This is a genomic window from Streptomyces sp. NPDC013457 (genome assembly GCF_043089925.1).
In the GTDB taxonomy this organism is placed as follows: domain Bacteria; phylum Actinomycetota; class Actinomycetes; order Streptomycetales; family Streptomycetaceae; genus Streptomyces.
Map to the genome: position 1 here is coordinate 1 of NZ_JBICBL010000017.1, position 55462 is coordinate 55462.

The following is a 55462-nucleotide window of genomic DNA, read 5'->3' on the forward strand; positions in this document are numbered from 1 at the left end:
ACCTGCGACAGGTCGAGTTCACGGCCGACGGCCATGACGGCTTCGAGCAGCCCGTGGAGTCGGTCCCTGGTGCCCCGCACCTCGTCGATGCGCACTTGGAGCTCGACGAGCAGCTCGTCGAGTCTCAGCCGCGGAATCCTGCCGTCCGCGGGCTCGGGACCCTCACTAGCCATCAACACCTCCGGGCGCATGAAGCACCCCGGCGGCACCCAGCGCGCGCAGTTTCACCGTAGTCCGGATGAGGCACCGGTTCCTGTCGGGTCCGCTGGGTGGAAGGCGGTCCGTAGGACGCGGCCCGCCACGAATGCGGCGGGTGCGCACGCGAGAGCGATCCCGGCGCCTGCCCAGCCGAGCGGCTCGGTCTCCAGGACCGAGCCCAGGAAGGGCGCGTACAGGGCTGCCGCTGCGAGAAGGGCAGAGGCGAGGACGGACAGCGGGAGGAAGGGGTTCTCCTTGGTCAGAAGTCGGGTGCGCAGTCCCAGGACGACGCCGAGCTGCGCGGCGAGCAGGGCGAGGAAGAGGACGCTCTGCCAGGCGAGATCCAGCGCCTGGGCGGTGAGTCCCACGCCGTGGGAGGCCACCGTGACGACAACCGCGAGGAGGAGCAGCCTCTGCGAGGCACCGCCGCCGAGAATGTGCTGGTCAGGTGGGCGCGGTGGGCGGTGCATCGCTCCCGGGGACGCGGGCTCGGCACCCATTGCGACGCCCGTGAGACCGTGTGTCAGGAGGTTGATCCACAGGATCTGGCCCGCGCGGAGAGGCAGCGGAAGTCCCAGGAGCGGGCCGATGAGCGTCACGAGGATCTCTGCCGCGCCGCCGGCCATCCCGTACACGAGGAAGCGGCGGATGTTGTCGTAGACACGTCTGCCCTCCTCGACGGCCGCCACTACGGTCGAGAGCTCGTCGTCGGTGAGGACGAGGTCCGCCGCCTGCCGCGCCACCTCTGTTCCGCGCCCCCATGGCGACACCGATGTCGGCCCTGTGCAGGGCAGGGCCGTCGTTGACCCCGTCGCCGGTCATCGCGGTCACCGCTCCTCCGGCGCGCCACGCCTCTACGATGTCCAGCTTCTGCTGGGGGTTCGTACGGGCGAAGACCCGCACCGAGGTGAGGTCGGCGACTCGGCCCGCGGCCACGTCCGCCCCCGTGACGACGCGGCCTTCCGGCTCGCCGTCGCCCAGGAGAGCAACGTGCGAAGCCATCGCCCGAGCCGTCGCTGGATGGTCCCCGGTGATGAGGACGGGAGTGATGCCGGCCGCACGGCAGGAGGCCAGGGTCGCGGCGGCATGCAGCTTGGGCGGGTCGTCGAGCGCGACGAGGCCGAGGAGCGCGAGCCCGGACTCCGCTACGGTGACCTGGCTCGGGATGTCGTTCCGCACGCCCGATGCCACGGCGAGCACGCGGTATCCCAGGGCGGCCAGGCGCGCGGCCTCCTGGCGGGCCGCCGCGAGCGCGTCCGGCGACTCGAGCAGCTGGGCCAGGACCCGCTTGTGGAACCGTACGGGCTTCCTCGCTGCCACCTCGTTGGGGCCGTATCGGCGAGCCTCCGGGTGGCCTCCGACTCGATGAGTCCCGTCGTCTCCCGCACCGAGGCGAGTGTCCGGTCCACCGACGCCGTCATGGCTCGCTCACCCGGCAGGGACGGTGATCACCGGGCAATGAGCACGGTGCAGCAGCCCGTGGACGACGGAGCCGACGCGCATCCCGGTGTATCCGCCGCGACCCCGACGACCGACGACGACCGCAAGGGCGTGCTCGGCTGTGTCAGCGAGCATCTCGACAGGGGACCCGATGGGCACTTCGTGGGTGAGCCGGACGTCGGGATACTTCTCCGCCCAGCCCGCGGTGGTCTCCGAGAGCAGGCGGCGCTCGGCGTGGAACAGCGTGTCACCGCTGTGAAGGGAGAAGACGGGCGGCTGCCAGACCGCGATGGCACGCAGTGCGCAGCGCCGGAGGTCCGCTTCCTCGGAGGCCCAGGCCAGGGCTGCCCGGGAGGTCTCGCTGCCGTCGACGCCGACCACGAGGTAGGGCGTCTCCTGCGTGACGTGTTCCGCGTCGCCGACGACGACCACCGGGCAGTGCGCCTTCGCTGTGACCGGAACGACCAGGGACCCGGCGCTCAGGAACTCCTCGGTACGACTGAGATGCCGGGAGCCCAGCACGATCATCTCGGCCTCGCGTGACAGGCCGGCCAGGACTCCTGCCGGGAATCCGTCGAGAAGGGAGGAGGTGGCAGTGATGTCCGGCTGCCGAGCACGCGCCCAGGCCAGTGCCGTACGCAAAGCTTCCGTGCCGGCCTGCCGCCGAGCCAGGTGGCGAGGGGTGTCGTCGACGTGCTGGGTGTCGTGCGGCGGGGGTACGGCGACCATCAGGTGCAGTCCCGCTCCTCGCAGGTGGGCCTCGTCCGCAGCCCAGGCAAGGGCTAGGAGCCAGTTCTCGACCGGGTCGATTCCGACGACGATGTCACGGCGGTCCGTGGTGCGTGTCATGACGTGCTCCCGTGTCCGGGTCCTCGCCGGGGGATGAACTCCACAGGACAGTGGGCGTTCTGGAGCAGGCTGAGTGTGGTCCGTCCGATGGTGGGTCCGAGGTATCCGGGCGCCCTTCGACCGCCGATGACGAGAAGGTCGGCGTGGCGCGAGGCGTCGACGAGGGCTCCGGGCACGCTGTGGCTCTGCTGGCCGTCGGCGTGCACGGTGAGTTCCGGGAACTCCTCCTGGACCCGGTCCGCGACCGAGGACGGTACGCGTACGTGCTCGCGGGCGGTCCCGTTGCCACCGTTGCGCAACGCCGCCCGGGAGCCGACGGACAGCCTCACGGTCACAATGTGCAGGAGCCGCAGCGGCGCTTTTCGCAGCTGGGCTTCGCGGGCCGCGGCACGGGCACAGCCCAGGTCGGCCTCGTCCCGGATCGCCGCGAGAACCACGCCGGCCTCGACGGGCTCCGCGGCCCCGCGCACCACGACCACGGGCGTGGTAGCACCGGCCGCGACCTCAAGACCGACCGATCCGAGCAACAGCGAGGAGAACCCGCCGAGACCCCGGTGTCCGACGACAATCGTGCCGGTCAGGGCGGCGGCTCGTCGCAGACTGCCGGGGGCTGGGCCATCGGTGAGTTCCCTGACGACCGCCAGCCCGGGGTGGCGCGCCGAGATCGCCTCGGCGGTCCGGTCGAGCAATTCGCTTCCCGCTTGTCGGCTCGTGACGATCTCCGCCTGGGACAGGAACTGGACCGGTGGGTCTGTATCCGCCGCATGAACGAGGCGGAGCGTGCTGCCCCTCAGGGTCGCCTCCGCCGCAGCCCACATCACCGCCGTGCGTGCGGACGGTGATCCGTCGACGCCGACGACGACCCTGCCGAGGCCGGAACGGGCTGTGGTTCCGCCCATGGCTCCTCCTCACGCGGTCCGAGGGACTACTCCCACCCTGGCACAGCGGGTCCCGGGCGGCCGGAGGGCCGCTGGGGCCAAGGACGGGACCAAAGGTCCTACCCCTGCGGGCAGGACCGGCAGCGACGAGCCCGTTCGGTCCGGAAGGTGGACCATTCGGCCCTCGCCGCTCCCGAGCGTCCGTTGGAGGGTGGTGAGGCGGGACAGCGCACCGTCCGAACCCTCGAACAGGAGGCGCGGCGATGAAGCACATGAAGGTCGGCGGTCTGATGACCGACGACGTGGTCTCCGCCGTCCCCGCGACGTCGTTCAGGGAGGTGGCGAAGATGCTCGCCGAGCACGACATCAGCGGAGTCCCCGTCGTGGACGAAGACGATCATGTCGTCGGAGTCGTCTCCGAGAGCGACCTCCTGGCCCGCCACGAGCTGACCACGCGGGCCCTGATGACGACGCCGGCCGTCACGGTGCACGCAGAGGAGACGGTGGCGGACGCGGCACGGCTGATGGTGCGCCGCGGAGTCGAGCGCCTTCCCGTGGTCGACGAGGAGGAACGACTGGTAGGCATCGTCACCCGCCGCGATCTGCTCTGCGTCTACCTCCGCCCGGACGCGGAGATACGGAGGCGTATCCGCGAGGACGTCCTCACGGACGCCATGGACCTGCCCGGGGACGCCGTGGACGTGCACGTCCTCGACGGCGTGGTGACGCTGGGAGGCCGCATCCGGCGACGAAGTCAGGCCCTGATGCTCGTCGGACTCGCCGAGACGGTGGACGGCGTCGTCGCCGTCGTGGACCAACTGTCCTTCCACGAAGACGACACGCGCCTCACCTCCCCCGCCCGAACTCCGCACGACATCCCTTGGTGACTCCGCTCAGACAGGACCAGCCGTGTCGAACACCGCCCTGCCCCGGCCGCTCGTGACGTCGCTGATCAAAGACGCTGTCACGGCTCCCTCGATGCACAACGCACAACCGTGGAAGTTCGCCTACAAGACAGGCACCGGCATCATCGAGCTGCGCGGCGATGCGCTGCGCGGCATGCCGCACCAGGACCCCGACCACCGCGCCCTCCACCTCGGGTGCGGTGCCGCCCTGTTCGGCCTGCGCGTCGCCGCCGCCCACCGGGGCCGACACGCCGTGGTCCGACTGCTGCCCCGTCCTGAAGACCGCTGGCACTTCGCCGACGTGGAACTCCGCGGACCGGGCGACGCGGACCGCGATCTCGCCGACCGTGATCTCGCCGCCCTCCACCCCGCCCTTTCGCGCCGCCACACCAGCCGCTTCCCCTTCACCGAAGAGCCGATCCCCTCCGAGGTGATCGGCGGTCTGCGCGGCGCGGCCCTCCTGGAGGGCTGCCAGCTCGTCGTGGCGGGTGCCTGGCACACCGACACCGTCCTCGGGGCGGTCCACGACTCGGCACGGTTCGAGGCTGCGGACGAGGCGGTTCGTGCCGAGATCGCCTCCTGGATCCGCACGGGCGCGTCCGACGAGAGCGAGAGCTCCGGTACCGAGGGCATCCCGTCGTACGCCCTCGGCCCGCGGCAGTACGACGTGACCTCTCCCGTCCGCGACTTCGACGCGGCCCGCCGCCTTCCGGACCGCGCCTCGGCACGCTTCGAGAAGAGGCCCCAGATCGCTCTGCTCGGCACGGTCGAGGACGGCCCCGAAGAGTGGCTGAAGGCGGGGCAGGCGATGCAGCGGGTACTGCTCCGGGCGACCCTCGACGGCCTGTGCACCTCGCTCATGTCCCAGCCCCTGGAGTGGTCCGAACTCCGCTCCGTCGCACGGGACCCGATGTCCACGATGGGCTTCGTCCACATGCTGATCCGCCTGGGCTACGGCCCGAAGGGGCGAGCCACCCCGCGCCGGCCCGTCTCCGACGTGCTCACCTTCGACTGAACGTACGAGCCGGTCGGCCGCCGCTCTGGTGAGGCCGTCCTGGTCCGCTGACCCGGGCCCATCGGTCCCCTGCTGTGACCTGCCCGGCCCTTCCTGGGCAGGGCCGCCGCGCGGGAGCCTGTGGAAAAGGGCTGGAGGCACACCATGAGCACCATGAGGATGCTGCTGGACGGACTCGCTCCCAAGGCAAAGGACCAGCTCCTGCGGCTGGCACGCCCGGTCCGGTTCCCCGCAGAGACACGCATCTTCAGCGAGCGGCAGCATGCCGACCGCTTCTGGGTCATCGAATCCGGGCGGGTCGAGCTGGACAAGAACCTCCCCGGTCCCAGCACCGCTCTCGTCGACACACTCGTGCCCGGCGACCTCCTCGGCTGTTCCTGGATGACACCGCCGTACCACTGGCGCTTCGGCGCCACGGCAACCACCGAGGTGCACGCCCTCGAGTTCGACGGGCAGGCTGTCAGAAGGCTCTGCTCTCAGGACATCTCCGTCGGTGAGGCGGTATCAGCGGCCGTCGCCGCTGCTCTGGCGCGCCGAGCCCTCAGGTAAGGAATGAGCGATGACACCTCAGCCGTTCACCGTCGCCGACGTGATGACCAAGAAGGTCGTCGCCGTCCAGCCCGGCGCGGAGTTCAAGGAGATCGTCGCCGCCATGGAGCGGTGGAAGGTGACTGCCGTACCCGTCGTCGAGGGCGAGGGCCGCGTCGTCGGGGTGGTATCCGAGGCAGATCTGCTCCTCAAGGAAGAGCTCCGCGACCACCGCCTCGGTCTCGTGGAGCAGATGCGGCGTCTCGACGCCACGGCCAAGGCGGGTTCCCGCCGGGCCGACGACCTGATGACCTCGCCCGCCGTCACCGTCGATCCCGGGGCATCCCTGCCCCAGGCGGCCCGCCTGATGGCTGCCCATCGGGTGAAGCGGCTACCGGTCGTCGACGCGAGCGGCGTCATCCAGGGGATCGTGAGCCGGTCCGACCTCCTCAAGGTTTTCCTCCGCCCGGACGAGGACCTCGCCACCGAAGTGCGCCGCGACGTCGTCGAGCACCTGTTCTCCCTCTCTCATCGTCGGGTCGACGTCCGTGTCGATGCCGGAGTCGTCACGCTGTCCGGCCAGGTCCACGACACCGCGCTCATCCCGCTCGCAGCCCGCCTCACCCGCGCTGTCGAGGGCGTGGTGGACGTACAGTGCAAGCTCACCGCCAAGGACAGGACGTAGCCATGTCCGGGGTGGCTGTCCCCACCTGTACGAGCTCATGACGGCGCTCTCATGTCGAGTCCCGCCGTCGTCGCCCGACCTGAGTGGAGCGTGGTGCGGGCCGCCCGTGTGAGGGACCGGGCCGGGATCAAGCGCCTGCCCGTGGTCGACGACGAAGGGCCCTGCCCGCACCCCTGGCCCCCAGAGATCGGCAGGAGCGGTGGGTCGGAAGGAGCTGATGCCACCCGCTGGTGTTCTAGCCGCGTCCTGGGCGCAGGGCGACCAGGACGAGGTCGACGGCGGCCTCGGCCCAGCCGGTGCGGCCGCCGCGGCCGGCCATGTAGTCGGCGTAGAACGGGCCGAGGAGTGCGGAGACGGCTGCTTCGAGGTCGGCGCCGACGTCGATCTCGCCGCGATCGCGGGCCTGTTCGAGGACCTCGCGCAACAAGGCCCGTCTGGGCAGGACGGTGCGTTCGCGCAGCAGGGCGAGGAGTTCGGGGGTGTGGGCTTCCTCGGCCAGGCAGGTGCCGATCAACGCCATGCCACGAACCCGTTCCACGGTGGCGGCGAAGTCCTTGAGGATGGCGGTGATGTCGGCGCGGGTGTCTCCGCTAGCGGGTGGGGCGTCGGCCATACGCAGGGACGCGAGTGCCGCGGTGAGGAGGTCGGCCTTGGTCTTCCAGCGCAGGTGGATGGTGGACTTGCTGACCTGCGCCGCGGCGGCGACCTGGCTCAGGCTCATCCGGGTGTAGCCGTGGGAGCCCAGCAACTCCAGTGCCGCCTGAAGAATGGCGGCGTCCTTCTCGGCCGATCGCGGCCGCCCCGCGCTCCTGGTCTCCGTGTCACTCATCCAGACAGGATAGGCGGAATCCGTACCGAGTGGCTCGGTATGGATTCTCAGGCGGTCCTGGGCGTCGATCAGAGCCTGTCGGTGTTCTCCTCAACCCACTGGCGGAAAGCGCGTGCCGGGCGGCCGGTCAGCTCCTCGGAGGCCAGGGATACGGGCAAAGCCGCGGCGTCGGGGCCGAGGACTTCCAGCACACGGAGGGCACGAGCATCTCAGGCGGGTGTCCCATGCCGCGCAGGACCTCGGCGGCCTCTTCGGTGTTCAGCTCCTCGTACCGGACCGGGATGCCCAGGGCGTCGGCGAGGAGCGCGGTCTGCAGGGCGGGGGTCAGTGCCTCCGGACCGGCGAGATGTACGCCTGCCCTCGTGGCCGGGCTCGGTCAGCACGGCGGCGGCCGCCTCCGCGATGTCGCGGGGCGGATCAGCGGCAGTGACCGCGTGCACAGCTGCGCCGGGGAGCAACCTCGCGAACAGGCCGAGCAGGGCGACGAGGAGGGCCGGCAGCGGCTGGAGTCGCCGATCGAGGACTCGGTGCCGGGCTGGGCGACCTGGTTCGTGCCTTGGGCCCAGGTGGAACCGCCGCTGTCGCGCGACGGGAACGCGGCCCCTGCTCCGTGATGTGCCCGCGCCTGCTGGTCAAGTCCTTGCGGGTGCTCGGCGCGGATCGCGAGCTGCGGCTCGTCGTGGGGTGAGCGCGACACGGTACGTAAGCACTGCCCCGGCGTTTCGACACGCCCAGGCGCGATGGACATCGTTGCGTGCGGGTGCCTGCCGTGACTGACTTGATCGAAGCGCCGGACGACGGGGAGGAGACAGCCATGGGCCTCAACAAGGCGGTCTACGAGAAGGAACTGCTGCGACTCCAGACGAATCTGGTCCAGCTTCAGGAGTGGGTGCGTGCGGAGGGCGCCCGGCTCGTCGTCGTTTTCGAGGGCCGCGACGCGGCGGGCAAGGGCGGAACGATCAAACGGGTCGCCGAACACCTCAACCCTCGCGTGGCACGCATCGCGGCCCTTCCGAAGCCGACGGAGCGGGAGCGCACCCAGTGGTACTTCCAGCGCTACGTGGAGCACCTGCCGGCCACCGGCGAGATCGTGCTCTTCGACCGAAGCTGGTACAACCGCGCCGGAGTGGAACACGTCATGGGCTTCTGCACACCTGCGGAATACCAGCTCTTCCTGCGCCAGTGCCCCGTCTTCGAGCGGATGCTGGTGGAAGACGGGATCCTGCTCCGCAAGTACTGGTTCTCCGTCAGCGATGCCGTACAGGAGGAGCGCTTCCGGCGCCGTACGGAGGACCCGCTGCGGCGGTGGAAGATCTCGCCGATGGACCTGGAGTCCGTCACGCGATGGGAGGCGTACTCGCGGGCCAAGGACGAGATGTTCGTCCACACGGACACCCCCGACTCCCCCTGGTACGTGGTCGAGAGCGACGACAAACGCAGGGCGAGACTCAACATGATCGCCCACCTGCTGTGCTCGGTCCCGTACGAGGACGTGGCCCTGCCGTCGCTCGTCCTGCCGCCCCGGCCGGCGCCGACGGGATACGAGCGTCCGCCCAAGGCGCTGCAGACCGCCGTACCCGATCATGCGGCCACTCTCCGGAAACCATGATGCGCGGCGGACGCGGCCGGCGGACGCCTGACGAACCGTCGGCGAGGAGCGCGGCGCCCGCGCGGGGAAGACCGTCCCTGCTCCCTGCCGGCCTGCGGGGATACCGCCGGTCGTGGATCGGACAGGACGCGTTGGCCGGGGTCACGGTCGCCGCCTATCTCGTGCCGCAGGTCATGGCGTACGCGGGCGTGGCCGGGCTGCCGCCGGTCGCGGGGCTGTGGGCGGTCCTGCCGGCCATGGTCGTCTACGCGCTCACGGGTTCCTCGCGGCTGCTGTCGGTCGGGCCCGAGTCGACCACGGCACTGATGACCGCCGTTGCCGTCGGACCGCTCGCGGCCGGTGATCCGGGCCGGTACGCGGCCCTGGCGGCAGCCCTTGCCGTGGTGGTCGGTCTGCTGTGCCTGGTGGCATGGGCGGTGCGCCTCGGGTTCCTCGCGGACCTGCTCTCGCGGCCGGTCCTCGTCGGCTACCTGGCCGGTGTCGCACTCATCATGATCGTCGACCAACTGCCCCGGCTCACCGGGGTGGAGACGACGGGTTCGGACTTCTTCCCGGAGCTGTACTCCTTCGTCCGGCACCTGGGGCAGGCGGACTGGCCGACCGTGGTCCTGGCCGCCGCCCTGCTCGTCGTGCTCTTCGCGGCGCCCGCGCACTGGCCGGCGGTTCCGCGTCCGCTGCTCGCCCTGGTCCTCGCCACGGGGGTGGTGGCCGCATTCGGGCTGGACGACCGGTACGGGATCGCCGTGATCGGAGCCGTACCCTCCGGGCTGCCGACGCCCGAGTTCCCGCCTCTCGGGGACCTGCCGCAGCTGGTGGTCCCGGCGCTGGGCGTCCTCGTCGTCGGCTACTCCGACGTCATTCTGACCGCCCGTGCCTTCGCGAGGCGCAGCGACCCCCATGCGCTGGACGCCAATCGTGAACTGCTGGCCCTGGGCGCGGCGAACCTGGGAGCGGGCATCCTCCGCGGATTCCCGGTCAGCAGCAGTGCCAGCCGCACCGCCCTCGCCGAATCCGCGAAGGCCCGGAGCCAGATGTACTCACTGGTCGGCGCGCTGGCGGTCCTGACGGTACTGCTCTTCCTCGGCCCCCTCCTGGCCCACACCCCGAGCGCCGTCCTCGGCGCGATCGTCGTCTACGCAGCCGTCCGCCTGATCGAGATCGGCGAGTTCCGGCGGCTCGCCGCCTTCCGCCGCCGCGAGCTGCTGCTCGCCGTCGGGTGTCTGCTGGGCGTCCTCGGTCTTGGCATCCTCTACGGGGTACTTGTCGCGGTGGCTCTGTCGGTCGTCGACCTGTTCGCCCGTGTCGCCCGACCGCACGACGCCGTGGAGGGGCTGGTACCCGGGCTCGCCGGCATGCACGACGTGGACGACTACCCGACGGCGCGCACCGTTCGGGGGCTGGTGGTCTACCGGTACGACTCGCCGCTGTTCTTCGCCAACGCCGAGAACTTCCGCAGTCGTGCCCTGGCCGCGGTGGACGAGCAGAGCCCCCGGGTCCGGTGGTTCGTCCTCAACATGGAGGCGAACGTCGAGGTGGACATCACGGCACTCGACGCCGTGGACGCGCTCCGCCTGGAACTCGCGGAGCGGGGCGTCGTCTTCGCCCTGGCCCGGGTCAAGCAGGAACTCCGCGAGAATCTGGATGCCTACGGACTGACGGCCTCGGTGGGTGCCGACCGGATCTACCCGACCCTTCCCACGGCCTTGGCGGCATATCGCGCCTGGAGCCGCGAGGGAGGTACCGGCGTGGAGTGACCCGGGGCCCTCTGGTCGCGCCGCACGACGCGTGTCCGAAGGCGAGATCGTCTCCGTGGATGGCATCCTGCTTCCGCCGGTGCTCGGGAGCCCCCGGTGCGGGTGACCTGGTAACGGGTGACGGGCGTAGGTACGGCTGCGGCTGCCGGCGACCCGCAGGCCGGATCGCCATCGATCCGGACGCAGGTTGCTCGGCGACGAGGAGAAGAGTGGCGCGGCCGTGCAGTCGGCAGGCGGTGCCCGCGGCGCCGATCGGGGACGCTGCCGGGCTCCGAGGCAGCCCGGCCTGGGTCGCGGTGGGCCGGCGGTGCCGGTCCCGACGACGCCAGCGCGGATCTTGTCCGTGTTCCAGCGCGCTGTCAGGGCGCGATGAGCGCCCGGTAGCGCTTGGAGTGAAGCGTCAGGTCCTCGTCGGAGGCGGTGCGTACGCCGTGCAGAACGAGCGGTTCGGCCACTCCCCGCCGCCGCCGCGGACGCGGCACCGATGGTGTCCACGACGGCATCCACGCCGCGTCCGCCGGACGAGGGCGCACATGTGCCCGGTCTCCCGTCGGCCGTAGGAGAGGACTCCGGCCGCCCGGCCCGATGCAGGATGGGTCAGGCGCTGATGCGGGCGCGCTGGATGTGGAAGTTGAACTCGGCGTGGCCGAGAGCGCCCCACAGACGCAGCCAGATCGGCAGAAGCATCTCGGTGCCGCGGGCCGTACTGATGTCGCCCAGGTCGAGGACGCTGCTCTCGGGCCAACCGAAGGAGACGAGCAGGTCGGTGACGGCCTGCTTGGCGCCGGCGTCGTCGCCGGAGACGAACACGGTGTGCTCCCCCGCGACGCGGGCCGGGTCGACCATGATCTGGCAGTTCATGGTGTTGAGCGTCTTGACGACCTTCGCTTCAGGGAAGGCGCGCTGGAGCTGCTCGCCGAGGCTGTCGGTGTTGACCGGGTTCAGCGACGGGGGCATGCCCTGGGAGAAGTCCAGTGGGTTGGCGATGTCGATGAGAACCTTCCCCGCCAGATTCGCTGCGCCCGCCGATTCCAGGGCCTGGAGGCTGCCGACGCCCGAGGTGGTGTTGACGACCGTCTCGCCCCAGGCGGCCGCGTCGGCGAACGTCTCCAGCCGGATCTCGTCGTGGTAGGCGAGCCACTCGGCGAACGACGGGTTTCCGTAGCCGTCGGGCTCGGTGCGGGCGAGCGTGGCCTTGGGGACGCGGGTGCCGATGGCGACCTGGTGGCCGAGGGAGGCCAGTTTGGCGGCGATGGTCCGGCCGACGACGCCGGTGCCGAGAACTGCGTAACGCATGAGAAGAGGTCCTTCCGGGAGCGGCGAGACGCGGCGATGCCGCCCGTCCCCTAAAATCTAAACCGAGCGGTTCGGTATTGCAAACTCTGCGGTGAGACCATGGAGAGCACAGGCGCGGCGGACTGCCGCAGCGCAGCAGGCCGACCTCGATGCCCCGCAAGCACGCCGCGATACTCACTGCGGCACTGCCCCTGCTCACCGAGCAGGGGTTCGCCCGGATGACCCCGGACGAGGTAGCCAGGGCCGCCGGTGCCAACAAGGCCACCATCCACTCGCGCTTCAGGATCTCGGGGAAGAGGCCGCGAGGGCGTTCCATGTCTGGAGCCCTGACCGCTCACTCCTTACCGTCGTGGATCACCCGTCGCCTCCGCCCTGGTGCCCCCGGCGTTCTCTCCGAGCGCCGGACGGGCCCCGGAAGGACCGAACGGGCACGCCCTGCGGGGGCCGATCGGACCGCCGCGCTTCCGAGCCGGGTCAGCCGCGGCCCGCATGCGCGGCGGGACGATCTGCGGTACTCCTCGGAGATGAGGAACGGTGAGCACCTCTGCCGTGAGCTGGCGGCATGCGCCCGGCCGTCCATCCCAGCGTCGTTCGAGACGGAGACAGTCGCCATGGAGCCAGTCGTCATCGTCGGCCTCGACGGCTCGCCCGAGGGCATGGCCGCCGCTCACTGGGCCGCCGACGAGGCCGTGCTCCGCAAGCTCACGCTGCGCCGGATGCATGCCTGGCCCATGCTGGCGCCCGAGCCGGTCCGCGCGGCATCGGAGATCGATCAGTACTACCGGGCGAACCGACTCGTGCACCACGCGCAGACCGAGCTCCAGGAGAGCCACCCGGGCCTCCTGATCGTCGGAAGCCTGGTCGCCGACGATGCCCAGGACGCGCTCCTGAAGGCGGCGTCGGAGTCCCAGCTGACCGTGCTCGGTTCACGTGGCCTGGCTCCCGCCGAGAGCCACTTCCTCGGCTCCACCAGCATGGCCGTCGTGGCACAGGCCGACAAGCCCGTCGTTCTGGTCCCTCCCCAAAGCCGCGGAAGGGCGCCGTCTCCCGCCCCGAACGGTGTCGCGGTAGCGCTGAAGCTGCGCGGCCCCTGCGACGACCGGCTCGCCTTCGACGCCGCCGCGGCTCGCGGCGCGCCCCTCCAGGTCGTCCACGGCCACAGCCTGCCGATCCCTGCGCACACTCCACGGGGCCAGGACCACGAAGTCGCCAAGGAGATCACAGAGGTGGCGCGACATCAGCTGGGCGGGTTGCTCGGCCCATGGCACGAGCGGTTCCCCGACGTGGGGATGATCGACTCCGTCCGCCTGGAAAGCCCCACCGAGGCTGTCGTACGCGCAGTCGAGGAGGCAGAGCTGCCTGTCGTCGGTCGGCGCAAGCACCACCCCCCTCTTCCACGGCCCCTGAGCCCGGTCGCCCAGCCCGCCCTGCACCACGCTCGCTGCCCCGTCGCCGTCGTCCCCCATGACTGAGCCCAGCCTCCCGGGAGAGCCGAGCGCGTCGGTCCCTCGGACGGACGCGTCCGTGCTCCGGACCGCCGCAGCCCCTGCCACGGAACCGCTTCCGCGGGCCGAGGTGCGCGAGACCCACACCTCGGTCGTGTTCTTCGTCGGCGACCGCGCCTACAAGATCAAGAAACCGGTGGATCTGACATTCCTGGATTACACCAGCGTGGAGGCGCGGCGAGCCGCCTGCGAGCAAGAAGTCGCTCTCAACCGCCGGTTCGCCCCCGATGTCTACCTGGGTGTGGGCGAGATCCGCGTCCCGCACGCGGGAGCACCGGAGCCCATCGTGGTGATGCGCCGTATGCCGGCGGAGCGCCGCCTGTCACGGCTCGTGCGGGAGGGGGCCGTCGTCGACGACGCCCTGCGGGCCGTCGCGCGGCTGCTCGCCACCCGTCACGCGGACGCACCCCGCACTCCGGACGTGGACCTGCAGGGAACGCGGGACGCACTGTCCGCACGCTGGGAGGCGAGCTTCGCGCAGGTCCGTACGCTGGTCGAAGACGGCCCTGTGCCGGACGGCGTGGAGGAGATCGAGGTACTGGTCCGCCACTACCTCGTCGGCCGTGCACCGCTGTTCGATCTGCGCATCGGGCAGGGCCGGATCGTCGACGGCCACGGCGACCTGCTCGCCGAGGACGTCTTCTGTCTCGACGACGGCCCCCGCGTCCTGGACTGCCTGGAGTTCGACGACCACCTGCGGTACGTCGACGGCCTCGACGATGCCGCCTTCCTCGCCATGGACCTTGAGCAGCTCGACGCGCCGGAGGCCGCCGCGTTCTTCCTCGCTCGCTACAGCGAGTACTGCGGCGACAACGCACCACCCTCACTGCGCCACCACTACGTCGCCTACCGCGCGTTCGTCCGCGCCAAGGTATCCCTGATCCAAGCCCGCCAGGGCATGCCGGGCGCCGACCGCGCCGCACAGCGCCTGATCACGACGACCCTGCGCCACCTGCGCGCGTCCGCGGTCGGACTCACGCTCGTGGGAGGGCTTCCCGGCAGCGGGAAGTCCACCCTCTCCGGCGCGCTGGCCGACCGCCTGGGTGTCACGCTGCTCAGCAGCGACCGCCTCCGCAAGGAACTCGCGGGCATCCCGGCGGACCAACCCGCTGCCGCCCCCTACGGCGAGGGCCTGTACACACCCGAGCGGACCGACAGGACCTACGCGGCCCTGCTCGAACGCGCGTCCACGCTGCTGTCCCGCGGTGAATCTGTCGTCCTGGACGCCACATGGTCAGACCCGAGACAGCGCGAAGCCGCCCGCCGCGTGGCCGAGCGAACCAGTGCCCACCTTGTGAGCCTGCGCTGCCAGGTTCCCGACGACATGACGGCAGCCCGGCTGCGCACACGTGCCACCGGACCGTCCGACGCCGACCTCGCGGTGGCAACCACCATGGCCGAACGGGAGCCGCCCTGGGTGGAAGCCGTCGCGGTCGACACCAGCGGTCCCCTGGAGGCCGCCGTCACTCAAGCGCTGGCGGTGGTGCGCCCGTACGGCACAGGTCCCGTGGTCTTCCGGCTGCCGTACATGGAGGCGGACTAGGTGGATGGCGCCTAAAGGCGCAGCCTGGGCAGGGGCTCGCTGGGGTCGAAGGGCAGCGCCTCGCTGGGGGAGGTGGGCCGCTCCGATGCGGTACGGCCGGTGGCACGGTCAGCCATCGTCGTCCCCTGGATCACTGCCTCGGCGAAGGCGGCCGGACCAAACGGGTTCCACGTGCTCCCACTCCCGTTCCCACACTGCGAGCCGGTGGCCCTCGGACCGTCGGCGGACGAGGAGGGCCACACCGACTCCCATCACCCCGACGGCACCTGCCGCCGCGGTACCGCCTGAGAGAGAGGTGAGGGCTCGGTCCGCAGCGCCGCCCGGGGGCCGGGCGGGCGTCCCCTCGTCGTCCACCCAGATCGTCACGGCGCGCCCCTGGGACGTCGCGGGCGGGACGTGGATGTTCCCGGACCTAGGGACGTGCACGGGCTGTTCCCACACCGCCGGTGCGACGGCCTGCGGCTTCGCGCCGTAGCGAGTCGCGACGGGTAGGTCTTCGGCCGGGCCTGTGGTGGTCGCCCGGACCTGGTGACGGTGGACGGCGAGCTCACGATCGGCCCTGGATCCGGCGTTCCACAGCATGCCGGCGGCCACGGCACCGCAGACCAGGGCCATGATCAGGACGAAGGCCAGGGCGGCACGCCCGAAAGGTCCCCTCGGCAGCAGGGCGCTCCCGCTGCCCGACGGCTCGTGGTGCAACATCCCGCACCTCCCCGGGGTGGCCGGGCAGTGGATCCGCGGCACCGCTCAGGGGGTGGCGTCGAGTTCCGTTCCGATGTGGTGGGCCCATGCCCGGATCCGGTCCGGATTGCGGAAGTCTCCGCCCTTGCCTCGGCTCACCATGTGCCGGGCCACCGGGTCCGACGTCTCGCCCGTGACAGAGCCGCCGAAAGTGATGTGCTCTCGAGCACCGAGCTTTTCCATCCGCCGGGCCACGCCCCGTACGGGCGGGATGTCGTGGCCGTCCGCGGAACTGTCGACCGGCCCGCTGCTGAAGAACCACAGCGGCCGGTGCCTGAGCTGTTCGGCGTTGCGCCGCGCGCACCGTCGTGCCTTGCCGGTCCAGTGCCCGGCATAGAGGGCTCCGCCGAGAACGACTCCGTCGTAGCCGCTCACGTCGGTGACAGTGTCGGCGGGAAGAACGACCGTGTCGAAGCCGTCCTCCCGGAGGGTCTTGCCGATCTCTTCGGCTATCCCAGCGGTCGCGCCGGCCTTGCTTCCGTACGCGACCAGGACGCGCTTGGCGCTCATGGCGCCGCTCCCGCGTCCGGCTTGTCGCTCCGCTTCACCGGAATGGTCCGGACGGACGTGGTCTCCTCTGCGGGCATCGGGACGCGGATGGTGAGGATGCCGTCCGCGTACGACGCCTCCACCTCGTCGGCCGGGATCGTGCCCGGGAGGCGCACCGTCCTGCGGAACGATCCGTAGCGGAACTCCGAGTGCTCCTTGTCCTCCGTGCCTTCGCTGTGCTCCGCGCTCACCGTGATGAGGTTGTCGTCGACGGTGATGCTGATGTCGTTGTCCGGGTCCATACCCGGGAGCTCGGCCCGCAGTGTGTAGGCGCCGTCACCGCTGGTCACCTCCACCGGAATGGAGTGAGCAGCCGTCGCGGGTCGCCACCCGGGCAGCCCCGGAAACTCCCGGTTGAACAAGTCGTTGAAGTCGGGGAAGAGGCTGTGCCTGCGTTCCACCTTGCCTCCGGCCATTGTTCTGCTCCTCGTTTCGGGGCCCAGGACGGTCGTCGTGGACCCGAGGCGGTGCGGACAGGCGGCGGATCGGGGTACGGGGCCCGCGGTCCGACTCCGTAACCCAATCGTCCGCCCGCGAGGTCATGTGGCGCAGCGTCCAAGGGGGCTGTCCGGCGGGGCCGAACGGGCCGCACCGGGAAGGACCGACCGGCCCATGGCGCCACGGCTCGGGTGGTGTCAGCGGCAGATCTCCTCGACGAAGTGGCCCACGCGTTCCTCCGGCAGGTGCCGCGCCAGGTCCGCCTCACTGATCATGCCGACCAGGCGATGGTCGTCGATCACGGGCACGCGGCGAATGTGGTGGTCCTGCATCGTGCGGAGCACCTCTTCGCTGTCGGCCTCCACGTCCACGGTGACCGGCTTGCCCTGAGCGAGGTCCCCGGCCGTCATGTGGTGAGGGTCCTTGCCCTTGGCGAGGCACTTCACCACGATGTCCCGGTCGGTGATGATGCCGTGCAGCCGGTCGTCCGGCCCGCAGATGGGCAGTGCGCCGACATCCAGTTCGCTCATACGGCGTGCGGCGTCCAGCAGGCTCTCGTTCTCCTGCACGCAGCTCGCACCGGTGTGCATGATTTCCCTTGCGGTCGTCATGGCCGCGTCCTCCTTTCAGGCCCCCCTGCTCACGATCCGGCGGATTCGCCGTTGGTCAGAGGAAGAGCGTCGACACCCTGATGGTGTGGACCGGACGCCTGGGACGCCCGTTCGCCCCCTCGGCGGGCGGCCGGTGGTCCAGGTAGCAACCACACCGCGTGTCCGTGACCTTCTGTCGAGCGGGCTGGGCCCACGGCCCGGTTCCCCGGGCGACGCGGTTCCGTGTCTTCCTGGGCATGGTCACTCCTCCCTTCGTCAAGCGTCGGTCTCGGGCGTCGCCTCCGCTCGGGCGACGTGACGCTTGACGGCTGCGAAGCTGTCCGGCGCCCCGGAGATGGAGTCGAGTCCCGCGGCAACCAGGATCGCGGTGAACGCCGGATCGTCGCTGGGCCGCTGCCCGCACAGTCCGGCAGGGCGGCCGGCCGCTGCGTCCGCCGTGGTCGGTGACGATCGCCGACGCCCTCTTCATGACCGGTTCCCAGTCGGGGTCGGTGACTCGGGCGACGAGGACCCCGCCCTGCGGGAAGCGGTCGCGGTCGAGGTCGACAGGGGCGTCGAGGGCTACGACGGGACCCTGGCCGATCGCCTCGCCGACCGCGATGCCCTCCACGAGGGGTTCGTCAGGGACGACGGTCAGCCGGCAGCGGCGTAGGGTCGTGGACCGCCGGCGGGACTGCACGGTCTCGGGGCGCGCCTGGACGATCCGGAGTTCGCCGGTGAGGCCCTCCTCGGCCCGTTCGAGGTCCATCGGGCAGCCGTAGTGTTCCTCGACAGCGGCCGCCCACGCGGCGAGCTCGCGGATCTCCGCGTCGGCGAGGACCCGCTGGGTCCGATCGGCATCGGGGGTGTCGACCGTGCCGGTCAGCCCGGTGTCCGCGTACACGGTCGTCAGCCGCTTGCTGCCGATCCGCACATCGATCACGGGGTCCAGAGCGGGGTCCTTCATGCTGGGCCTGAACACGGTGTACTCGTCGGGGTCGACCTGGCCGCTGACGACGGTCTCGCCCAGGCCCCAGGCGGCGCTCACCACGATCACCTCGGGGAAGCCGCTCTCCGGGTCGAGGGTGAAGGCGACTCCGGCCCCGGCGAGGTCGGAGCGGACCATGAGCTGGACGCCGGCGGAGAGGGCGACGGCGAGGTGGTCGAAGCCCATCCGCTCGCGGTAGTCGATCGCCCGGTCGGTGAACAGGGAGGCGTAGCAGCGCCCGCACGCCTCCAGGAGCGCATCGGTGCCGCGGACGTTCAGGAATGTCTCCTGCTGACCTGCGAAGTTCGCCTCGGGCAGGTCTTCGGCCGTCGCGCTGCTGCGCACGGCCACCTCAGGTGCCTCCCGGCCGCTCTCCTCGGCCAGCCGCTCGTACGCGGTCAGGACGGCGTCCCGCAGAGGCGGGGGCAGTGGCTGCGCGAGGAAGAGAGAACGGATGGCCGCCCCGACCTCGTCGAGCGGAGCCCCTTGGTGCAGGCGGCCGATCTGCTCCTCGACGGCGTCGCGCAGTCCGCGGCCCGCGAGAGGTTCCTCGGACGCCTCGGCGGTGGTGGCGAAGCCCGGCGGTACGCGTATGCCCGTGGCACCGAGCCGGTTGGTCAGCTCCCCCAGCGAGGCGTTCTTGCCTCCCACCCGGCCGACGTCCGACCGGCCCAGCTCCGTGAACGGTACGACGCGTCGCGTCGGTCCCATGACATCCTCCGTGGTCTCGGGCGTCCTCAGTACGGGAGCGGTCGGCCGGACGGGGTGCGCAGATCGAGGGGGCTCGCCCTGCGGGGCTGGCGGGGCCAGGGGCTGATCCGGATGCGCTGTATGGTGCTCACCTCTCCGGAGAACCGGCGGACGGACCGGGGTCGTCTTCTCGACCCACCGTCCCGCGTGGAGGTCGTCGCGCCCCAGTGCCGAGCGGGTCACCGGGCCGGGGCCGGTCGGTCGCACGGGAACGGGACCGGTCGGCCGATGCCGGGTCGGCGGTCCGCCCTCCGCGCTGTGGGAGGGGAACGGTGATGACCGGACACATGGCGCGGTGCAGCAGGCCGTGGACCGTCGACCCCAGCCGCATGCCGGAGTAGCCGCCACGGCCTCTTCGGCCGACGATCAGGGCGAGGGACTCCTGGGATGCCAGGGCGAGTTGCTCGACCGGGTGTCCTCGAAGGACCTCTTGGGAGACGGCGACGTCCGGATACCTCTCCGCCCACCCCGCAACCGACTCGGCCAGCAGCCGACGGCGCTCGGCAAGACCGTCGCCCCGATCGTCGTGGGCGAGGACGGAAGGGGGCCAGACCCAGACGGCGCGCAGTCGTGCTTCGCGCAGACTCGCCTCCTCGACGGCGAAGGCGATCGCGGCCTGTGAGGACTCGCTTCCGTCCACACCGACGACGAGGGTCGGTGGGTGCACGGAGGTGTGCTCGGGAACGCGGACCACGACGACGGGACAGTCGGCACGCGCGGTGAGCGGGACGACCACGGAGCTCTCGCTGAACACCTCGGCCACCCTGCCGAGACGGCGCGAGCCGACGACGACGAGTGCGGCGTGCCGCGCCATGTCGCGGAGCACGGCCGCGGGCACACCGTTCATGCGTTCCGTCGCGATCCGCAGACCGCCGTGGAGTTCCCGTACGAGGTCCTCCGCGTCGGCGATCGCCGACTCCCCACGGAGGCGCAGGGCGCTCTGGTGGGCGAGCGCGTCGTACCGGAGCCCGTCGTGGGCGGGCGGCACGGCGACGACCAGGCGGAGCGCCAGTCCTCTTCGTACGGCCTCGTCGGCGGCCCAGACGAGAGCAGGGACGGACTGCTCCCGAGGGTCGACTCCGAGCAGGATGTCGTTCACGTCTCCTCGATCCGGGTGGCGAAGGCGGGAGGGACGATCTCCACCGCACAGTGGGCGTGGTGGAGCAGGACATGGGCGACGCGCCCCAGGGACGGCCCCGCGCCCAGAACACGGTGTTCTCTGCCCATCACGAGCAGATCGGTGTGGGCACTCGCCTCCACCAGGATCCCGGGCGTGCTCGTGCCCGTCTCGACGTGAGGGCTGACGACGAGCTCAGGGTAGAAGTCACGCACGAGGTCGGCGAGCGCCTTGACCTCCTGAACGCGCTGGCGCGCGATCTCGTCGAGGTCATCCAGCATGGTCGCGACGCTGCCGACGTGGGTGAGCAGGTTCCAGACGCTCACCAGCCGCAATGCCGCCTTGCGGGCCTCCGCCTCGGCAGCCGCGACGAGCAGCCAGCCCAGATCCGAAGCGCCGTGCACCGCCGCTGTCACCGAGCCCGACGCGGGACGATCGCCGTCACCACGGACCACGATCACGGGTACGTCGGAGCGGGCTGCCACACCCAGACCGACGGATCCGAGCATGAGGGCCGAGAATCCGCCGAGCCCCCGGCTGCCCACCACGATCGTGCCCCGGTTGACGGCGGTCGCCCGGAGGCCGGCGACCGGCTCCTGGCGGCTCAGTTCCTTCGTGACGGCAAGGTCCGGAAAGCGCTCTTGGACCGTGCTCGCGGTCTCGATCAGCAGGTCGCGGCCCGCTTCGCGTACCGCCTGGATCGTCTCGGCATCGGCGAAGAGGGCCCTGCGGTCGGTGTCGGCGGCGTGGACGAGCTGCAGGGTCCTGCCCCGTCGGTCCGCCTCGGCGGCGGCCCAGAGCACGGCCGTGCGCCCGGAGGGGGACCCGTCGACTCCCACGACGACGTTGCCGAGCTCCGGTCGAGCGGGGATCTCGCTGGTCATGGTTCCTCCTCCGGTGTACGCCCGGGGCTCGGGAGCACCTCCCGAGGGGCGACACCTCCCACGCTGACACCGTGGTGGGCTTCCTCGGGATGGGCCGTTCGGCCCCGATCGAGACCTGCCCGGCCCTGCTGCCGGGAGGCACGGAAGCACCAGCCTGAAGTTCGGGATGTCCTCTCCGATCCGGACCACGGACGGAACAGAGGGGAATCGTGGTGGGTGTCGACATCTACCACCCGTGCGAAGTCCTGCTCGCGTTCTCGTTCGCGGAGGCGGCCCGCAGGGGCGCGCCGCTGCGGTTCCTGCACAGCTGGACGCTGCCCGCCTCGTACGGCTATGCGGTCGTCATAGACCCGGGGATCGGCGAGGAGCTGGGCGGCCGCTTCCTTGGGGGACTGGACGACTTGCTCGAACCTTGGCGGAAGCGGTACGCGGGCGTAGCCGTGGCGGCCGAGGCGGTGGTGGGCCCGCCCGCGTACCACTTGGTCGAGGCGTCACAAACCGCGCAACTCCTCGTCGTGGGACGCCGGAGCCGGAAGGTCCCCCTCGGCGCGCATCTCGGTCATGTCGCCCACGCGGTCATCCACCACAGCCCCGCGCCGGGCGCCGTCGTCCCCTTGATGTGAGTGGACGGCGGCGAATCCGCCGTCGCCGTCCACGAACGGACGGACGCCGTCTCTCCCCGTGTTCTAGATCATCAAAACCCGGACCGCCGAGATCACCCATATGCGCGAGATCTCCACGCCGGCTGACGGACCGACACCCGTGATTATCCCGCGCGGCGCGCGCCCCTCCGAGACTCGCCTACGAGGACTGCAACTCGCGAACCCGGGCGCGGAAGACGCGCCAGCGTCGCTCGTTGCCGTGCACCAGCGTCGCCGACTCCACCATCAGATCCGCCGCCCGGTCCAGCAGTTCGGAAGCCGAATAGAGGTAGGAAGGGGCCGTCCGCTCGCCGCCCAGTTCGGCCCGCAGCGCCGCCGGAGCGAAGTCGACACGGGCCAGCAGGTCAAGGGCGCGTCGCAGCAGCCGCGCGACCAGAGCCTGCAGGCCCGCCGACTGCCAGTCGTCGGCGATGATCCGGTGCCGCTCCCCGAGCAGGTCGGCCAGCGCGGGATAGGCGGCCAAACCTCCCGCCATCTCCCATGCTTGCTCCATCGCCCCGGCCAGCCAGCCACCTGTCTGCTCGAGGTCGTCTGCCAGCAGCCCGACCTCACGCTTCAGTCTCTGCAGTTCGGCCGGCTCACCCTCCCCTTCCATGAAGAGAATCCCCGACTCCGCGGTGAGCCCGGGGGCATTCAGGTCCTCAGTGCCGGCGAACGGTATCGTGGACGCCTGTTCGCCCGCGCCGATCACGCTCCAGCGGTCGGCCAGTGCCTTCAGCGCACGCGACCGCGCCTGCAGCTCGCCGGCCTGCCGCAACGGCGCCTGTGAGTAGTACTCCTCATGCTCGCGATGGAACCGCGCGAGATTGTCGATCAACTGCAACAGCGACTCGGGGGGCTTGAGCCGCGCCTCGTCCTCGGCCATGTCGGCAGTGTGCACCAGGTCCCACGGCTCAGGCGTACGGGCACGCCGCCCCAGCGGATACGAGCCGGCCCGGCGCTCGGACCGCTTACGCTCGGACCGCTTATGGGGCGGCTTTCAGTCAGCAGACCCGGACGGCGTGCCGGGCGTGCCCGGCACGCGGATACGGCGGCCGGTCACCCGGCGCGGCGACAGCGTCACCAAGGTGTCGCGCCCATTCCCGGCCCACGGCTCCGGGGGGCCGGCGTCCTTCAACATCTGTACCGAGGTCTCGTCCGACACAGTGCGTACCGGACCGACGACGAGCACGCTCCAGCCCTGGCTGAAGGCTTCGTCCATACGGTCCTCCTCGAAGGCGACCTCCGCGCCGGACGCCGAGGCGCGCACGAGGGCCGAGTCCGGTGCAGTCATGAAGACGATGGCCCGGTCGACGACCTGGTAGTTCACGGGGACCACCATCAGCCCGTCCCGCCCTTCGACGGCGACCCGGCCGACGCCGTGGCCGTCGAGCAGCTCCCAGCATTCGGCCTCGCCGATCTCCTCCATGCGTGCCCGGTACCCGGCGCGGGCTCCTCCCGGCGCGAGGTCCGCCGTGTACCCGGTGAGAGCCTGGACAGTGGTCTCCAGAGCGTTGGCGAGCCGGACCAGGAACTCGATCCCCGGGGTAGGCATCTGCTCCTCCACGTAGGAGATGTATCCGGGCGTGGAGCCGGCCCGTTCGGCCACCTCCTCCAAGGACAGGCCGAGTCGGGTGCGCCTTGCCGCGACACGGCGTCCGAGGTCGCTCGTGGGGTGCGAGGCATGCGGGTCACGGGCCGTGTTCATCACCGGCCTCCTTCGGTGGTATCCGGATTCCGCTGGGGCACGACGGCGACCGGACACGAGGCATGGTGCAGGGCGCGGTGGGCGACCCTGCCGAGCTCGAGACCGACGAGCCTGTCACGGCGCCGGGCCCCGACGACCAGCAGGTCGGCGGCGGCGGAGCGCTCGGTCAGCACTCGGTGGGCCGAGCCCTCGGACGTGGTCCTACGCAGGTGCACCCCAGGATGTTGAGAGGCGGCGGCCTCCAGGGCCTTGTCGAGCAGTTCGGCAGACCTCTCCGCGAGGTGGGCTCCACCGTCGCCGGTCATCAGCAGATGGTCGACCGGTTCATGGGCCGGCCGTCGCCAGGTACGAACGACGTCGAGTTCCGCGTCTCGGACCTCCGCCTCCCGGAACGCGAACCGTACGGCCGGCGAGTCCACGTCGTGGTCCCCGACGCCGAGCAGGACGCGCCCGTGGCGTGCCTCCAGGGCATGCCGGTCCCCGCGGACGACGACGACCGGGCAGTTGGCCCGGGCGGCCACGATGAGGCTGACGGATCCGAGCAGAAGGTCGGCGAACTCGCCGCGCCCGCGGGACCCTACGACGAGGAGCGTGCCCTCCCGCCCCTCCCTGAGCAGCGCGGTGGACGCGTCCTCGGCGAGGACGTCCGTGGCAAGGTCGAGGTCGGGTGCGCGAAGCCGGGCACGTTCGGCCGCGACGCCCACGATGTTCTCGGCGAGGATCTGGCCTGCGGGGCGGTCCGTGGTCCAGGCCGGCACGACTCCTTCGTACCGTTCCCACATCGAGGCATGGACGATCCGCAGGGGAAGCGTGTGCCGTACCGCTTCGTCGACGGCCCAGTCCAAGGCCGTGAGACTGGCGTCGGACCCGTCGACTCCTACCACCAGGGGCGATTCCATCGTGCCCACCGCCTTTCCAGGTCGTGAAATGGCCTGTTGCCACGCTCGCACCGGGCTGGAGGAGCAGAGTGGGGCGGGTCGGTCCCGGTCGCCGCCCGCCCGGACCACGCCGTGGAGACGACGCGGAGACAGGGCGGGAGGAGGGGCCCATCCGCTTCTCGCGGATCCTGATCGCGCGGTGCGCGGCTCGAAGCCGCTTCCCCGCGTCCCTGGGGCAGGCCCCTCCTCCCTTTCAGGAGAGCACCGGTCGACGGTCCGTACCAGGGCTGCCCGGGTCCCGACGTGCCCCTTTCGGCCCTTGTCGTCCGCCGCCCGGCGGCGAGACCTTCGCAGCAACAGGACTCGGGGCGCAGACGTACCGGAGGCCGGTCATGAAGCACCCACGTACCGTCGACGACGTGATGACCCATGCGGTGGTCTCCGCCAGGCTCGACGCACCGGTCAAGGAGATCGTCCAGTCCATGCGGCGCTGGGGTGTGAGCGCGGTTCCCGTGCTGTCGGCCGAGGGGCGGGTGGTCGGTGTGGTGTCCGAGGCGGACGTGCTCGGCAAGGTTCCGGGTGAGGACCGCGACGGCGCGGGTTCGGTGACGGCGGGCAGCTTGATGTCGGCGCCGGCCGTCACCGTGCCGCGCGGTGCCACGATCGCAGGGGCGGCGCGGCTGATGGGGCGTGGGCGTCTCAAGCGGCTTCCCGTGGTGGACGAGGACGGCCGCCCGGTCGGTGTCGTCAGCCGGGGCGACCTGCTCAAGGTCTACCTGCGCTCCGACGCCGAACTCGCCGAGGACGTGAGGCACGAACTCCTCATGCACTTGATCACCCGAAGGCGACGCCGCACTCACCGTACGGGTCGAGGACGGCGCGGTGACGCTCTCCGGAAGCCTGCCTCAGTCCGTTCCGGCGGATCTGGCCCTGCGCCTGACCCGGGCAGTGCCCGGCGTGGTGGACGCGTCGGCGGAGTTCACGACCCGGAAGCGGCCTTCGTGTCATGCGGCGGAAAGTGCTGGACTCGCGCGTCCGGGCCCGGGAACACCAGAGTGACCCGGCCCGTCTCCGACCATCGGACGTCGAAGGGGGGAGTGCCGTCCGCATGGTGCAGCCCGACGATCTCACCGTCACGCCCCTCGTCCCCGACCGTTGAACCGCCCACGATCAGCCGGTCGCCGACGCGAGCCCACAACCCGGCGTGGGGCATCTCCTGGCCTTGCCGTGTTCCGGTCGCACCCATGTTCCTCGCCTCCCGGCCCGAGCGACCGGCCACGGCCCTCCCGAGACCGGCGGCGCTCTGCCCTTCCACCATGCGTTCCGATCGGCCGCTCGTCATAGGGCCGACCGTCCCGGAAGGGGACCATTCGGCACTGCTCGAGGGCCGGCCCCGCGCGGCAGGGTGAGATCTACCGGGGCCACCGCGTCCCGTGAAGGAGGACCGTCATGCAGCACCGCACGGTTTTCGAGGTCATGACCCACGACGTTGTCACCGCCGCCCCCCAGACCCCGTTCAAGCAGATCGCCCGGCTCTTCGCCGAACACGACGTCTCGGCGGTCCCGGTCGTCGACCCCGGCCGACGCCTGCTCGGCGTGGTCTCGGAGGCCGACCTGCTTCGGGCCACCGCCGAGCTCCCCGACCTGGAGGGCCGTTGGGCGGGCGTCCGGCTGCTGTCCCAGGAGCGCGGGCTGCCCGACGCGGAGACGGCCGCCCAGCTGATGACCTCGCCGGCCGTTACGGCACAGCCGGACTGGAATCTCGTCGAGACGGCCCGGACGATGCACCGCAAGGGAGTGAAGCGGCTTCCCGTCGCCGACGAGACCGGTCGGCTCGTCGGGATCATCAGCCGCAGCGACCTGCTGCGGCCCTTCCTGCGCGGTGACACCGCGATCCGTGACGAGATCGAGCACGACGTCCTGGCCGACACCCTGCGCCTCGCTCCGGACACGATCCGTGTGACCGTCGACGACGGAGTCGTCATGCTGACGGGCCGGGTCGACGAGCGGGCCGACATCCCCGTGATCGTGCGGCTCTGCCGCTCGGTCGACGGAGTCGTCGCCCTGCACGAATCGATCGAGTACGCCCACGACAACCTCGCGCTCGACGTGGAGCCACCGCGATGAACTCCCTGTGGGTGGCACCGGTCATGCCCGACTACGACAGCGCCCGGGCCACGTTCTCCTGGCGACGCGAGCGGTCCCGGCGCGCCGGGCTTCCGGACGGCGGCATCGACATCGGGTACGAGACGGTCGACCGACACCTGCGTGAGGGCCACGGCGGTCGAGGACGTGCTCGGTGACACGCTGCGTCTCGAACCTGCCTGCCTTGCCGTCGAAGTCCACGACGGGCGGGTGGAGCTCGGCGGGAGGCCGTCCTTCCGGGGCATGGCGCCGGCGATCGAGCGCATGTGCGCGACCGTGGACGGCGTGGTCTCGGTCTCCTGCACCCGTCTCACGTACGACGTCGATGACACCGATCGAGGAGGTGAACGATCATGACGCGGAGCATCGTGGTCGGCCTGGACGGCACGGCGCAGGCCCAGGCAGCTGCGGAGTGGGCGGCCGAGGAGGCGCTGCTGCGCGGCACAGACGTGCATCTGGTGTATGCGAAGGAACCGGTACCGGGGTCCGCTCTGTCTCTCGTGGAGTGGGAGTCCGAGGAGCCGTGGGTCAGGGAGATGATGGCCCGCACCGCCGGTGAACTGCGCGAGCGCCATCGCGGCCTGTCCGTGACCTCCCAGGTGCTGCCCTCCAGCCCCGTGCCGGGTCTCGTCGCCGCGGCCGAGGAGGGCGAGCTGCTGGTCCTCGGCTCCCGGGCGCTCGGCAGCGTGGCCGGCTACCTCGTCGGCTCGGTGGGCCTGACGGTCGCCGGTGCCGTCGAGCGACCCGTCGTACTGGTGAGGGCCGCGGCGAGCACCGCACGGGGCCCCGTCGTGGTCGGGGCCGACGTGCGGCAGCCCGTGGACTCCGTGCTGGGCTTCGCCTTCGAGGAAGCCGCGCGACGGCACACCCAGGTCCTCGTCGTGTACGTCCAGCAGCTCCCGCTGCACGCGGGAATGGGGCCCGCGATGGTCCCGGATTTCAGGCTTTCCATGGTGCCCGAGATCAAGCGTTCGGTGGAGGTGATGCTGGAACCCTGGCGGGCGAAGTATCCCGACGTCGAGGCGGTCGCCCGCGTGGCGGTCGGATCGGCCGGACTCGAACTGGTGGCGGTCGCCCGGGAAGCCTCCCTCATGGTGGTGGGGCGGCGTACCCGCCATTCGAAGCTCGGCGCGCACATCGGCAGCGTGGCGCACGCCGTCCTGCATCACAGCCCGGTGCCCGTGGCCCTCGTTCCCCACTCCTGAGCTCGGTGCCGATCAGTCGTCGGACGCAGCCGGACGCAGCCGTACCGCCGTGACCTTGTACTCCGGACACGAGGTCACGGTGTCGGCGTGCTCCGAGGTGAGGGAGTTGACGCCGCTGGCCGGGAAGTGGAACGCGCAGAAGACCTGCCCAGGAGCGAGTTCCGTCCCGACGCGGGCGACGAGTCGCGCCTGTCCATGGCGGCTCTCGACACTGACCGGGGTGCCGTCCCGGACACCGAACCGGGCGGCGTCCTCCGGGGTGAGGTCCAGGCGGTCGGACGCGTCGAGAAGAAGGTTGCCGCCGCGCCGGGTCATGCTCCCGGAGTTGTAGTGGGCCCATCGGCGCCCCGTGACGAGCACCAGCGGATAGTCCTGGTCCGGTTCCTCGCCGGGCGGCAGGTAGGGGGCCGCCGACAGGTGGGCGCACCCGTCGGGCGTGGCGAACTCGTCGGCGTACAAAGTGCGTTCGCCCGGCCGGTCCGGCGCGGGGCAGGGCCAGGGAACTGCACCCTCCTGGTCGATCCGCTCGTGTGAGAGACCGGCGAAGAGGGGTGTCACACGTCCGCACTCTGCGAGAGCCGCCGCTGGGGTGGGGCAGTGCAGGTCGGCACCGAGGGCTTCGGCTACGGCATGCACGACCTCGAAGTCGGAGCGTGCCGTGCCGGGCGGAGCCACCGCTGGTCGTACGCGCTGGAAGCGGCGGTCGAAGTTGACGAAGGTCCCGTCCTTCTCCAGCCAGGAGGCCACGGGCAGGACGACATCGGCGTGGTGGGCGGTCTCGCCGAGGAAGAGCTCGTTGACCACGACGAGCGGGCAGGCGTCGAGGGCCTCCGCGACCCGCCGGCTGTCGGGATCGGTCGCGCACACGTCCTCTCCGATGATCCACAGCGCCCGCAGCCGTCCCTCCCGAGCGGCCGCGAACATCTCGGGGATGCGCATGCCGGGCCGCTCGGGTACCGCCCGGCCCCACACCGCCTCGGCGCGAGCGCGGGCCTCCGGGTCGGTGACACGGCCGTAGCCCGGAAGGAGGTCGGGCAAGGCGCCCATGTCGGAGGCGCCCTGGACGTTGTTCTGGCCGCGCAGGGGGCTGATGCCGAACCCGCGGCCGGTTGCGCCGACGGCGCCGCGCAGGATGGGGAGGTTCGCCAGGGTCCGCACCCCGTCGGTGCCGTGCAGGTGCTCGGTGACCCCGAGTCCGTACAGGACGGCCGGCCGCTTCGCGCGACCGTAGAGCCGGGCGGCCTTCCTGATGTCGTCGGCGGGGACGCCGGTGATCTCGGCGACCCACTCGGGCGGGTAGTCGGCCAGCAGGCCGGAGAGTTCGTCCAGCCCGGTGGCGCGATCGCGGAGGAAGCCCGAATCGGTCATGCCTTCGTCGAGGAGGACGTGGGCGAGGCCGTGGAAGAGGGCGACGTTGGTGCCGGGGCGCGGACGAAGGTGCACGTCGGCATGGTGCGCGAGGCCCACGGCACGGGGGTCGGCCACGATCAGGGAGGCCCCTGCGAGTGCCCGCTGAAGCAGGCGGGCTCCGACGACGGGGTGGGCCTCGACGGGATTGGCGCCGACGACCATGAGGCAGTCGGCGGTCTCGACGTCGTCGAAGGGGTCGGTGCCGCCGGCGCGTCCGAAGGAGGCGGTGAGTCCTGCGGCGGATGGGGCGTGGCAGAGACGGGAGCAGTTGTCGACGTTGTTGGTGCCGATGACGGTACGCAGGAACTTCTGGACGAGGTAGTTCTCCTCGTTGGTGGCACGGGCGGAGGAGATCGCGGCCACGGAGTCGGGGCCGCCGTCGAGGACGGCAGCGCGCAGGCCGTCCGCGATCCGGGCCACCGCCTCGTCCCAGGTCGCCGGTCGCAGTTCGCCGTTCTCCCGGATCAGGGGCTCGGTGAGACGTTCGGCGGAGCTGAGGTATCCGTACGCGAAACGGCCCTTGACGCAGGCGTGGCCCCGGTTGACGGGCCCGTCCCGGGCGGGGAGCACAGCGGCGACACGGTCCTCGCGGACGACGACGTCGAGGGTGCAGCCGACTCCGCAGTAGCCGCAGGTGGTGCGCACGCGGTCATCGGGGGTCTGCCGCGAGGTGAGGCCCTGACCGGGTCCGGGCTGGGTGATCGCCCCCGTCGGGCAGGTGTCGACGCAGCCGCCGCAGGACACGCAGTCGGAGTCGGCCCAGGGGCCGCCGGTTCCCGGGGCGACGACCGTGTCGGCCCCGCGTCCGGTGAGGGTGAGCGCGAAGGTTCCCTGGACGTCGGAGCACATCCGGACGCAGCGCCCGCACGCGATGCACAGGTCCTGGTCGAGATGGACGTACGGGTGACTCTCGTCCCGCCCGCGCGTGGGCTCGCCGGCTGCGGTGTCCGCCGGGATCCCCAAGGTCCGGCACGTCTCGGCCAGTTCACCGTGCGCGCTGTCGGCGAGCGCGTGCGGTGGGAGCGCCGAGGCGATCAAAGCGACCGCGTCCCGGCGCCGGTTCCGTACGCCCTCGGCGGCGGTGTCCACGGTGAGGCCCGACGTCGCGGGCGTGACGCATGCGGCGACCGTCCGCCCGTCGGCGCGGACCAGGCAGGTCCGGCAGGAGCCGGCCGGCCGGAGACGGTCGTCGTGGCAGAGGGTGGGCAGTTCGGCTCCGGCGGCACGTACCGCGTCGAGCAGTGAGGCCCCGGCGGGCAGTTCGACCGACACGCCGTCGACCTGGAGCCGGGTCATCGGTCCCATCCTTCCAGAGCCGGCCCGTAGGCGCGGGCCAGGCTGCGGACGGCGGCGGGAACGCGGCGGCCGAAGGCGCAGAGGCTGGCCTCGCTCAGCAGCCGTGCCAGTCGTTCGTAGGTCTCCCCCGACCCGCGCCGGCCCTGCGCGAGTTCGAGCCCTCGCCGGGTGCCGACCCGGCAGGGCGAGCAGGCTCCGCAGCTCTCGTCGGCGGCGAACTCCCAGATGTGCCGAAGGAGTTCGTACGGATCGGTGTCGGCGTCGAAGGCGACCATGCCGGCGTGACCGAGTGCGGCGCCGTGCTCGGCGAGCGCTGCCGTGGTGAGCGGGACGTCGAGTGTGTGCCCGGCGAGGAAGCCGCCGAGGGGCCCGCCGATCTGGAGGGCGACGAGTTCGCGGCCGCCCTTGAGGCCGCCCCCGAACCGGGTGACGATCTCGTCCACGAGGGTGCCGAGTTCGACCTCGTAGGCGCCGGGCCGGGTGAAGCGCTCGGACAGGCAGACCAGTTTGGTGCCGGTCTCGTCCGGTACGCCGCGCCGGGCATAGGACGCTCCGCCGTGGGCGACGATCCAGGGCACTGTCGCGAGGGTCTCCACGTTGTTGACCACTGTCGGCGCGTCCCACAGACCATGGTCCGTGGGGTACGGGGGCCGAGGGCGCGCACAGCCGCGAGCGCCTTCGAGGCGGGCGATGAGGGCGGTCTCCTCGCCGGCGACATAGGAACCGGCTCCTTCGACGATCTCGACGAACGGCCGCGGACCGGCCGCCTCGATCGAGGGGGCCAGGTCCCCCGCCTCCATCGCGCGCTCCACCGCCCGGCGCAACCGGGCCATGGCTTTCGGATATTCGGAGCGTACGAGGACGGTCCCGCGTCGGGCGCCGCAGGCGAAGCAGGCCAGGGCGAGTCCCGTCAGGACGCGCTCGGGGTCCTCCTCCATGAGCAGCCGGTCGGCGTACGAGCCCGGGTCGCCCTCGTCCCCGTTGGCGACGACGACCGTGTCCGGCATTCCCGCCGCTGCGGCCCACTTGTCGGCCACCGGGAATCCGGCGCCGCCTCGCCCCCGCAGTCCCGAGGCTACGATCTCCTCCCGTACGTCCTCGGGCCGCCGCCCGGCCACCACCCCGCGCCACACGTCCCAGGCGGGCTGCCCTCCCACGATCCCGGCGAGCAGGACGGGCGTCCCGGTGGTGTCGGCCGCCGGGATGCCCGGCGCGCGTGGTTCCGTCCGCCCGTCAAGTTGGTCGGCAAGGTCCGGGCCCATACGGGGCAGGGTGCCGTCGAGGGCGGCAGGGCCCGCGTAGCAGTAGCCGAGGCAGTGCACGGTCTGCAGCGAGGTCGAACCCGCCTCGTCGACCGTGCCCGCCACCACTCCCAGAGCGCGTTCGACCTCTGCCAGATGCTCACCGCCCCGCGCGGCGAAGCACGCCGTCGCGGTGCACACCCGCACATGCCGCTCGCCGCGCGGGGCGGCGAGATCGGCGAAGAAGGTGGCGGGGCCGAGCCCTGCGGCGGCCGGCAGTCCGACTGCCTCTGCGACTCGGGGCGCCCATGCCGCGGGCCCATCCGCGGTACCCGACCTGGCGCGCTCCAGCGCGGCCGGCAACAGCCCCCCGCGGTGTCCGTGCCGTTCGGTCAGCTCACGGAGCGCGTCGGGGCGTGGGCCCGGCTCCTCGGGCATCCGACCGGTCATGCTCCCAGGGTGACCGGCCGCGCCCCCGCCCGCATCACGGCCGGTCACGGGCTTCACGGTTTCGCGTTGCGCAGGGCGGCCAGGCACCGACGGTACTCCTTCTCGTCGCTCTCACCGCGCGCCAGTCGCTCGGCCAGGATCTGCTCGGCGGAGGTGGCTGGGCCGAGGTGGCTGGGCCGAAAACCCCGAGGCCGTTCCGCGGCGCGGTCCAGTGTGCGGAAGAGCATCACCGCGACGGTGATGAGAAGGCCCCAGAACAGCACCATCCCGGCCGACATGGCGAACCAGCCCCAGCCGTTCATGCCGTCGCCGTACCAGAGCAACATCGCCACTCACACTCCCGGCGGCCTGGCCCGCAGGAGAGGGACTCCCCTGCCTCGGGCCCGTCCGCCCCTCCCACCGTGCCCGGCCAGAACGCCCGCGCACAGGGCCAACCGGTCCCTGGCGGGGGGCCGGACGGTCGCTGAAGAGAACGGGTGGCCCCTGGAGCCGGGATCACGGCCTGCCGGAGGGTGGGGAACAGCAGGGCTCAAGCCGCCCATGCGGATCACCGCCAGGAGGCCACCATGGTCCGGGACACGGGGAACCGGCCGGTCACGGATACGCCTCGGCCGTGGCAGATGCTGCTCCTCGCCACCGTAGGGTTCGCGCTCTGCTTCTGGGCGTGGGCGCTGCTGGCACCCCTCGGCCCACGGCTCCGGGACGACCTGGACCTCAGCTCCTTCGAGCAGTCGCTGGTGGTCGCCGTTCCGGTCGTGGTCGGCGCGCTCGGCCGGATTCCGGCGGGGGCGCTGACGGACCGCTGGGGGGCACGGCGAGTCTTCCCCCTCGTCGCGGCCCTGACGATCCTCCCCGTGCTGTACCTGGGTCACCTGGCCGACTCGTTGGCCGAGGTGCTCGCGGGCGGCTTCCTCCTCGGGCTGGGGGGAACGGCCTTCGCCGTCGGTGTGCCGTTCGTCAATGCCTGGTACCCACCCGCACGGCGGGGCGTCGCCCTCGGGATCTTCGGTATCGGCACCGGGGGCACGGCCCTGTCGGCGTTCACCACCGTCCAGCTCGCCGACGCCGTCGGTCGTGCCTTCCCCTTCGACCTCGTGGCCGTCGGCCTCGCGGTGTACGCCGGAGTGGCCTGGTTCCTGCTGCGCGACAGGCCGGGGCGGGCGACGGCTGCCGGGTCGCTGTTCTCGCGCACCGCCCTGGCCGTGCGTACGCCGGCCACCTGGCAGCTGGCGTTCCTGTACGCCGTGTCCTTCGGCGGGTTCGTCGCTTTCAGCGTCTATCTTCCGACCTATCTCACCCGGGCCTACGAGCTCGGCCGCTCCGACGCGGCACTGAGGACCGCGGGATTCGTCGTGCTCGCCGTGGCGATGCGGCCCGTGGGCGGCTGGCTGTCGGACCGTACCCATCCGGTACCCGTACTGACGGTTTCGTACGGGATCGTTTCGGTGTGCGCCGTGGTCGCGGCGTTCGAGGCGGACCTGGTCCCCGTGGGAACGGCGGCGTTCTTCGGCATGGCCGCCGGCTTGGGAGCCGGGTCCGGGGCGGTCTTCGCGCTGGTCGCACGTCTGGTTCCCGCCGAGCGCGTCGGCTCGGTGACGGGAGTGGTCGGGGCGGCGGGCGGTCTCGGAGGTTTCTTCCCACCCCTGGTGATGGGAGCGGTCGACAGCGTCGCGCACGACTACACGTGGGGATTCGTCCTCCTCGCCGTCACCGCGACGGGCGCGGGAACCCTGGCCGCCACCGCCGTCCGGCGGCGCTCCCGGGCGACGGTGGACGCCTGACCATGGCGGCGAAGCCGCTCAAGCGGGCCGCGCGTCGCGGTGACGCGCCGCGAGTGGGCCCTTCGGCCCCTCTTCCGGGCCTGAGTGGCCGTAGCCGCCAGTTCCTTCCGAAGGTTGGTATGAAAAGCATGAACACCGACCAGGCGCTCCTTGTCGCCACCGGGGTACGCAAGATCTACCGGACGGGCTCCGTGGAGGTCACGGCCCTGATCGACCTGGATCTCCTCGTGCGCCACGGGGAGATGGTGGGGGTCATGGGACCGTCCGGTTCCGGAAAGACCACGCTGCTGAACTGTCTGTCGGGGCTCGACGACATCGACGGAGGCCGGGTGGAGGTCGACGGCCACGACCTGTTCGCCATGTCGGACGCGGCGCGCACGGAGCACCGGGCCCACACCATGGGCTTCGTCTTCCAGGCGTTCAATCTCATACCGGTCTTCTCCGCGGTGGAGAACGTCGAACTGCCCCTGCTGCTCGTGGGCACCCGGCCGCGTGAGGCGCGTCGCAGGGCTCTGGACATGCTCGACCGGGTGGGCCTCGGCCACCGGATCGAGCACCGTCCGAGCGAGATGTCCGGCGGTGAACAGCAGCGGGTGACCATCGCCCGCGCCCTGGCGGGACGCCCGGCCATCGTGTGGGCGGACGAACCCACCGGCAACCTCGACACCGCGATGGCCGACCAGGTCATGGACCTGTTGTGCGAGCTCAACCGGGACGAGGGCCAGACGATCGTCCTGGTCACCCATGACAGCGCCATCGGCGCCCGCGTCCCCCGACTGATCCGGATGCGCGACGGGCAACTGGTCGACGACGTCCGCCAGACCGTCACCGCCCCGGCCGCGATCCCCGACATCCCCATGGGCTGACCATGTACCCGAACCTCCTCATCCCGCTGCTCGCAGCCCTCGCGCTGGCTCTCGTGGCGTTGGTGCTGGTCGCCGTCCGGCAGCCGGTGTCACGGCGGCTGGCCTTTCGGCAGGTCGCCCGACGGCGCACCGAGGCAGCGCTGGTGATCGGCGGATCGATGCTCGGAACGGCCATCGTCATCGGAGCGCTGGTCGTGGGCGACACACTGAACTTCTCCGTACGACAGGAGGCGTACCGGACCCTGGGGCCGGTGGACGAGCGCGTCGTCGCACCCCCCGGGCCGACCGGGCGCGCCGTCACCGAGCGGCTGGCCGCCCTGGCGGGGGACCCTGACGTCGACGGAGTACTGCACGTCCAGGCCACCCAGGCATCCGCCGTCACCCGTACCGACGGCCGTACGGCCGCAGAGCCGCGTGTCCTGGCCTGGCAGATGGACTTCGACAAGGCGGCCCGCTTCGGCGCACCGGGTGGGGATTCCGGACTCGGCGGACCGAATCCGAATCCCGGCCAGGTCGTGGTCAACGAGCCTCTGGCCCGGTCCCTGAGCGTGGGGGCCGGGGATCCGGTCACGCTGTACCTGTTCGGAGCTCCGGGGACGTACCGGATCGCACGTGTGGTGCCGGAAGAGGGCCTGGCCGGTGTAGGCCTCGGTGGCCGTCTGAACCGCGACGTGTTCCTGGCACCGGGGACCCTGGACTCCGCCGCCCGGGCCGCAGGAGCGGAGCCTCGCTCGGTCACCTTCGTCTCCAACCGAGGCGGCGTCGAAAGCGGTGAAGCCCTGACCGACCAGGTGACAGCCGACATCCGGCAGGCTCTGGGCCCGCTCGCCGGCCAGACGGCGATCGAGACGCCGAAGCACACGGTCCTGCGGGACGCCAAGCAGGCCGGGGACTCCCTCGGAGCCCTGTTCCTCATGATCGGCAGTTTCAGCATCATCGCGGGCGCACTGCTCCTGGTGAACATCTTCGTGATGCTCGGCGAGGAGCGGAAGCCCCAGATGGGCATGGTGCGGGCCGTGGGGATGAAGCGCTCGCGGCTCGTCGGGTCCTTCACGCTCGAAGGGGCGACGTACGCGTTGCTGTCCGCGCTGCCGGGCGTGGCCATCGGGGTCGCCGTCGGCTGGGGCGTCGCCGTCGTGGCGGCGCAGATCTTCCAGGGCTGGTCGGTCGGCGGAAGCAGCATCCGCATCGCGTTCGCCATCACGCCCACCAGCGTCCTCAACGGACTGGCCATGGGCCTGCTGATCGCCTTTGCCGCCATCCTGGCCACCAGCGTGCGCATCAGCAGGTTCAACATCATCGCCGCGATCCGCGACCTCCCGACGACACCCGGGCAGGGACCGCGACGCCGGCTGCTGGCGGTCTCCGGCACCCTGGCCGTCCTGTGCGCGTTCGCGGCCGTCCCGGCCGTGGCACGCAGCCAGCCCGACGCGACGTACCTCATGCCGGCGCTCGCCCTCGCCTTCGCCACCCCTGCACTGCTGCGTGTCCTCCCCCGTCACACGGTCACCACCCTGGTCGCGGGAGCCGTCCTCGCCTGGACGCTCCTGGCACCCGTCATCCGCCCCCGGATCTTCGACACACCCTCGATGTCCGTCTACGTCATCCAGGGCGCCCTGGCCGCCTTCTCCGCCGTGGTGCTCGTCAGCGACAACCAGAAGACCCTGCTCCGTCCCGTACGACGCCTCCTCCAGCGCCCGACGGAGGGCGGTCTGGCGGCGCGGCTCGCCGTGGCGTACCCCCTGGCCAAGCGGTTCAGGACCGGCGCGACGCTGGTGATGTACACCCTGATCGTGTTCGTCCTCGTCCTCCTGACGGAGATCTCGGGCATCCTCCGCGCCGGAGTCGACGGAGTCGTCGCCGATGCCACCGCCGGATACTCCCTGCGACTGGACTACAACCCGCAGGTCGCCGGCGACCGGCTCCTCTCCGATCTCCGCAGCGGCCCGTCGGCGGCCGGGATCGCCGCCGTGACACCGCTGCTCAACGCCACAGGGCGGGCCACTGATCCGGGACACCGCACCCCTCAGCCACTGGACACCGCCGTCGTCGGCGTGCCCGACGGAGCGATCACCGGCATCACGTTCCGGGAGCGGCTGCCCGGCCTGAAGAACGACGCCGCCGTGTGGCAGGCCCTCGCCTCCGACCCCCGCTACGTCGTGCTCGACGCCTTCTTCGGCAGCACGGGCGGCCCGGCCGGCGACTACTACGACCCCGGGGACACCCTCACCCTGACCGATCCCCGGACGGGCCGCAGCGAACAGAAGGTCATCGCCGGCGTGCTCAGCAACGGGTTGGTCTTCTACCCGGGCACCGGCGCCAGTTCGACCACCTACCCCGTGGTGTCGAGCGAGCAGGCGACACGCCGGCTCTTCGGCACCCAGGCCCAGAACGCCTCCGCACTGGTCAGAACCGCCCCCGGCATCTCCCCCGACGCCCTCGCGACCCGACTGCAGGGCGAGCAGCTCTCGTCCAGCCTGGTCGCCACACCCATCGAGTCGGACATCCGCCGACAGTTCGACTCCAGCACCGCCTTCTTCCGCCTCATGCAGGGCTTCCTCGCCCTGGGCCTCGGCGTGGGCATCACCGGCCTCGGCGTCGTCATGGTCCGATCCGTACGCGAACGCCGACGCACCATCGGCATCCTGCGCGCCCTCGGCTTCCGCGCGCGGACCGTCCAACGGTCCTTCCTGTGGGAAAGCACCTTCATCGCCGTGGAGGGAATCGTGCTCGGCTCCCTCCTGGGCGTGCTCACCACCTGGCTGATGTACAGCAACGACGCCGCGTTCGAGGGCCTCGAAGGAGGCTTCCCTGTCGAATGGACCAGCATCTGCGTCCTGGCCGCAGCCACCTTCGCCGCATCACTCCTGGCCACGATCGGGCCGGCCCGGCGCGCGGCCGCCATCAGACCGGCGCTCGCGGTGCGCGTCACCGAATGACGAGCAGCCCAGGACGGCCCACCGAACCATGGCTCGTCATGTGTCGAGCTCCCGGGCGATGTCCTCCGCCCAGGCGTCGATCGCCGCCCAGTCCCGGTGGTCCCGGTAGCGGCAGCCGAGCAACCGAACAACAAGGCACCCTTCCGGTCGAGGTGCTCACGCCGGATCACGCCCGAAAAGCGCCCGTGGTCTCGAGGACGGACGATCTCTTGGCCGGAAGAAGTGCTCCTACCACGCGGACGTCGCGCCGCGGCCGGCGCGGTCCTCGTCCTCGATGGACCGGAGGGCGGCGCGCCAGCCGCCGTACGTGGTGATCTCGCGGGCGCCGTCGACGGCCTCCGGTTCGCAGAGGAAGCCGGGCACGAAGCCGCCGTCCGCGAGTTCCACGCTGCCCAGCGCCATCGGGCGGGGCAGGGACGAGAGGAGTGTGCCCAGCCCCTCGGCGGGGAGCTGCCACACCTCGGCCTCGATCGCGGCACCGCCTTCGCGGACCCGGACGAGTCCCGGCTTGAGCGGGACCGTGTCCAGCGCGTACAGCCGGTAGGCGGGCGCGGTGGTGGTCGTGCGTTCCAGACGGCCGCCCAGGGCGAGCAGTTGCCCGTTCAACGGCTGCCCGGACAGATGCGCGCCGACCACCGCGAGACGCGCCGGCGGGGCGGTGAGCAGGCCGGCGACGCGCGCGAGCCGGTCGTCCGTGAATGCCCGGCCGATCAGCATGACGCCGAACGGCCGCCCCTTCACCTCGCCGACGGGGACGGCGACCGCCGCCATGTCGAACAGGTTCGTCGAGTTGGTGAACCGGCCGAGGCGGGCGTTCACGCCCAGGGGGTCGGCGGCGACCTCGTCGAGGGTCGGGTGCCCCGGTGTCGTCGGGAGGAGGAGCGCGTCCGCGTCGCCCATGGCCGCCAGCGCCCTGACGCGGAGGGCGGACAGCTTCGCGCGGTCCGCGTGGAGCCGGTGGGCCGGGATGTCGCGGGCCCGGGAGATGATCCCGGCCACGGTCGGGTCGAGGTCCGCCGCGTCCGCGTGGCCGTCGACGAAGGTTCCGACGGCGGTGTAGCGCTCGGCGACGAACGCGCCCTCGTACAGCATCGCGGCCGCCTCGGTGAACGGTGCCAGGTCGACGGGCCGGAGTTCGGCGCCCGCTTCGGCGAGCCGGGCCGCGGCGGCCTCGAATGCCTCGGCCCAGCCTTCGTCCAGCTCGCCCAGGTGCCCCGGCTCGGGCACGGCGATCCGCCACGGCCCCGGCCGGCGCTGCTCCAGCGCCGGGAGCTCGCGACCCGTCGGTGCCGCTATGGAGGACAGCGCCCGCTCGGCCTCCGGGAGGGTGCGGGCGAAGACGGTCACGCAGTCGAGCGACGCGCAGGCGGGGACGACACCCTCGGTCGGGACCAGGCCGAAGGTCGGCTTGATGCCGACGACGCCGTTGAAGGCGGCCGGGACCCGGCCGGAGCCCGCGGTGTCCGTGCCGAGGGCGAAGTCCGCGATGCCGAGAGCGACCGCGACCGCCGAGCCGGACGAGGAGCCGCCGGAGACGTACGCGGGATCGACGGCGTTGCGGACGGCGCCGTACGGGCTGCGCGTGCCGACCAGGCCGGTCGCGAACTGGTCGAGGTTGGTGGTGCCGAGGAGCACGGCGCCCGCCGCCTTCAGCCGCGCCACCGCCGGGGCGTCGGCGTTCGGCGCGTAGGCGTACGAGGGGCAGCCGGCGGTGGTGGGGAGCCCGGCCACGTCGATGTTGCCCTTGACCGCGAACACCGTGCCGGCGAGCGGCAGCCGCTCGCCGGCCGCGACTCTCGCGTCGACCGCGGCGGCGTCCGCCTCCGCTTCCTGCCGGGGGCGCAGATCGATCCACACCTCGGGCCGGTCCACCTGGGCGACACGGGTGTACGCGGCGCGTACCCGCTCCACTGTCGTGATCATGCTGCTGCCTCCGCGGGCTCGACGGGAGCGAGGACGACGAGCGCGGTGCCGGCCTCGACCTGGCTGCCGGGTGCGACCAGAACCTCCGCGACGACGCCGTCGGCTGGTGCAGGTACCGGCGCCTCCATCTTCATCGCCTCCAGCGCCACCAGCTGCTGACCCGCCGACACCCGGTCCCCGGTCCGGACGTCGACCTGCCAGACGCAGGCGGTGAACTCGGCCTCGACCAGCCGGCCGCCCTCGGGCACGGTGATGTCGGCGGTCGGCGGCGTGACCTCGGCGGCGGCCTCGGCGCGGGCGAACTCGCCGGCGGCCTCCCAGGCGTCGCGCTCGGCGCCGAACGCCCGGCTCTGCCGGTCGCGGAAGGCGGTGATCGACTCGGCGTTCCCGTCGAGGAAGGTCTGGTACTCGGCGAGCGAGAAGGTGCCCTCCTCGGTCGTCGGGACGAACCGGCCGGAGATGATGTCCGCGCGCAGCTCCAGGAGTTCGTCGGCGCCGACCGGGTACCACCTGATCCGGTCGAAGAAGCGCATCAGCCAGGGCCTGCCGGGTTCGAAGGCGCCGCGCTGCCGCCAGCCGGACCACACCTGCGTGGTGCGGCCGACGAACTGGTAGCCGCCCGGGCCCTCCATGCCGTAGACGCACAGGTACGCGCCGCCGATGCCGACCGAGTTCTCCGCGGTCCAGGTGCGGGCCGGGTTGTACTTGGTGGTGACCAGACGGTGCCGCGGGTCGAGAGGAGTGGCCACGGGCGCTCCGAGGTACACGTCGCCCAGGCCGAGGACCAGGTACTCGGCGTCGAAGACGGTCCGGTACACGTCGTCGACGGTGTCGAGGCCGTTGACGCGGCGGATGAACTCGATGTTCGACGGGCACCACGGGGCGTCGTCGCGCACGCCGGCCGTGTAGCGGGCGATGGCCTCGCGGGTCGCCGGGTCGTCCCAGGACAGCGGCAGGTGCACGGTCCGGCTGGGCACCACCAGCTCGTCGGTGGCCGGGAGTTCCTCCTCCACGCGCAGCACGGCGTCGAGGAGTGCCTGCGGGGACAGCACGTCGGGGTTCGTCTGGATCTGGAGCGAGCGGATGCCCGGGGTGAGGTCGACGACGCCCGGGAGGCACCGTGCGGCCAGCGCCTCCGCGAGCGCGTGGACGCGCATGCGCAGGGCCAGGTCGAGCTGCATGGGCCCGTATTCGATGAGGAGGTTGTCGTCACCGCTGCGCCGGTACGTGACCGCCGGGCGGCCTCCGCTCTCGTCCAGGCGCGCGAGGACGCCCCCGTCGACGATGGCCTCACGGTCGGCCCTCGGCTCGGACGCGGGGTTGCGCCGCAGCTCCCCCGCCGCCGCCGTGGTGACCGGGACGAAGCGGACGGTGTCGCCGGGGCGTAGCTGGCCGAGCTTCCAGCGCTGTCCGGTGACGACCGTCGCCGGGCAGACGAAGCCTCCGAGGGAGGGCCCGTCGGGGCCGAGGAGGACAGGCATGTCGCCTGTGTAGTCGACGGCGCCGACGGAGTACGGCGTGTCGTGGATGTTGGAGGGGTGCAGCCCCGCCTCGCCGCCGTCCGGGCGTGCCCAGCGCGGCTTGGGGCCGACGAGGCGGACGCCGGTGCGGGCCGAGTTGAAGTGGACCTTCCAGTCCGCTGCGTAGAAGTCGCGTATGTCGTCCTCGGTGAAGAACTCCGGCGCGGCGTGCGGCCCTTCGACCGCGCCGACCCGCCACACGGTGTCGAAGGAGGGCCGCTCGTCGACGGGGACGACGGCGGTCTCCGTCCGCGCCTCTCCGCCGTGCAGGACGTCGCCCGCGCGCAGGGCGCGGCCACCGTGCCCGCCGAACCGGCCGAGGGTGAAGGTGGCCGCGCTGCCCAGGAACTCCGGTACGTCCAGGCCGCCCGCGAACAGCACGTAGGTGCGCAGGCCCCGTTCGTCGGGGGTGCCGACGGCGAGCGTCTGTCCGGCGTCGACGGTGATCGGCTCCCACTGCGGCACGGGAAGGCCGTCGATCGTCACGCCCGCCGGGGCTCCGGTGACGCAGACCGTCGTCGGGTGGGTGAAGCGCAGGGAGGGGCCGTGGAGGGTGCACTCCAGACCGGGTGCGCCCGCGTCGTTGCCGAGCGCGGTGTTGCCGAGCCGGAAGGAGAGGTCGTCCATCGGGCCGCCCGGGGGGACACCGACCTGCCAGTAGCCGGTGCGTCCCGGCCAGTCCTGCACCGTGGTCAGGGTGCCCGGCGCGACGACCTCGATGCGCGGCGTGGGGTCGGCGATCGCCGCGAGCGAGGCGGTCGAGTGGCCGGCGGCGCGTACGTCGCCGTGGCGGAGCGCGGCCCGCACCAGGCCGAGGTTGGTCTCGATGCCGTCGACGCGGGTCGCGGCGAGCGCCGCGTCCAGCCGGTCGAGCGCGTCGGCGCGGTCGGCGCCGTGCGCGATCACCTTGGCGAGCATCGGGTCGTACGCGGTGGTGACCTCCGTGCCGGTCTCCACCCAGGCGTCCACGCGGACGTCCTCGGGGAAGGACACGCGGGTCAGCAGGCCTGCGCTGGGGCGGTGGTCGCGGGAGGGGTCCTCCGCGTAGATCCGGGCCTCGACGGCGTGGCCGGTGGGCGTCGGAGGCTCGGTGACGACCGCGGTGTCGCCCTGCGCGAGCCGCAGCATCCACTCGACCAGGTCGACGCCGTAGATCTCCTCGGTGACCGGGTGCTCGACCTGGAGGCGTGTGTTGACCTCCAGGAAGTAGGCCTCCTCGCGGGCGGCGTCGTACACGAACTCGACCGTGCCGGCGGAGCGGTAGTCCACCGACGCGCAGAGGTCCCGGGCGGCCTCGGCGAGCCGGTGCCGGACGTGGTCCGGGAGGCCGGGTGCCGGGGCCTCCTCCAGGACCTTCTGGTTGCGGCGCTGGAGCGAGCAGTCGCGGTCGCCGAAGGTGACGACCCTGCCCTGTCCGTCGCCGAAGACCTGCACCTCGACGTGCCGGGCCCGCTCCACGAGCCGTTCCAGGAAGACACCGGCGGAGGAGAAGGAGGCCGCGGCCACGCGCTGGACCCGCTCCCAGGCGTCGGCGAGGTCGGCCGCGCCGTGGCACGCCTGCATGCCGATGCCGCCTCCGCCTCCGGTCGCCTTGAGCATCACCGGGTAGCCGGTCTCCTCGGCCGCCGCGAGGGCGGCGGCCACGTCGGGGAGGAGCCCGGTCCCCGGGGCGAGGGGCACGCCCGCCGCCCGTGCGGCGGCGCGCGCGGTGTGCTTGGCCCCGAAGAGCTCCAGTTGTTCTGGGGTGGGGCCGACGAAGACGATGCCGGCGTCGGCGCAGCGGCGCGCGAAGTCGGCGTCCTCGGACAGGAAGCCGTAGCCGGGATGGATCGCGCCCGCGCCGGTGTCCTTGGCGGCCTTGAGGACCAGATCGGCGTCGAGGTAGGACTCCTTGGCAGGCGCCGGACCGAGCCGGACGGCCTCGTCGGCCAGCCGTACGTGCTCGGTGGCGCGGTCGGCGTCGGAGTACACCGCGACGGTGCGCAGGCCGAGCCGGCGGGCGGTGCGGATGACGCGTGCCGCGATCTCGCCGCGGTTGGCGACCAGCAGGGTGTCGAACGTCATCGTGGTCAGACCTCGTCGCTGTCGTCGGGGCCGGTGATCGTCATCCGTACGGCCGTCGGGTCGAATCCGTTGCAGGGGTTGTTGATCTGCGGGCAGTTGGACAGCAGCGCGAGGACGTCTGTCTCGGCGCGCAGCACGACCCGCAGGCCGGGTGCCGAGATGCCGTCGACGATGCCGAGGGTGCCGTCCTTCTCGACCGGCACGTTCATGAACCAGTTGATGTTGGAGACCAGGTCGCGCTTGCCGAGTCCGTGCTTGCTCCCCTCGGCGAGGAAGTTCTCCACGCAGGCGTGCTGCGACCAGGTGTGGTGGCCGTAGCGGAGGGTGTTGGACTCCTTGGAGCAGGCGCCGCCGATGGTGTCGTGCCGGCCGCAGGTGTCCTCGACGACGGTCATCAGCGGGGTGTGCTCGTTGGACAGCAGCACCGAGCCGGTGGTCAGGAAGACGGTGCCCTGCGCCTGGATCGTGTCGGGGGCGCTGTAGCGGACGGAGGTGTCGTGCGCGTCGTACAGCAGGAAGTCGGCGGCCTGGTTGCCGTGCAGGTCGGTGACGGTCAGCAGTTCGCCCTTGCGGACGACCCCGGACCAGGCGGCGCGGGCGGGGACGGTGTCGTCGGAGACGACGCGGCCCCGCGTACGGGTGGCGGTCATGCGATCCCCCGGGCGGTGAGGTGGTCGACGGTGTTCAGGAAGGCGCGACGGCCTTCGGGCGCGGCGTCCCACAGCGGGTCGCCGGGGGCGGTCGGGCGGGCGCGGTACGCGAGGACGCCGAGGTTCCCGCAGCGGTACTCGGGGCGTGGGTCCAGGGGGTGCGGGACGTTGGCGATCAGGACGACGACGTCCTGTTCGGCGCGGAGCGTGACGGCCCCGCCGGGGCCGGTGGATCCGGTGAACTCGGTGGAGCCGTCCTCGGCGATCCGTACGCCCTGGAAGAAGGAGACGGACGGCGGGAGGTCGCGCGGGGCGAGGCCGTTCTTGAGGGCGGCGAGCTTGAACAGCTCGCGGCCCGCCGGCGAGGCGGACTGCGGGGTGCCGTCGCCGTACCGGGCGGTGTTGCGCGCGAGGCTGGAGGTGCCGGTGAGGGCGTCGTGCCGGCCGGAGGTGTCCTCGACGACGGAGGCGAGCACCCGGCCCTGGTCGGAGAGGAGCAGGTGCCCCTCCCCCAGGTACGCGTTCCAGAACACCTTGACGGTGTCGGCCGTGTTCAGCCGCTCCCAGGGGCGGTCGGCGCAGTGGAGCAGCAGGTGCGCGCAGGCGTCGCCCGTGAGGTCGGTCAGTCGGAGCTCGGCGCCCCGGGCGAGGACCTTGTGGGTGTAGGAGCCGCCCGCCACCGTCTCGGCCCACACGACGTCCCCGGCGGCCACGCCCTCGGGAGGCGTCGGCCAGCTGCTCGCGGGCAGGACGGGCATGGTGTCGACCTGTGTGCCCTCCTGGGCGCGGGCATGGTCGCGCGCGCCGTGCGTCGACGCTGTCGCTGACGGTGTCGCCATGGATCGACCTCCGGTCGGAAACTGATTTCTGTCGCTTGACAGAAATTAGGGAGAGGTCGCTTCGCCGCCATTGCCCGTGCGTTTCGCCTCGGTTACCGGAAACTCACCCGGGAGTTCGGCCCGGAGGGAGGCTCCGGCCCTGTGCGAGGATCAGGGAGTGACCACGCCCACCAGCAGAAAAGTCGGCCGCCCGAGGGTGCAGGAGCGTCCCGCCAGCGGACTGGAGCCGCGCGACGAGGTCCTGGCGGCGGCGGCCGAGCTGTTCACCGTCCGTGGGTACACGGCGACTTCCACCCGCACGATCGCCGAGCGGGCCGGGCTGCGGCAGGCGTCTCTCTACCACTACTTCGACGGCAAGGAGGCGATCCTCGCGGAGCTGCTCGAAGGAACCGTCCGGCCCTCCTTGGAGGTGGCGCGCCGCCTGGTGTCCGAAGCGGAGGCGGCCCCGGAGGCGCGGCTGTGGGCCTTGTGCCACTCCGACGCGGCGCTGCTGTGCGGCGGACCGCACAACCTCGGGGCGCTCTATCTGCTGCCCGAGGTGCGGACGGACCACTTCGCGGTCTTCCACCGGATCCGCGCCGAACTCAAGCGGTGCTACGCGGAGCTGCTCGCGGCCACGGAGCCGGGAGCGGCGCTCGACGCGGACGGCCTGGCGCTCCGCACGGACCTCCTCTTCGGCCTGACCGAGAGCGTCATCCTCATCCGGCGCGCCGACCCCGAACGCGACCAGCGGGCCCTGGCGACGGCGACGGCCGACGCGGCGCTCCGGGTGGCGGGGGTGCCGCAGCGCTCCCTGGCACGGCTGCGCCGCGAGGGGCGACGGCTCCTCGCGGCGGACGGCTGACCGGGCGTCGGGCGGTGGATCACACCAGGACGGGCGAGTCCTCCTTCGACGCCTGACCGGCACCCCTGCGGCGGTGGTACCAGCGGTACGCCGCGCCCGTCGCGACGGTCGCGCCGACGACCAGGACGGTGAACCACTGGAAGTACCAGTGGCCGCCCTCGGGGTCGTACACCTCGGCGCGCGGCCAGGAGAGGTTGACCGTCATGAGGAGGCCGTAGCCGACGGCGAGGGCGTTGACAGGCAGTCCCCAGCGGCCGAGGGAGAACAGCGGCCTGCCGAGTTCGTCGCGGTCGCCGTCGGCGGCCGGCGGCCACTCTCCCCTCAGCCGACGGACCAGCATCGGCCCGGTGACCATCGCGTACGCCAGGTACACCATCGCGATGCACGTGGTGCCGATGGCCAGGAAGGCCTGCGGCGAGGCTAGGTTGAGCAGGAGCAGCAGCCCCGCGCAGACTCCGACCACCACCGCGGCCGTGCCGGGCATCCCGGTCCGCGCCGGCACCCGGGCCAGCCGCGCCGAGCGGGGAAGGACGCCGTCGCGGGCCATGGAGTACAGCATGCGGGTCGCCGAGGTCTGGATCGCCAGGGTGGCCGCGCAGATGGCCAGGGCCACGTCGGCGAGCAGGACCCGGCCGAGGCCGTCGCCGAGGGTGCTGGTCAGCACGTATCCCAGGCCCTCGGTCGCGAGGCGCCCGTCGGTGAGGCTGGGCGCGGCGAGCAGGCCGCCGAGCAGCAGGAGGCCGCCGCAGACGCCGGACGTGGTGAGGGCGCTCAGCGTCGTACGGGGAGCGGTGCGCCGGGGGTTGACGGTCTCCTCACTCATCTCGCTCGCGCTCTCGAAGCCGATGAGGACGTACGCGGCGGTGAACGAACCCACCAGGAGCGACGCGATCAGACCGCCCTGGCCACCGGTGTGCAGGGTGATCCCGGGATCCCGCTCCGCGTGGGTGGCGAGGAGGGTCACGATGAGGGCGACTCCGGCGATCTCGGCGGTGACGCCGACGGTGTTGACGGCCGAGAGCGCGCGGTTGTCCAGGACGTTGAGGAGCGTGGTGAGCGCCAGCAGGAGGAGGCCGAGGACGGCGGCGTTGGCGGCTCCGCTCGTCGTCGTCGGCGAGGGGTCCCCGCCGACGAGCTGGAAGCCCGGCCAGACCGCGGGGAGGACGACCTGGAGCGCGAGGGCGGCGGCCGCCACGACGACGATCCGCCCGATCACCATGATCCACCCCGCGTACCAGCCGAAGGCCGGGGTGCCGAGCCGGCTCGCCCACTGGTAGATCGCCCCCGCGATGGGCATCCGGGCCGCGAGTTCGGCGAAGCAGGCGGCGACGAGGAGCTGGCCGACGAGGACGACGGGCCAGGTCCAGAAGAAGCCCGGGCCCCCGAAGGAGTAGCCGAGGGAGAAGAACTGGAAGACCGTGGTCAGTACGGAGATGAAGGAGAACCCCGCGGCGAAGGAGGCGTACCGCCCCATCCGGCGCCGCAACTCCTGGGGGTAGCCGAACGCGGCGAGCGAGCCGTCGCCCGCGGCGCCCGGGGAGGGGTGTGCCGGCCGAGCGGGATCGGTGGTGACGGTCATGGCGGTCCCCTGTCGCGTAGGCGAGCCCTGCGAATACCTGTCGGATGACAGAAATTAGGGACGGCCGGTTTCCGCCGCGTGTCGCGACCGTGTCTCCGCCGTAAGTGACTCCTCTCCTGACGCCCCGTGAACCCGACGGTGCCACCGCCCAGAGGGAGCGGTGGCACCATGGTGTCGTCAGCGCGGGGTCACCCGACCGGAATCGCCCTGGGGAGCGCCGTGTCCACGGTGTTGCCGCTCCGGTCCTCCGCCGCGACGCGGACGCCCAGGAAGCCACCGGACCTCAGCGCCGTGTGCGGTACTAGGAACCGGTACTCGCCGTCGTGTCCAAGGACGGGGACCCGCTGCCAGGTCACGCCGTTGTCGGCGGTGACCCAGGCCCGCACCTCGCGCAGGCCGGACGCTGCGCACGCGCGTCACCGGCACAGCTGCGTGGTGGTCCGCCCCCGTTTCCCGGCCTCAGGCGTCTCCGGCGGCGGAGACGTCCACTGAACCCTCTTGTCGGGCGCCCCGGCACGGTCAGGAGTACCAGTCGGCCTCCGCCGGCCGCGCTCGCCGGGGCACATCCCGGGCGGGCATGGGCCTGCGCTCGCCATCGGCGAGCAGGGTGCTTGCCGGATCGCCGCCGAAAGCGCCCGGGAGCGTCACCTCGACCTCGATGCCGCGAGGCGGGTCCGTGGGCAGGGTCGTGGTCAGCACTGTCGTCTGGGCGTGGTGGCCATGGGCGCGGGCGGCGGCGACCTGCTTCCCGTCCACGAGGAGCTCCAGCTCCCGCGTCCCGCCCATCCGCAGGCCCACGGTGACCGAGCAGCCGGCGTGCTCGCAGTGAAAGTGATACTCGCGGCCCATGATCGCCTTCCTGAAGCGCCCGGCAACAAGCCCCTTCCCTCCATCGTGGCACCGGATGGTGGCTGCGCCACCCCTGACTCTCGCTCCCGCGGTCGTCACCGCTACGCCACCTCTCCCAACGACGGCACCACCTTCGCCGAGCACCGGAGGGCGGCGCCGTCGTCGTTCCTCTCGGACAACGACAGCCACCGCGACCAGATCTCCGCGCCTCCCTGCTGAGCGACCCACCCACCAGCTGCGCCCCCCTGAGCACGGGGATCAAGGGGGCGACTGTTGCCGTGTACCGGCCACCAGAGGTGTGACCGCTGTCCGAGAAGACCGCAGTCGTCGACCTGGCGAAGGCTCGTACGCGAGACCTCCGGCCGCCGTGGGCTCGGCCCGCTGGACCGAACCGCACTGTGAGGACGAGGACCCGACTTCAGTCCGAAGGACTGGGAGCCGCGCACAGTGCCCAGATGACGAACGCGTCGATGGCGATCAGCACGATCGCCCAGAACGGCTGGTAGGGCAGCCAGAGGAAGTTCGCGATCATGCCGAGGCCCGCAAGCGCCACACCGACGACCCTGGCCCAGGTGGCGCCCTGGAACAGCGCCGCTCCGGCGAGAACGATCACGATCCCCAGGATCAGATGAATCCAGCCCCAGCTGGTGAGGTCGAACTCGAAGACGTAGTTCCGGGTGGCCACGAACACGTCGTCATCGGCGATGGCGGAGATGCCCGAGAAGACGGCCATCAGGCCGCCGAAGATCATCATGACTGCTGCGAACACCAGCCAGCCGCTTCCGCGTCTTGTCGAACCGCCGGTACGGGCGCCGCTCATTTGGCTCGTCATGACCGCTCCATCGTGTGGGAGGTCCGCATGGGCCGGACGGGGTTCGGTTCGGCCGATCGGGTCACTTCCAACATCGCTCCCCACGGCCGACCCCGCATCTCGGAGCCGTCCGGCACCGAAGCACCGAACGGCTCAGAGAGTTGGGCCGGCCCAGTCGTCAACAGGCCCTCCCACCTTCCTGCCACCGTCGGACGTGCTCGTCGCCGGCACCGTGACGGCGTCCGCCCCGTCGCGGCACCGGGTCAGCCGAGGATCTTCCGCTTCTGTGCTTCGAATTCCGCCTCCGTCAGCACTCCCTGGGCCTTCAGCTCACCCAGCTCCTTGAGCTTGTCGATGTTGCTGCTCATCTCGTCAGGAGCCGGGGCCTGCGGTGCCGGCTGTTGCGGCGGCTGCTGCTGGGCGTCCTGTTCCGCCCATCGCCCCGCCTGCCTCCGGGACACTCGGTTGGACACCGCGGTGGCGGTTCCGGCGACCACGGCTGTACGCGCGACGCCACGAAGAAGTCCTGGCATGTCCGATCATCTCCCAGATGACGTGCCCGCGGCTTCGGCGGCTTCGAGCGAGGCCAGCAGGGCCTGGACGGGAATGCGGCCGTTGGCGACGAGCCGCGCACCGCTGCGTCTCATGGCCTGGGCGAAGGGGGCTGCCCAGACGTTCTCGTACACGAGGATGCCGGCCGCGTTCCCCGGCTCCAGAACGGCACCGGCTTCGTCGATGTCCTCCTGGTCCAGCAGCCCCGACGAGGCGCCTTCGAAGACGGAGAGGTCCGTCTCGTCACCGAGGTCTCTCCATTCCGCTGCGACGACCGACCCGTCGTCGTCCTTGCGGACGAAGAGAAGGTCAAGGATGCGAATCACGCCGCGATCGACCAGGTCGAGGAGTAGAGGGAAGCCCTCGCCGGTCATCCTGTTGCCGGGGAACTCGACGATCAGGTAGTCGACGGGCCCCATCTCTTCCAGATCAGCAAGCTCGTCACTCACGGCCACTCCTCACGAGCGGGTAGAGGTCAGGGGCTGGGCCCGGCCGCCTGACGGCGGGCGATGCCGGCCGTCGGCACGGCGACGGGAGAGCCCTCCCCGCCAGTCCAACACCACGGCTGCGCCTTCGCACGTTCTGGGGGGGCGACCGTCATCAGCCGGTCGGCTGCGCCGGCGGAGCGCCGGTCGCCCGTGCGCCTTCCTCCTCCGGGTTCCCCGCGAGGAATTCCACCAGAGCCATCACGAGGAGCCAGACCACCGCGATGCCGACGATGACCAGGGCTGTGGGGTAGCTCCACAGAATGGCCGTCAGCACAGCCAGTGCCACCAGGACCCAGGTGATCCAGGTGCGGTGGCGCCGGATGAACGGTCCGACCGGGCCGGTGCGCATGCCCGCGCGGTCGGCGGTGGCGCGCACGGAGCCAATGCCGGAGTGCCACGCCTGGCGTACGAACGTCGCCCGTCGGCCCCGACCGCTCAGCCAGGCAGCCAGGGCGACCACCACGCCGACCGTCACGGCCATGCGGACCGTGGTGCGCATGTAGCGCGTGAGCGTGTCGTAGACGGACTCGGCGGCGGGCTGCGAGACGGTGTCCGGCAGTGCGTTCAGGTACGCCTCGCGGAAGACGGTCAGGCCGCCGGCGAGCAGCAGCATGGCGAAGGCGAAGGCGAGCGCGGCGACCACGAGGACGCGGCGGCGGTGCGTGGAGACCAGGACTCCGGCGGCGATGAGCAGTACGGAGAGCACGGGCAGCCAGAACCCGGCCAGCTGCAGGATCCGGAAGTACGTCTTGACCTTGCCGATGTCGTCGGCGCGCAGCACCGTGAAGTCGGTGTGGACTTCGGGGATCTTCGAGGCCGCGGTCATTCCCTCGTCGATGAGACGCTGTTTGACCTGGGCGACGACAGGGCCGAGGTCGATGGCGACCGAGTCGTTGTTGATCTTCACCGCGCCGCCACCGCTGCCTGTCAGGGCTTTGTCGACGGTCGAGTGGATCCGGCGGTTGGCCTCTGTCCAGAAGTCCTCGAAGGTTTCGGAGGAGACGATCTCCTCCGTCTTGTCGTGGACGAAGCTGCGCACGGCGTTTTCCAGCGCGTCGCCGAGTTTGCCGAGCGCCTTCTCAGCGAGCGGCCGGTCGGCGGGCGCGACGCCCTCCAGCAGCGTCGGCAGGTCGATGTGTTCCATCACCGCGTTGGTGACCCGGTTCGCGGCGGCGGCCTGGATGTCGGGGTCGGAGGCGAGCGGGGCGACGGTGTCGACATAACGGTCGGTGTCGCCGATCTCGTCCGCGGTCCAGGCTGCGACCGCGGACAGCGGGGCGAGGACGCAGCCGATGACGATGAGCAGCGCGGAGAAGAACGACCGCCACCGGTGATGAGGCGCACGGGCCGCCTTGTCGGCCTCCAGAGTGGTGACCCGGTCCCGTAGACGCTCCAGCTCGGAGCGCCCGTCGTCGGCGCTCGACGCGCCCTGTTGTCCACCGGGGCCCGCTGATCCGTCGTTCGGCATGGCGCGACCTCTCATATGCCTGTCGGTTCGATGCCAGCAGAACCCTGATCGCGGCCTTGCGCGAGCTCTCGGGGACCGTCGGAGTGACCGGCAGACGCGGGCGGTCAGCCCGCGTCCGGCGTGCCGGCCAGGATGAGGTCCGGGAAGAGATCGGCCGGGCACTCGCGCCTCGAAGCACCCGACGAAGCGTCATTCGCCGAACCCGTCACGACTCCGGCCCACCCACGGCGACGGGCGCGGGATCATCTCGGTCCCGCACGTCGCCCTGGGCCCGCCGGCGTACCAGGAGGCGGGCAACCGGGTCGGAGCGCATCAGTAGCCGGTACCGCGCTTGACCTGAGCGCGTTCGATCCCGTGCGCCGCGCCCTTGTCGTCCAACGTCCGACACGCGTCGGCGATGTCCTGACTCAGGCGATCGATGTGCTCGCGGCTCAGGGTCTCCTTGACCAGGGCACGCATGATCTTCACCCCCTCCGCGTTGGGCGGGAGCGTGTACGCGGGCACCATCCAGCCCCGCTCTGCCGCGAGTTGCCAGGCGACGTCGGACTCGTCGTACGCATGCTGGCCGGCGAGGCGGAAGGCGACCAGCGGCAGCTGCTCGAGGTCCCTTCCGATCACTTCGAACCGGCCGCTGCTGAGCAGGTTCTCCGCCAGCACGTGGGCGTTCGCCTGCATCGCCTTCATGACGTACGTGTAGCCCTGGCGGCCGAGGCGGACGAAGTTGTAGTACTGCGCGAGCACCATCGACGCACCGGTAGAGAAGTTCAGCGTGAACGTCGCGTCGGTCTTGCCCAAGTAGTTCTCGTAGAACACGAGATCCTTGGGCAGGTCGGACTCTTCGCGGAAGATCAGCCAGCCGATGCCGGGATAGACCAGGCCGTACTTGTGCCCCGAGACGTTGATCGAACGGACCTGCTCCAGCTGGAAGTCCCATGTCGAGTCCGGGTAGAGGAAGGGCCACACGAAGGCGCCGCTCGCTCCGTCGACGTGGATCGGGATGTCGAGGTCCCGCTCCTTGCGGATGTCCCGCAGGAGCTTGTCGATCCCGACGACGTCGTCCTTGTGACCGGTGAACGTGGTACCGAGGACGGCGACGACGCCGATCGTGTTCTCGTCGAGGTGGGGTTCCACGTCCTCCGGGCCGATCGTGTACTTGCCCTCGGCGAGCGGCACGATCCGCGGCTCGACGTCGAAGTAGCGGCAGAACTTCTCCCAGACGACATGGACGTCCCCGCCGAAGACCAGGTTCGGGCGGTCGACCGACAGGTTGGCCGCCTGGCGGCGCGCCCGCCACTTCCACTTCAGCGACAGCGCACCGAGCATGATCGCCTCGGAGGAACCCTGAGTCCGACATCCGGTCGTCCTGCCCGGCGCGTGGAAGAGATCGGCGAGCATCCGCACACAACGCTGCTCGATCTCGGCGGAGATCGGGTATTCCGCGTGGTCGATGAAATTGCGGTGGAGATTCTCGGCGATCAGCCTCTGCGCCTCCGGCTCCATCCACGTGGTGACGAAGGTGGCGAGGTTGCGCTGCGGGTCTCCCTCCATGGCGAGATCCACATCCACGAGCCTCATCGCGTCCGTCGCGGACATGCCCTCCTCGGGGAAGGTCTCCGAGGGAGCGGGCACGGTCAGGAATCGGTTACCGAAAAGGTCCGCTTCGTCGCTTCTGGTCATCCACCGATTCAAACAGCGCCGGAGACCGCTTCTCAGACGGACACGCCGAGGCGGAGCGACGCGGGGCTCGTCCATGGACGTGTCTGCGCACCGCCGCTGCCAGCCGTCGGGCAGCGGCCTCCTGCCCGCCGGCCTCGGCGCGTCACGTCGGGACTGCCTCCGCTGCGCACCCGTCCTCCTACGGCGCTGATCACAGGCGGAGGACGACCAGCGCCGTGTCGTCGGTGTTGCCGTCGGACGGGAGCAGGTCGGCGAGGAGAGCGGCGGCCAGGTCCTCCGGTCCGGCTCGTCCATGCCGGGTGAGGGAGGCGGCGAGGCGGCCCAGTCCGGTGTCGATGTCCTCCGTACGGCGCTCGATCAGGCCGTCGGTGTACAGGACCAGGGTGGCGCCTTCGGTGAACGCCCTGCTGCCCTCCGGTCGCGGCACGTGTTCGAGGCGCACGCCCAGTGGCGGATCGGTCGCCTGGTCGAGGAAGGTCACGGTGCCGTCGGCATCGAGCAGGGCCGGAGGGGGATGGCCCGCGCTGCTGTACGTGATGGTGTGGGTGTCCCAGTCGATGAAGGCATTCACCACGGTGGTCGACTCCGCCCCCTCGACACTGCGGGCGTACAACCCGAGGGCTTCCAGAGCCCGGGCCGGACCGTCGGCGACACGCGCGGCGGCGCTCAGCGCGCTGCGCAGCTGCCCCATGACGCAGGCCGCTTCCAGGCCGTGGCCGACGACGTCGCCGACGGCGACCGCGATGCGGTCACCGGGCAGGTCCACCAGGTCGTACCAGTCGCCGCACACGTTCAGGGCGTCGACGGCGGGCTGGTAGCGGACGGCTACCGGGTGGTGCCCGACCGGCGTGGGGGCGGGCAGCATCGCCGCCTGCAGGGCCAGCGCGACTTCACGGTCACGTGCCTGCGAACGGCGCAGGCGTTCGTTGATGTCCTGCAGTTCACGGGCGCGGGTGTAGAGCTCGGCCTCCATGACGCGGGCGCGGGCGTCTCCGCCGGGGCCGCCACGGGCGCGGATGAGTTCGGTGACCTCCTCCACCCGGTGCACGATCAGCACCACGCTTCCGTCCGGGCCGAGCACGGGCGCGTTGACCGGACTCCAGAAGTGCTCCACCCAGCGTCCGGGCCGTTCACTGTCCTCGATGTCGTACCGCAGCAGCGCCATGGTGTCGCGCTCTCCGGAGGCCACCACGCGCAGCATCGACTCCCGGGTCTCCCGCATGCCGGCCGCGGCCGGTTCGTCGGGGTGCTCGGGAAAGACGTCGAAGATGTAGCGGCCCACCAGTTGGTCCCGGGTGCGGCCGGCGAGCCGGAGGAAGTCCTCGTTGGCGTCCGCGTACAGCAGCTCGGGAGTGAGCAGAGCCACCATGCCGGGCAGGGCACGGAAGACCGCCCCGTAGTCGATCTGCGGATTCCTCATGTACTGCCCGCCTCGGCGCCGCCCGTCGGTTTGCTGATGCCCCACGATAGGAGTGGCGCCCTCCGAAACCGGGTCACCACTCCTGGCCGTCACGGGCGGTTTCCTTCTCCGGGTCGGGCGGAACAAGGACATCGTCGCGCTCGTGGACCGGTGCAAGGTGAGCGCCGTACGCGTTCTGGAGGGGGAGGGACGGCGATCGGAGTCGGGGCCGGGATCAGTTCCCCATATGGATCTGGATGGCACGCAGCGCACGCCGCTGCACCCGCCTGATGACCGGTCTGATCGCCCGCAGCAGCGGCGTGGCCAGTGGACGGGCTTCGATGGCCATCGTCCAGGTGAGGCGCGAGCCACCGGGTGCGGGCTCGATGAGCCAGTCCTCCGCCGCGTGGCGCAGGCCGGGCAGAGAGACCGCGAAGGTGCTGAACGTATATCGCCGTCCCTCCTCCCAGCGGAAGAACCGCTCACGGGCGGAGAGCACCCCCAGCACCTTGACCTCGCGTACCGTACCGACCCCGAAAGGGCGCGGAGAAGCCCAGAGCACACCGGTGAACCCCGGCACCCAGCGGACCCATGCGTCGCCGGTAATGACCTCCCAGATCCGCTCGGCGGGAGCCGTGATCTCCACGGAATGCACGTAGCGGAAGGGTGCGGACTCCAGGAACGCGTCTCCGCGCTCGACGAGGGGATACCAGTGCGGGGCCATGACTCATGCTCTCTCGACTCCGGTGAGAGCCACACCTTTTGGAGCGGCCCTCCAGAGAGGGGAATTCGTTACGTTCTCCCTGTCCAGGCAGGACCCGTGCCGTTCTCCCGGTTCGCGCCTGTGCCGGGCAGGAAGACAATGTCAGAGCCGGGAGCCTGATCGAGTCTCCGCTTCCCGATCGAACCACGTCTCCATTCCATCTCCACACACCAGTTCCCTCCGCCACACCGGAAGTTCAGGTGCCACGGCGAGTAAGGGATCTCGACAGCACCAGTGGCAGCCCCCCTCTAAGAGATTTAGCGTGGGAGAAGGCCCCTGCATTCGGTCGCAACCCGACAGGGCGTCGGCCACCACATCAGGGAAATACTGCTGCCTTCATCGGACGTTGCACAGCGAAGAGATTCCGATCCGTGAGCGCACGCTC

At 71.4% G+C, this 55462-nt stretch carries 49 protein-coding genes and 7 pseudogenes; 21 read left to right on the forward strand and 35 right to left on the reverse strand.

What is annotated here, in order from left to right; genetic code table 11:
- The 5 genes and pseudogenes from ACF1G2_RS33625 to ACF1G2_RS33645 form a co-directional block, all read right to left on the reverse strand.
- Window positions 1-173, reverse strand: a pseudogene (locus ACF1G2_RS33625) (histidine kinase); the annotation flags it as partial.
- Between the two features lie 51 nt (window positions 174-224).
- Window positions 225-941 carry a cation transporting ATPase C-terminal domain-containing protein gene (locus ACF1G2_RS33630; protein ID WP_391801955.1) on the reverse strand — a complete coding sequence of 239 codons (717 nt, stop codon included), beginning with the start codon at window positions 939-941 and terminating at the stop codon, window positions 225-227.
- A 64-nt stretch (window positions 942-1005) separates the two neighbouring features.
- Window positions 1006-1518 (reverse strand): annotated as a pseudogene (locus tag ACF1G2_RS33635) (HAD family hydrolase); the annotation flags it as partial.
- A 108-nt stretch (window positions 1519-1626) separates the two neighbouring features.
- Window positions 1627-2487, reverse strand: coding sequence for a universal stress protein (locus ACF1G2_RS33640; protein ID WP_391801956.1), 861 nt, complete (start codon window positions 2485-2487; stop codon window positions 1627-1629).
- Entirely contained in the window at window positions 2484-3386 is a 903-nt protein-coding gene (locus ACF1G2_RS33645; RefSeq protein WP_391801957.1) for a universal stress protein, read from the reverse strand. Before ACF1G2_RS33645 ends, ACF1G2_RS33640 begins: the two co-directional genes overlap by 4 nt.
- Before the next feature lie 242 nt (window positions 3387-3628).
- Here ACF1G2_RS33645 and ACF1G2_RS33650 point away from each other — a divergent pair, with 242 nt between their 5' ends.
- The 5 genes and pseudogenes from ACF1G2_RS33650 to ACF1G2_RS33670 form a co-directional block, all read left to right on the forward strand.
- Window positions 3629-4252 carry a CBS domain-containing protein gene (locus ACF1G2_RS33650; protein ID WP_391801958.1) on the forward strand — a complete coding sequence of 208 codons (624 nt, stop codon included), beginning with the start codon at window positions 3629-3631 and terminating at the stop codon, window positions 4250-4252.
- A 22-nt stretch (window positions 4253-4274) separates the two neighbouring features.
- The gene (locus ACF1G2_RS33655) at window positions 4275-5285 is read left to right on the forward strand and encodes an Acg family FMN-binding oxidoreductase (protein WP_391801959.1); all 1011 of its coding nucleotides are present in this window, start codon (window positions 4275-4277) and stop codon (window positions 5283-5285) included.
- Window positions 5286-5429: 144 nt separating this feature from the next.
- The gene (locus ACF1G2_RS33660) at window positions 5430-5834 is read left to right on the forward strand and encodes a cyclic nucleotide-binding domain-containing protein (protein ID WP_391801960.1); all 405 of its coding nucleotides are present in this window, start codon (window positions 5430-5432) and stop codon (window positions 5832-5834) included.
- Window positions 5835-5844: 10 nt separating this feature from the next.
- Window positions 5845-6498, forward strand: coding sequence for a CBS domain-containing protein (locus tag ACF1G2_RS33665; protein ID WP_391801961.1), 654 nt, complete (start codon window positions 5845-5847; stop codon window positions 6496-6498).
- A 48-nt stretch (window positions 6499-6546) separates the two neighbouring features.
- A pseudogene (locus ACF1G2_RS33670) lies at window positions 6547-6657 on the forward strand (CBS domain-containing protein); the annotation flags it as partial.
- A 76-nt stretch (window positions 6658-6733) separates the two neighbouring features.
- On the opposite strand, the gene ACF1G2_RS33675 reads toward ACF1G2_RS33670, so the two are convergent.
- On the reverse strand, window positions 6734-7327 hold the full coding sequence (locus tag ACF1G2_RS33675) for a TetR/AcrR family transcriptional regulator (protein WP_391801962.1): 594 nt from the start codon (window positions 7325-7327) through the stop codon (window positions 6734-6736).
- Window positions 7328-7689: 362 nt separating this feature from the next.
- Between ACF1G2_RS33675 and ACF1G2_RS33680 the strand changes: the two genes are divergently transcribed.
- The 3 genes from ACF1G2_RS33680 to ACF1G2_RS33690 all read left to right on the forward strand — a co-directional run bounded on the left by ACF1G2_RS33680 (window position 7690) and on the right by ACF1G2_RS33690 (window position 10690).
- Window positions 7690-7941: a hypothetical protein gene (locus tag ACF1G2_RS33680; RefSeq protein ID WP_391801963.1), complete on the forward strand. Its 252-nt coding sequence runs from the start codon at window positions 7690-7692 to the stop codon at window positions 7939-7941.
- Between the two features lie 200 nt (window positions 7942-8141).
- Window positions 8142-8936 (forward strand): polyphosphate kinase 2, encoded by a 795-nt coding sequence (ppk2, locus tag ACF1G2_RS33685; protein ID WP_391802029.1) that lies wholly within the window; start codon window positions 8142-8144, stop codon window positions 8934-8936.
- Entirely contained in the window at window positions 8936-10690 is a 1755-nt protein-coding gene (locus ACF1G2_RS33690; protein ID WP_391802030.1) for a SulP family inorganic anion transporter, read from the forward strand. The genes ppk2 and ACF1G2_RS33690 overlap by 1 nt, the downstream gene beginning before the upstream one ends.
- 597 nt (window positions 10691-11287) lie before the next feature.
- On the opposite strand, the gene ACF1G2_RS33695 is transcribed toward ACF1G2_RS33690, so the two are convergent.
- The gene (locus ACF1G2_RS33695) at window positions 11288-11986 is read right to left on the reverse strand and encodes an NADPH-dependent F420 reductase (protein WP_391801964.1); all 699 of its coding nucleotides are present in this window, start codon (window positions 11984-11986) and stop codon (window positions 11288-11290) included.
- A gap of 149 nt (window positions 11987-12135) precedes the next feature.
- Here ACF1G2_RS33695 and ACF1G2_RS33700 point away from each other — a divergent pair.
- The 3 genes and pseudogenes from ACF1G2_RS33700 to ACF1G2_RS33710 form a co-directional block, all read left to right on the forward strand.
- A pseudogene (locus ACF1G2_RS33700) lies at window positions 12136-12258 on the forward strand (TetR family transcriptional regulator); the annotation flags it as partial.
- Between the two features lie 339 nt (window positions 12259-12597).
- Window positions 12598-13458 (forward strand): universal stress protein, encoded by an 861-nt coding sequence (locus ACF1G2_RS33705; RefSeq protein ID WP_391802031.1) that lies wholly within the window; start codon window positions 12598-12600, stop codon window positions 13456-13458.
- 103 nt (window positions 13459-13561) lie between these two features.
- Window positions 13562-15034, forward strand: a complete 1473-nt coding sequence (locus ACF1G2_RS33710) for an AAA family ATPase (RefSeq protein WP_391802032.1) — start codon at window positions 13562-13564, stop codon at window positions 15032-15034.
- Window positions 15035-15781: 747 nt separating this feature from the next.
- Here the strand turns inward: ACF1G2_RS33710 and ACF1G2_RS33715 are convergent.
- The 7 genes and pseudogenes from ACF1G2_RS33715 to ACF1G2_RS33745 all read right to left on the reverse strand — a co-directional run bounded on the left by ACF1G2_RS33715 (window position 15782) and on the right by ACF1G2_RS33745 (window position 21091).
- Window positions 15782-16285 (reverse strand): flavodoxin domain-containing protein, encoded by a 504-nt coding sequence (locus ACF1G2_RS33715; protein WP_391801965.1) that lies wholly within the window; start codon window positions 16283-16285, stop codon window positions 15782-15784.
- Entirely contained in the window at window positions 16282-16740 is a 459-nt protein-coding gene (locus tag ACF1G2_RS33720; protein WP_391801966.1) for an Hsp20/alpha crystallin family protein, read from the reverse strand. The genes ACF1G2_RS33715 and ACF1G2_RS33720 overlap by 4 nt, the downstream gene beginning before the upstream one ends.
- A 219-nt stretch (window positions 16741-16959) precedes the next feature.
- Window positions 16960-17373 carry a CBS domain-containing protein gene (locus ACF1G2_RS33725; RefSeq protein WP_391801967.1) on the reverse strand — a complete coding sequence of 138 codons (414 nt, stop codon included), beginning with the start codon at window positions 17371-17373 and terminating at the stop codon, window positions 16960-16962.
- A 255-nt stretch (window positions 17374-17628) separates the two neighbouring features.
- Entirely contained in the window at window positions 17629-17778 is a 150-nt protein-coding gene (locus ACF1G2_RS33730) for a putative PEP-binding protein (protein WP_391802033.1), read from the reverse strand.
- 34 nt (window positions 17779-17812) lie between these two features.
- Window positions 17813-19051, reverse strand: a pseudogene (locus ACF1G2_RS33735) (PEP/pyruvate-binding domain-containing protein); the annotation flags it as partial.
- A 127-nt stretch (window positions 19052-19178) separates the two neighbouring features.
- Entirely contained in the window at window positions 19179-20189 is a 1011-nt protein-coding gene (locus ACF1G2_RS33740) for a universal stress protein (protein ID WP_391801968.1), read from the reverse strand.
- Window positions 20186-21091, reverse strand: coding sequence for a universal stress protein (locus ACF1G2_RS33745; RefSeq protein ID WP_391801969.1), 906 nt, complete (start codon window positions 21089-21091; stop codon window positions 20186-20188). The genes ACF1G2_RS33740 and ACF1G2_RS33745 overlap by 4 nt, the downstream gene beginning before the upstream one ends.
- A 212-nt stretch (window positions 21092-21303) precedes the next feature.
- Here ACF1G2_RS33745 and ACF1G2_RS33750 point away from each other — a divergent pair, with 212 nt between their 5' ends.
- Window positions 21304-21714: a universal stress protein gene (locus ACF1G2_RS33750; RefSeq protein WP_391801970.1), complete on the forward strand. Its 411-nt coding sequence runs from the start codon at window positions 21304-21306 to the stop codon at window positions 21712-21714.
- A gap of 178 nt (window positions 21715-21892) precedes the next feature.
- On the opposite strand, the gene ACF1G2_RS33755 is transcribed toward ACF1G2_RS33750, so the two are convergent.
- From ACF1G2_RS33755 to ACF1G2_RS33765, 3 genes are all read right to left on the reverse strand, one after another.
- Window positions 21893-22618 carry a hypothetical protein gene (locus ACF1G2_RS33755; RefSeq protein WP_391801971.1) on the reverse strand — a complete coding sequence of 242 codons (726 nt, stop codon included), beginning with the start codon at window positions 22616-22618 and terminating at the stop codon, window positions 21893-21895.
- Window positions 22619-22732: 114 nt separating this feature from the next.
- Window positions 22733-23440: a helix-turn-helix domain-containing protein gene (locus tag ACF1G2_RS33760; protein WP_391801972.1), complete on the reverse strand. Its 708-nt coding sequence runs from the start codon at window positions 23438-23440 to the stop codon at window positions 22733-22735.
- Window positions 23440-24339 (reverse strand): universal stress protein, encoded by a 900-nt coding sequence (locus ACF1G2_RS33765; protein ID WP_391801973.1) that lies wholly within the window; start codon window positions 24337-24339, stop codon window positions 23440-23442. The genes ACF1G2_RS33760 and ACF1G2_RS33765 overlap by 1 nt, the downstream gene beginning before the upstream one ends.
- A gap of 401 nt (window positions 24340-24740) precedes the next feature.
- Between ACF1G2_RS33765 and ACF1G2_RS33770 the strand changes: the two are divergent.
- Together ACF1G2_RS33770 and ACF1G2_RS33775 are read left to right on the forward strand one after the other, a co-directional pair.
- A pseudogene (locus ACF1G2_RS33770) lies at window positions 24741-25034 on the forward strand (CBS domain-containing protein); the annotation flags it as partial.
- Between the two features lie 166 nt (window positions 25035-25200).
- The gene (locus ACF1G2_RS33775) at window positions 25201-25377 is read left to right on the forward strand and encodes a hypothetical protein (protein WP_391801974.1); all 177 of its coding nucleotides are present in this window, start codon (window positions 25201-25203) and stop codon (window positions 25375-25377) included.
- Here the strand turns inward: ACF1G2_RS33775 and ACF1G2_RS33780 are convergent.
- Window positions 25337-25516: pseudogene (locus ACF1G2_RS33780) on the reverse strand (DUF1918 domain-containing protein); the annotation flags it as partial. The gene ACF1G2_RS33775 and the pseudogene ACF1G2_RS33780 overlap by 41 nt on opposite strands.
- A 251-nt stretch (window positions 25517-25767) precedes the next feature.
- Here ACF1G2_RS33780 and ACF1G2_RS33785 point away from each other — a divergent pair.
- From ACF1G2_RS33785 to ACF1G2_RS33795, 3 genes are all read left to right on the forward strand, one after another.
- Window positions 25768-26445, forward strand: coding sequence for a CBS domain-containing protein (locus tag ACF1G2_RS33785; RefSeq protein ID WP_391801975.1), 678 nt, complete (start codon window positions 25768-25770; stop codon window positions 26443-26445).
- Window positions 26442-26621, forward strand: coding sequence for a hypothetical protein (locus ACF1G2_RS33790; protein ID WP_391801976.1), 180 nt, complete (start codon window positions 26442-26444; stop codon window positions 26619-26621). The genes ACF1G2_RS33785 and ACF1G2_RS33790 overlap by 4 nt, the downstream gene beginning before the upstream one ends.
- Window positions 26622-26816: 195 nt before the next feature.
- On the forward strand, window positions 26817-27668 hold the full coding sequence (locus tag ACF1G2_RS33795; RefSeq protein WP_391801977.1) for a universal stress protein: 852 nt from the start codon (window positions 26817-26819) through the stop codon (window positions 27666-27668).
- A gap of 12 nt (window positions 27669-27680) precedes the next feature.
- On the opposite strand, the gene fdhF is transcribed toward ACF1G2_RS33795, so the two are convergent.
- Genes fdhF through ACF1G2_RS33810 form a run of 3 tightly spaced genes read right to left on the reverse strand, consistent with a single transcriptional unit; the run spans window position 27681 to window position 32391 of the window.
- A complete protein-coding gene (fdhF, locus tag ACF1G2_RS33800) occupies window positions 27681-30374 on the reverse strand; it encodes a formate dehydrogenase subunit alpha (protein ID WP_391801978.1) in 2694 nt (897 codons plus the stop codon).
- Window positions 30371-32065: an NADH-ubiquinone oxidoreductase-F iron-sulfur binding region domain-containing protein gene (locus ACF1G2_RS33805; protein ID WP_391801979.1), complete on the reverse strand. Its 1695-nt coding sequence runs from the start codon at window positions 32063-32065 to the stop codon at window positions 30371-30373. The genes fdhF and ACF1G2_RS33805 overlap by 4 nt, the downstream gene beginning before the upstream one ends.
- A gap of 53 nt (window positions 32066-32118) precedes the next feature.
- Window positions 32119-32391 carry an SHOCT domain-containing protein gene (locus ACF1G2_RS33810; RefSeq protein WP_391802034.1) on the reverse strand — a complete coding sequence of 91 codons (273 nt, stop codon included), beginning with the start codon at window positions 32389-32391 and terminating at the stop codon, window positions 32119-32121.
- A 240-nt stretch (window positions 32392-32631) separates the two neighbouring features.
- Here ACF1G2_RS33810 and ACF1G2_RS33815 point away from each other — a divergent pair, with 240 nt between their 5' ends.
- From ACF1G2_RS33815 to ACF1G2_RS33825, 3 genes are all read left to right on the forward strand, one after another.
- On the forward strand, window positions 32632-33846 hold the full coding sequence (locus ACF1G2_RS33815; protein ID WP_391801980.1) for a nitrate/nitrite transporter: 1215 nt from the start codon (window positions 32632-32634) through the stop codon (window positions 33844-33846).
- A gap of 128 nt (window positions 33847-33974) precedes the next feature.
- Window positions 33975-34712 (forward strand): ABC transporter ATP-binding protein, encoded by a 738-nt coding sequence (locus ACF1G2_RS33820; RefSeq protein WP_391801981.1) that lies wholly within the window; start codon window positions 33975-33977, stop codon window positions 34710-34712.
- A 2-nt stretch (window positions 34713-34714) separates the two neighbouring features.
- Window positions 34715-37651, forward strand: coding sequence for an ABC transporter permease (locus ACF1G2_RS33825; protein WP_391801982.1), 2937 nt, complete (start codon window positions 34715-34717; stop codon window positions 37649-37651).
- Between the two features lie 228 nt (window positions 37652-37879).
- Here the strand turns inward: ACF1G2_RS33825 and atzF are convergent, their stop codons facing one another.
- Genes atzF through ACF1G2_RS33845 form a run of 4 tightly spaced genes read right to left on the reverse strand, consistent with a single transcriptional unit; the run spans window position 37880 to window position 44647 of the window.
- A complete protein-coding gene (gene atzF / locus ACF1G2_RS33830; protein WP_391801983.1) occupies window positions 37880-39574 on the reverse strand; it encodes an allophanate hydrolase in 1695 nt (564 codons plus the stop codon).
- Window positions 39571-43158 carry an urea carboxylase gene (gene uca, locus ACF1G2_RS33835; RefSeq protein ID WP_391801984.1) on the reverse strand — a complete coding sequence of 1196 codons (3588 nt, stop codon included), beginning with the start codon at window positions 43156-43158 and terminating at the stop codon, window positions 39571-39573. The genes atzF and uca overlap by 4 nt, the downstream gene beginning before the upstream one ends.
- Before the next feature lie 5 nt (window positions 43159-43163).
- Window positions 43164-43808 (reverse strand): urea amidolyase associated protein UAAP2, encoded by a 645-nt coding sequence (locus ACF1G2_RS33840; RefSeq protein ID WP_391801985.1) that lies wholly within the window; start codon window positions 43806-43808, stop codon window positions 43164-43166.
- The gene (locus ACF1G2_RS33845) at window positions 43805-44647 is read right to left on the reverse strand and encodes an urea amidolyase associated protein UAAP1 (protein ID WP_391801986.1); all 843 of its coding nucleotides are present in this window, start codon (window positions 44645-44647) and stop codon (window positions 43805-43807) included. Before ACF1G2_RS33845 ends, ACF1G2_RS33840 begins: the two co-directional genes overlap by 4 nt.
- Before the next feature lie 157 nt (window positions 44648-44804).
- On the opposite strand from ACF1G2_RS33845, the gene ACF1G2_RS33850 reads away from it, so the two are divergent.
- On the forward strand, window positions 44805-45491 hold the full coding sequence (locus tag ACF1G2_RS33850) for a TetR/AcrR family transcriptional regulator (protein WP_391801987.1): 687 nt from the start codon (window positions 44805-44807) through the stop codon (window positions 45489-45491).
- A 19-nt stretch (window positions 45492-45510) separates the two neighbouring features.
- Here the strand turns inward: ACF1G2_RS33850 and ACF1G2_RS33855 are convergent, their stop codons facing one another.
- The 10 genes from ACF1G2_RS33855 to ACF1G2_RS33900 form a co-directional block, all read right to left on the reverse strand.
- A complete protein-coding gene (locus ACF1G2_RS33855) occupies window positions 45511-47070 on the reverse strand; it encodes an amino acid permease (protein WP_391801988.1) in 1560 nt (519 codons plus the stop codon).
- Window positions 47071-47258: 188 nt separating this feature from the next.
- Window positions 47259-47456 (reverse strand): hypothetical protein, encoded by a 198-nt coding sequence (locus ACF1G2_RS33860; protein ID WP_391801989.1) that lies wholly within the window; start codon window positions 47454-47456, stop codon window positions 47259-47261.
- 133 nt (window positions 47457-47589) lie between these two features.
- A complete protein-coding gene (locus ACF1G2_RS33865; protein ID WP_391801990.1) occupies window positions 47590-47919 on the reverse strand; it encodes a hypothetical protein in 330 nt (109 codons plus the stop codon).
- A 418-nt stretch (window positions 47920-48337) separates the two neighbouring features.
- Window positions 48338-48751, reverse strand: coding sequence for a hypothetical protein (locus ACF1G2_RS33870; protein WP_391801991.1), 414 nt, complete (start codon window positions 48749-48751; stop codon window positions 48338-48340).
- A gap of 242 nt (window positions 48752-48993) precedes the next feature.
- Entirely contained in the window at window positions 48994-49263 is a 270-nt protein-coding gene (locus ACF1G2_RS33875; RefSeq protein ID WP_391801992.1) for an SHOCT domain-containing protein, read from the reverse strand.
- Window positions 49264-49269: 6 nt separating this feature from the next.
- On the reverse strand, window positions 49270-49701 hold the full coding sequence (locus ACF1G2_RS33880) for a DUF6325 family protein (RefSeq protein ID WP_391802035.1): 432 nt from the start codon (window positions 49699-49701) through the stop codon (window positions 49270-49272).
- A 181-nt stretch (window positions 49702-49882) separates the two neighbouring features.
- Complete coding sequence (locus ACF1G2_RS33885) at window positions 49883-51238, reverse strand: hypothetical protein (protein ID WP_391801993.1); 1356 nt, start codon at window positions 51236-51238, stop codon at window positions 49883-49885.
- A 312-nt stretch (window positions 51239-51550) separates the two neighbouring features.
- Window positions 51551-52915, reverse strand: a complete 1365-nt coding sequence (locus ACF1G2_RS33890; RefSeq protein ID WP_391801994.1) for a glutamate decarboxylase — start codon at window positions 52913-52915, stop codon at window positions 51551-51553.
- A gap of 190 nt (window positions 52916-53105) precedes the next feature.
- Window positions 53106-54335: a PP2C family protein-serine/threonine phosphatase gene (locus ACF1G2_RS33895; protein WP_391801995.1), complete on the reverse strand. Its 1230-nt coding sequence runs from the start codon at window positions 54333-54335 to the stop codon at window positions 53106-53108.
- A 214-nt stretch (window positions 54336-54549) separates the two neighbouring features.
- Complete coding sequence (locus tag ACF1G2_RS33900; RefSeq protein ID WP_391801996.1) at window positions 54550-55038, reverse strand: SRPBCC family protein; 489 nt, start codon at window positions 55036-55038, stop codon at window positions 54550-54552.
- Between the last annotated feature and the right edge of the window lie 424 nt (window positions 55039-55462).

What these genes read in the sequence shown, in the direction of transcription:
- ACF1G2_RS33640 (WP_391801956.1), bottom strand. Translation starts at nt 2,487, where the DNA reads ATGACACGCACCACGGACCGCCGTGACATCGTCGTCGGAATCGACCCG.
- ACF1G2_RS33645 (WP_391801957.1), bottom strand. Translation starts at nt 3,386, where the DNA reads ATGGGCGGAACCACAGCCCGTTCCGGCCTCGGCAGGGTCGTCGTCGGC.
- ACF1G2_RS33650 (WP_391801958.1), top strand. Translation starts at nt 3,629, where the DNA reads ATGAAGCACATGAAGGTCGGCGGTCTGATGACCGACGACGTGGTCTCC.
- ACF1G2_RS33660 (WP_391801960.1), top strand. Translation starts at nt 5,430, where the DNA reads ATGAGCACCATGAGGATGCTGCTGGACGGACTCGCTCCCAAGGCAAAG.
- ACF1G2_RS33665 (WP_391801961.1), top strand. Translation starts at nt 5,845, where the DNA reads ATGACACCTCAGCCGTTCACCGTCGCCGACGTGATGACCAAGAAGGTC.
- ACF1G2_RS33675 (WP_391801962.1), bottom strand. Translation starts at nt 7,327, where the DNA reads ATGAGTGACACGGAGACCAGGAGCGCGGGGCGGCCGCGATCGGCCGAG.
- ppk2 (WP_391802029.1), top strand. Translation starts at nt 8,142, where the DNA reads ATGGGCCTCAACAAGGCGGTCTACGAGAAGGAACTGCTGCGACTCCAG.
- ACF1G2_RS33690 (WP_391802030.1), top strand. Translation starts at nt 8,936, where the DNA reads ATGCGCGGCGGACGCGGCCGGCGGACGCCTGACGAACCGTCGGCGAGG.
- ACF1G2_RS33695 (WP_391801964.1), bottom strand. Translation starts at nt 11,986, where the DNA reads ATGCGTTACGCAGTTCTCGGCACCGGCGTCGTCGGCCGGACCATCGCC.
- ACF1G2_RS33705 (WP_391802031.1), top strand. Translation starts at nt 12,598, where the DNA reads ATGGAGCCAGTCGTCATCGTCGGCCTCGACGGCTCGCCCGAGGGCATG.
- ACF1G2_RS33715 (WP_391801965.1), bottom strand. Translation starts at nt 16,285, where the DNA reads ATGAGCGCCAAGCGCGTCCTGGTCGCGTACGGAAGCAAGGCCGGCGCG.
- ACF1G2_RS33720 (WP_391801966.1), bottom strand. Translation starts at nt 16,740, where the DNA reads ATGGCCGGAGGCAAGGTGGAACGCAGGCACAGCCTCTTCCCCGACTTC.
- ACF1G2_RS33725 (WP_391801967.1), bottom strand. Translation starts at nt 17,373, where the DNA reads ATGACGACCGCAAGGGAAATCATGCACACCGGTGCGAGCTGCGTGCAG.
- ACF1G2_RS33745 (WP_391801969.1), bottom strand. Translation starts at nt 21,091, where the DNA reads ATGACCAGCGAGATCCCCGCTCGACCGGAGCTCGGCAACGTCGTCGTG.
- ACF1G2_RS33755 (WP_391801971.1), bottom strand. Translation starts at nt 22,618, where the DNA reads ATGGCCGAGGACGAGGCGCGGCTCAAGCCCCCCGAGTCGCTGTTGCAG.
- ACF1G2_RS33760 (WP_391801972.1), bottom strand. Translation starts at nt 23,440, where the DNA reads ATGAACACGGCCCGTGACCCGCATGCCTCGCACCCCACGAGCGACCTC.
- ACF1G2_RS33765 (WP_391801973.1), bottom strand. Translation starts at nt 24,339, where the DNA reads ATGGAATCGCCCCTGGTGGTAGGAGTCGACGGGTCCGACGCCAGTCTC.
- ACF1G2_RS33785 (WP_391801975.1), top strand. Translation starts at nt 25,768, where the DNA reads ATGCAGCACCGCACGGTTTTCGAGGTCATGACCCACGACGTTGTCACC.
- ACF1G2_RS33790 (WP_391801976.1), top strand. Translation starts at nt 26,442, where the DNA reads ATGAACTCCCTGTGGGTGGCACCGGTCATGCCCGACTACGACAGCGCC.
- ACF1G2_RS33795 (WP_391801977.1), top strand. Translation starts at nt 26,817, where the DNA reads ATGACGCGGAGCATCGTGGTCGGCCTGGACGGCACGGCGCAGGCCCAG.
- fdhF (WP_391801978.1), bottom strand. Translation starts at nt 30,374, where the DNA reads ATGACCCGGCTCCAGGTCGACGGCGTGTCGGTCGAACTGCCCGCCGGG.
- ACF1G2_RS33805 (WP_391801979.1), bottom strand. Translation starts at nt 32,065, where the DNA reads ATGACCGGTCGGATGCCCGAGGAGCCGGGCCCACGCCCCGACGCGCTC.
- ACF1G2_RS33810 (WP_391802034.1), bottom strand. Translation starts at nt 32,391, where the DNA reads ATGTTGCTCTGGTACGGCGACGGCATGAACGGCTGGGGCTGGTTCGCC.
- ACF1G2_RS33815 (WP_391801980.1), top strand. Translation starts at nt 32,632, where the DNA reads ATGGTCCGGGACACGGGGAACCGGCCGGTCACGGATACGCCTCGGCCG.
- ACF1G2_RS33820 (WP_391801981.1), top strand. Translation starts at nt 33,975, where the DNA reads ATGAACACCGACCAGGCGCTCCTTGTCGCCACCGGGGTACGCAAGATC.
- ACF1G2_RS33825 (WP_391801982.1), top strand. Translation starts at nt 34,715, where the DNA reads ATGTACCCGAACCTCCTCATCCCGCTGCTCGCAGCCCTCGCGCTGGCT.
- atzF (WP_391801983.1), bottom strand. Translation starts at nt 39,574, where the DNA reads ATGATCACGACAGTGGAGCGGGTACGCGCCGCGTACACCCGTGTCGCC.
- uca (WP_391801984.1), bottom strand. Translation starts at nt 43,158, where the DNA reads ATGACGTTCGACACCCTGCTGGTCGCCAACCGCGGCGAGATCGCGGCA.
- ACF1G2_RS33840 (WP_391801985.1), bottom strand. Translation starts at nt 43,808, where the DNA reads ATGACCGCCACCCGTACGCGGGGCCGCGTCGTCTCCGACGACACCGTC.
- ACF1G2_RS33845 (WP_391801986.1), bottom strand. Translation starts at nt 44,647, where the DNA reads ATGGCGACACCGTCAGCGACAGCGTCGACGCACGGCGCGCGCGACCAT.
- ACF1G2_RS33855 (WP_391801988.1), bottom strand. Translation starts at nt 47,070, where the DNA reads ATGACCGTCACCACCGATCCCGCTCGGCCGGCACACCCCTCCCCGGGC.
- ACF1G2_RS33865 (WP_391801990.1), bottom strand. Translation starts at nt 47,919, where the DNA reads ATGGGCCGCGAGTATCACTTTCACTGCGAGCACGCCGGCTGCTCGGTC.
- ACF1G2_RS33870 (WP_391801991.1), bottom strand. Translation starts at nt 48,751, where the DNA reads ATGACGAGCCAAATGAGCGGCGCCCGTACCGGCGGTTCGACAAGACGC.
- ACF1G2_RS33875 (WP_391801992.1), bottom strand. Translation starts at nt 49,263, where the DNA reads ATGCCAGGACTTCTTCGTGGCGTCGCGCGTACAGCCGTGGTCGCCGGA.
- ACF1G2_RS33880 (WP_391802035.1), bottom strand. Translation starts at nt 49,701, where the DNA reads ATGGGGCCCGTCGACTACCTGATCGTCGAGTTCCCCGGCAACAGGATG.
- ACF1G2_RS33885 (WP_391801993.1), bottom strand. Translation starts at nt 51,238, where the DNA reads ATGCCGAACGACGGATCAGCGGGCCCCGGTGGACAACAGGGCGCGTCG.
- ACF1G2_RS33890 (WP_391801994.1), bottom strand. Translation starts at nt 52,915, where the DNA reads ATGACCAGAAGCGACGAAGCGGACCTTTTCGGTAACCGATTCCTGACC.
- ACF1G2_RS33895 (WP_391801995.1), bottom strand. Translation starts at nt 54,335, where the DNA reads ATGAGGAATCCGCAGATCGACTACGGGGCGGTCTTCCGTGCCCTGCCC.
- ACF1G2_RS33900 (WP_391801996.1), bottom strand. Translation starts at nt 55,038, where the DNA reads ATGGCCCCGCACTGGTATCCCCTCGTCGAGCGCGGAGACGCGTTCCTG.